Origin of the sequence: Rothia sp. HMSC071C12, from assembly GCF_001813895.1 — a bacterium.
GTDB lineage: Bacteria > Actinomycetota > Actinomycetes > Actinomycetales > Micrococcaceae > Rothia > Rothia mucilaginosa.
Genome location: NZ_KV814371.1, coordinates 316680 through 374350 on the forward strand (window position 1 = coordinate 316680; position 57671 = coordinate 374350).

Genomic DNA, 57671 nt, shown 5'->3' on the forward strand with positions numbered 1-57671 from the left:
GCGGACGGCTGGGAGATCGTGGAGATGCGGGGAATCGAACCCCGGTCCGATGTGGCGTCAACGGGGCTTCTCCGTGCGCAGTTTATGCGAACGCTACTTTTCGGCTCCGGTACTTGCATAAACACATATACCGACGAACCTAGTCACGTAAAAGTCCCGCTAACCCCCGCAACAAGGGCTAGCAGCAGTGGCCTTTTAAGTCGATGCCGGTAACTGAGCCAAAGGCATGCTCAGGCCGACAGACGGCAACTCGCGCTTAGGCAGCGAGTGCGAAGTCAGTGCGCTTAGATTCTGCACTTAATTTTTTGCAGAGGGCGTTAACGAGATAACCCTGCATCCTCGGCACGCTTCACCCATCTCAACTCACATCGTCGAAACCGATCATCCCCCTATGCTTTTATCAAAAAGCCCACCGTCTTCTGAAAGTTTTCCTCGACATACCTTGACGCCGCGGTGCCATTCAAACACGGTAGAGATTCAGTATATCTAAGATGTTTAACGGCGTGCAAGTCACCCACCCCGCACACGCAGGGTTCGCTCACTGACAGAGAACACCAGCCAAGAACAGACGCAGAGGGTACAGCGAGCGCGCTTCCAGCACACACCCGAATCAACGGCGGACGCAGAAAATCGGTGCAGAAAATCACGGGCACAGCAAACGGGGTGAGGCGCCCCAGAATATCTAGGAGCCCCACCCCGTTCGCGTACCGCACTGGGTAGCCAAAATTAGGCAGTCAAAATTAGGCGGTCAAACCTTAGTGGCGCGCAGAAACAGTCATGCGGTTGTTCGGGTTGTCACCAATCTGGCAGACCACGTTACCGTGACCGTCCTCGGTACCAACCTCAAGGCATTTCTCAGTGGTCTGATAGAAAGAAATGAATACGAAAAGCATACAAATCGAAATCAGGACAGACACCGCACCGGTGATAATACCGGTCAGTGCGAATGCCTTACCCGCGCCAACTTCCTTAGTCTTCTTCAGGGACAGGGCGCCCAGAATAATCGCAGCGATACCCAGCAGGGCACCGAACACGAAGAAACCGGTCAGCACAGCCGCAATACCGAGAATCATCGCCGCCAGCGCCATGCCGGGAGCCTTCTTCGTCACGGGAGCCGCATACGGGTAACCCGCGGGCTGACCGTAACCGTAAGCGTCCTGCTGAGGCTGCTGCTGGTAAGAGTTCTGCTGGTAGTTGTAGTCAGCGGGCTGCGCCTGGTAGGAGGCGTCCTGGCCGTAACCGTACTGATTCTGCTGAGCGGGCTGCGCCTGGTAGGAAGCGTCCTGACCGTAGCCGTACTGCTGCTGGCCGTAGGTGTTCTGAGCCGAAGCACCCTGAGCCGCAACGCCCTGGGCAGAGGTACCCTGAGCAACGTTCTGGCCGTAAGCATTCTGCGAAGAAGACTGCGCACCGAACTGACCGTACTGGTTCTGCTGGGTCGAGTTCTGCGGAGTAGCGTTCTGCTGCTGAGCCTGACCGTAGGTGTTCTGAGCGGATGCGCTCTGACCGTAATCCTGGCCGTAGGTATTCTGTGCCGAAGGAGCCTGGCCGTAATCCTGACCGTACGAGCTCTGGGCGGAAGAATTAGGCTGCTGAGCAGCGTAGGGGTTCTGTGCGTTCCCCTGGTTGTTTCCGTAGTTATTCTCAGACATCCGTCGTTCTTTCCTTCACAGTTGCAGCGAACAATTTATACTCGCCCAACGCACCATTGCGCGCTGAGTTCGGTTCCATTATATAAATAAGCTGTCATTTGGGTCATCTGTGAAGTTCAAGATTTCAGATTCAGCGCCCAGAATCCACCAATCGGGCAGATTCAGCGCCGAGAAAGAACAAGGGACCGAATAGTTCAACACTATTCGGTCCCTCAACGCTTCAAAGACTCAATGCGATTTAACGGCGGTACATCTTGTACTCATCGGGGCTCATCGTCATGGTTTCACCGTGAATGGTGCACACATAGTTACCGCTCGAATCCTGCACCGCATTCTCAGCGCACTCGCTGAGCATGCCAATGCCAATCAAGCCCAGAACCAGCACAACAACAGCAACAATCATGCCCAGCGCACCGGTGACAATACCACCAATCGCCATGCCCTTACCGGATGCGGTACCGTTCTTTACCTTCACCAGGGCAACAATACCCAGAATCACGCCGACCAGACCCAGCACGCCACCGAAAATCAGCCAGCCAGAGAGCAGACCAATAATACCCAGGATCAGCGAAGCAATCGCCAGAGCCGAGCTCGGGGTCGGCTGGTAGCCGGGGTAGCCGCCCTGCATGTTGTATGCGGGTGCCTGCTGCGGTGCGGGAATGAACTCGCCCGGGTTCTGCTGGTAGTTCGGGTTCTCAGACATGTGTCTCCTCAAAAACGTATGGTGCTCGCGGTACACCGCGAATTTTCAACCATTATACGCGAGGAACCGCGCCCCGCCCCTACAGGCAGTCACCGAACCAGCGGTGCATCCCGCCGTTGCCTCAGCCCTAGCCGAGGTTGCGGTAACGCATCGCGCGGCGCGCCTCCAGGTCATCCTGACGCTCACGCAAAGCCTGACGCTTATCGTACTCACGCTTACCGGTCGCCAAAGCAATCTCAACCTTCGCACGACCATTCGAGAAGTACAGCTTCAACGGAACCACCGTGTAACCGGTCTCCTTCAGCTTCTGCGCCAACTTATTAATCTCAGAACGATGCAGCAGCAACTTACGGCGACGACGAGCCGCATGGTTCGTCCACGTACCGTAACCGTACTCCGCAATATGAATACCCTCGAGCCACAACTCGTTATCGGTCACCTGGCAGAAACCATCCACAATGGACGCCCCACCATCACGCAGAGACTTCACCTCAGTACCCAGCAGAACAATGCCCGCCTCATAGGTATCCACAATGTTGTAGTTGTGGCGAGCCTTCTTATTCTGGGCAATAATCGCGTTATTCGGGTCCTTCTTCGCGTCTTTCTTCTTTTTCTGAGCCATCACTCAATCCTTATACGTCTTAGCTCTCTTCAGCCGCGCGCCCCGAAGCGCGCCAGCGAATACCAGCATCAATAAAGGCGTTCAAACCGCCATCCAAAACATTAGAGGCATTACCCTCCTCATAGCCGGTACGCAGATCCTTCACCATCTGGTACGGATGCAGAACATAGGAGCGCATCTGATCGCCCCAGCTTGCCTTAATGTCACCGGCAAGCTCCTTCTTCTTCGCATCCTCCTGCTCCTTACGCAGCAGCAACAGGCGAGACTGCAGCACGCGCAAAGCCGCCGCACGGTTCTGCAACTGCGACTTCTCATTCTGCATCGACACCACAATACCGGTCGGCAAGTGAGTCATACGTACCGCCGAATCCGTCGTATTCACCGACTGACCACCCGGGCCCGACGAGCGGAACACATCCACCTTAATCTCAGACTCGGGAATCTCAATAGCATCCGTCTGCTCAATCAGAGGAATCACCTCAACCGCCGCGAACGAGGTCTGGCGGCGGCCCTGATTATCGAACGGCGAAATACGCACCAGGCGGTGAGTACCCGCCTCCACCGACAGGCGACCAAAAGCGTACGGCGCGTTCACCTCGAAGGTCACCGACTTCAGGCCCGCCTCCTCAGCGTAGGAGGTGTCCAGAACCTTCGTCGGGTAGCCGTTCTTCTCCGCCCAACGCAGGTACATGCGCAGCAGCATCTCCGCGAAATCAGCAGCATCCACGCCACCAGCGCCCGAACGGATCGTCACCACAGCCTCACGCTGATCGTACTCACCCGACAGCAGCACCAGCACCTCAAGCTCTTCCAGCTTGGCGCGGATTTCAGCGCACTCGCGTTCAGCATCAGCGAGCAGCTCGGCGGCAGTCTCCTCATCCTCCGCTTCGGCAAGCTCCACCATCACCTCAACATCATCAATGCGAGAAGACAGCGAGCGCAGACGATTCAGCTCCGACTGCTTATACGACAGTGCGCTCGTCACCTTCTGCGCATTCTCCACGTCATCCCACAAATCGGGTGCGGCAGCCCGCGCAGACAGGTCCTCAATGGCGCGCTCAATCCCCTCAATATCGCTCACAGCAGCAATAGAGGTGAAAATCGCGCGAAGCTCTTTAATCTCAGCAGAAAAGTCGAAGGATGCCATAGCTTTTAACACTATCGCGAAACTGCCAGAAAGTCCCGCCGTTACAGCCCGCAACAGCCCACAGCGCAGAAGGACAGGGTGGTTAGAGGGCAGAAGCCGCGGAACGAAGATGTAAAAGAATGCAAAACGAGGGCGCATCCGCTAGCCGTTACACTACCTTGCGGATGCACCCTCGCAGTCTATGGGGCTCACAACGCACCAATAAGAGAGTGAGCCGATACGCCCGTGCGCCGTTATGCCCGTGCGCCGTTGATGGACGCACTAATCGGTGGACGGGCCCTGGCTCGTCTTCAAACGCGACGAACCATGAGCGGTCACCTCAATACCATCAGGCACCAGAATCGACAGCAGCGGCGGACGAATACGAGCCGACAGGTACACGTGCACGCTCTGATCAGAATCCACGGACACATTCTCCAGACGCAACGCCTGAAAATCCTGCCCCGGCTGAACCTCAGCCAAGTACGCACTCGCATACTCCCACGCCGCCGAACCACTCGCCTCATCCGGAGTGCGCATCGTGCGGGTAATCGAGTTCGCCTGAGCGTCCGCCACATCCTGCAGATGCTGAGTCTGCAGATACGCGCCCGTAATCGCCACAGTCACCGAACCGATGAGCAACAGCAACGCCAGCATGCCCACAATCAGCGGGGCAATGCTGCCCTCTTCCGGGTTTGAGGCGACCGGGTCAGCGGCGAGGCGGCCTGAGGCGAGCGCCCGGCTCTGCGCACGGGCACGAATCTTCATGTTGGCACGAGCCAGCAAACCATTAGGAATCAGCATGACCAGACCCCCAACTCGTCGCATGAGAACTCACCGGAATCACGCCGCCACCCATAAACGAAGGCAGCAGCGGCAAACGCGCCTGAACCGTCACCGTGGCGTACGCCTTCGTACCCGAGACGCACTCCCCCGACGCACAGCTCAACGACACGCTCACATCGGAGGGCTCAACCCCGTAATCGGCGGCAGCATGCACCGCCAGACGCTGAGCCAAATCCGGGCCAACCGACGAGTCCTGCGGCTGCTCCTGCACATACAGCACCACCTGGGCGCTCGCCGCATGAGCCGCCATTACCGAAGACTGCAAGCTAAAAATCGTCAGAATGCCGTAGAGTACCGGGATGAGCAGAGTAATACCCAAACCCAGGAACTCCACAATGGTGCTGCCCTCTTCAGGATTGTGCCGATCAGAGCGGCTCTTCAGGCGTTCCTTCACCCGCTGCCGAAGCGAAAAGTCACTAATCACCGGAACGATGCTCCGCATAAATCGCATGCCCCTTCACCTCAATAGAATCCGGAAAACCCCACGGGCCCAGCACCGGTAACGGAGACTTCACCGTCACCTCCAAAGTGCGCACACCCGTAGAATCACTACTCTGACGGTACGAAATATTCTCAGCATACGAAGACGGAAGAACCCCCTCAATCATCTGACGGGTACGCTCCATGCCCTCCTGCGGAGTGCGGTCACGCATCGTACCGTAACGTGCCCCAGCCGCCGCAGCATCCACCAACATGGTTCGTGCATACAGGGCGAAAGAAACCTGCAGAATCGCCATAGTCAGCAACACCAACAGCGCACCGACCATGACGAATTCCGTGCTGGCATCACCGCGCTCGCTCTCCTCCACAGAATATTCCGCGGAGGATAGCTCAGCGGCAGTCAGCTCAGAAGCGATGCGGGGCTTACGCATTACTGGTGAACCAGAGCAATCGCATCGTTGAACATCTTGGTCAGAGCGGGCTGAGCAATCGCCAAGATAGCGGCAACCAGCACGGCGCTCATCATGGTGATCATGACCCAGCCGGGCACGTCACCGCGCTCGGGGTCATCCTGCTTGTTCTTCAGGCGCAGAGCCAGCACGGATGCGATAGCCAGGGCGATCAGCACGGTGAGGGCGGTGCGGAAACGACGGAACATGATTTTCTCCTTCTATCAAAGGGTGTAGTGTGTGGTTGGTGCGGCGCGCCGGGCAATCAGCCCAGCCCACCGCGGTGCAGCCGGTACGGTGTGTACCCGCCGCAAAATCTAAAAGTTCAAACGCATGAGCGACAAGCCCGGGAAGACCGCAAAAATCACCGTCAGCGGCAGGATAAAAAACACCACCGGGGCGAGCATCGCAATCTCCTTCTTACCGGCTGTTTCCATCAGCTCACGCTTAGCGTTATCGCGCACATCCTGAGCCTGCGCACGCAACACATCAGCCAGAGGGGTACCGCGCTCAATCGCAACAGCAATACCCTCAACGAAGCGGCTCAACGCCGGAACGCGAGTACGCTCCGCAAACTCCTGCAGCGCGCTCAGCAGCGAAACACCGGTGCGGGTCTGCGCCAAAATCTCAGAAAACTCACGAGCCAACTCGCCGCGAGAGGTCAAACAGATACGCTCCAGGGCCGCCAGCGCCGACTCGCCCGCTGTCACCGACAGAGCCATCATCTCCGCCAGCGCCGGGAACTCAGCAACCAGCTGCTTCTCACGCTTAGTCACCGCCTCACCCAGCCACCAGTCACGCGCCAGAAAGCCGCTCAAACCGCTCACCAGCACCAGCACAAGAGCCACCAGAATGGAGAAACGCTCCTGCACCACACCAATGACGGTCAGCGCACTCATGACGGTCACACCGGCAAGAGCCCACAGCAGCTGCTCAGCACGAAACGCGCTCACACTCTGCGAAGAGCCAGCACGACGCAGACGCTCCTGCACCGAACTATCGCTCAGCGACGAGCCACTCAACGACGAAGACAGCGAACGCAGAAGCGGCGCGCAGAACGCCGAAATCGCCTCCAGCAGGCTCGGCTCCCGGCGCTCCTGCTCCTTCAACAGCGACTCACGCAGAGTCTCACCGCGCAGCTGCGACGCCACACGATCAGAAAACGAAATACTGCGAGTATTCAGCACCGACGAAAGAATCAGACCCACGCCGGTCGCCAACAGCAGACCAAAAATCAGAGGCAGGTTCACCCGAAAACCCTCCGTTCACGCGGCAACTCACCAATACGCAGCATCAGACGGTACGCCGCCAAAGAAATAGCGGCACCGGCAATCATCAGCATTGCACCGGCAAACGAGTTATAAACCATGCGCGCGGCAGGCTGAGTCGCCATCAGACACAGCACAAACCAGGGCGCAACACAGGAGAGACGAGCCGCATTCACAGTCCACGACTGACGCGCCAGAAGCTCCGAACGGGTACGCGCATTATCACGCAGAAAATCACTCAGCGTGCCCAGCAGCTTACCCAGGTCCGAACCGCCCACCTCGCGGGCAATCTTCAACGCCTCAATGATGGTGTCCGCCACCGGGTCAGAGAGATACTCCTTCAAACGGTTCAGCGACGGCACAAACTCACCCGACGCACGGTAATCACGCGAGAAATGGGCGAAGGCATCACGCAGCTCTTCCGGGCCACGGTACGAGAGCTGAATCAGCGCCTCCGGCAAGGACAAACCTGCACGAATCGCCGAACGCAGGTGGTCCACCGCATCCGGCCACAGCTGCCAAATACGGGCATCCGCCGCGCGGGCACGATGATTCACAATCACGCGAGGCGCCGCAAAACCACCAATCAGGCCCAGCAGACCCAGCGGCAAAAGCTGAGTGAGCATCAGCAGCAGAACCGACGCGCTCACGCCGCTAGCGACGCTCACCCACATGAACGTGCGAGGAGTCAGCGAGTGCATACCCGCCTTACGCAACGCCACGACCAGCGCCGGGTCGTTACTCGGCTTCGGCGGCTTGCCGTTATCAGGAAAGCAGGAAAGGTAAATCAGGCAGACGCCCAACCCCAAAATCAGGCTCAGAAACAGAGGCATTACTGACCCGCCTTCGCCGCAGCCAGCACCTGCTCGGGGCGGTGACCGGCACGAATCCAACGGTCCGGGTTCGGCAGCTCCAACGCCACACACATCATCTGACCGTCACGGCGCACAAACAGCGGGGACATCTCAATCACGCCGTCCTCAACGCGGCCGCCCAGCATGCTGATCTCTTCGACCTGGCGCTGACCGCGCGAATCGCGGCCGCAATGCACCACAATGTCAAAGCAGGACGCCACGGTCGGCACCACGAACGCCGAGGAAATATTCTCGCCCGCCAGCAGCGGCAGGGTACAAATCTTGGTCACCGCGTCACGCGCTGAATTCGCGTGAATCGTGCACATACCCGGCAGACCCGCGTTGAGCGCAATGAGCATATCCAGGGACTCCGCCTCACGCACCTCACCGATAAGGATGCGGTCCGGGCGCATACGCAGAGCCTCCTTGACCAGGCGGCGCAACTCAATCGCGCCGGTGCCCTCGAGGTTCGGCTGGCGGCATTGCAGACCCACCACATCGCGTAGCGGAACCGCGAGCTCAAAGATTTCTTCGCACGTAATCACGCGCTCACGCGGAGGAATGGATGCCGACAGGCAGTTCAGCATCGTGGTCTTACCCGCCTGGGTTGCGCCCGAAACGAGGATGTTCATGCCGCTCTCCACCGCCGCGTGCAGTAGGGACGCCGCGCCGGCACTCAGCGAGTTCATGCGCACAAGGTCGGGCAGGCGGCGGGCACGCACCACGAACTTACGGATATTGATGCTCGTGTGCCTGCGAGTAATATCCGGAATCACCGCGTGCAAGCGGGATCCATCCGGCAGGGATGCATCAACAAACGGGGAAGAAAGGTCCACACGACGACCCGAAGGCTTGAGCATGCGCTCCAGCAGGCTATTGATCGCCTCGGCGCTCAGGTGCAGACCGGTTAGTTCACTTTCGCCGTTGCGGGCGATAAAAATTTCGTCGGGAGAGTTGATCCAGATTTCTTCAACGCTCTCATCATCAAGGAACGGCTGAATTACGCCGAAGCCGCAGATTTCATCGTGCAGGCGTTGAATCACGGATTCGCGGTCGCCCAAATCGGGCAAGGAGATGCGGGTACGCCGCTGCTCGTAATCGCTCAGGTGCTCGTCAATGAGCCCACGCACCGCGTGCTGATCCTCGTGCGGGTCCAGGCTGCGGTGGCGCATTGCCTCACGGATATTCTCCTCGAGCAGAGTTAGATGCTCCGCCCGGGTATCCAGTACGGTGTTCTCCATTGAAATGATCCGATGCTGTGTGGTGTGGTTGTGTGGAATACGGTGAAGCATTGATACATCAATGCCACCATCACCCTACCCTCAGCGCATCAAATTTATCAAAATGTAATAAAACACCCCTTAATATTTACGAGTATAGTATTTGGGCATTTTTGATGCCTGGAATTGCGCATATCGTTACCCAACGTGCACTAAAATTCAAAACGCCTAGTCAGCTGTGACTTGCAGAACAGTTGCAGGTACACCCCTCGAACCGCTCACCGTTAATCACTGCCATATTGCACTCGGTGTACACGTAACATTTCGTCTTAAAAGCCGCAGCCTCCCCTAGTAAAACGCAAGAACCCTACCCAGCAGCAGCACCTTCCCGGGCACAGCTTTCGGGCGCTCCTTCCCGTGCGCAACTTTCGGGCGCTCCTTCCCAGGCACAGCAAAGGGGCGTGCACTCCCCCAACGGGAATACACGCCCCATCACAAGCAATCACCTAGCGGTTAGTCGCCGCCACGAATCACCTTCACAGCTTCCTTAATCGGACCGTCAAAACGCAGGTTACCGTGCTCCAGCACCACGCCGCGGTCACAAATCTTAGACACCAAATCCAGGTCATGGCTCACCACGGCAAGAGTCTTACCGGCAGAGCACAGCTCCTGAATCTTCGCAATACACTTCTTCTGGAACGGCTCATCGCCCACCGCAAGAATCTCATCCACCAGGAAGATATCCGGGTTCGTATGAACCGCAACCGAGAATGCCAGACGCAGGTACATACCCGAAGAGTAGAACTTCACCTCGGTATCGATAAAGTCGTGAATCTCAGCGAAATCCACAATCGAATCGAAGGAAGCCTCAATCTCATCCTTGGTCATACCCAAAATCGCGCCGTTGAGGTACACGTTATCGCGACCGGTCAGATCCGGGTGGAAACCAGCGCCCACCTCAATCAGACCCGCAATATTGCCGCGCGTGAGAACCTCACCCTCATCGGCGCGCATCACACCAGAAATCATCTTCAGCAGCGTGGACTTACCCGAGCCGTTCAGACCCAGAAGAGCCACACGCTCGCCCTGACGAATATCCAGGCTCACGCCGTTGAGTGCATTGAACTTCTCCGAAAGATCACCCTTGCGGCCCTTAATCAGCCACACAAAAGCTTCCTTCATCGAACGGGTGTGGCGCAGAACGAAGCGCTTCACCAAATTCTCCACGTGAATCACCACGGGAGCGTCCGGGCTCACCGGCGGGAACTCAAGCTTCTTAATATCCACAGAATCAGAGCTCCTGGGCGAAGTTGCCCTCAAACTTACGGAAGAGCAAATCACCAATCAAAACGGTCAGCAGAGAAATACCAATGGCAATTGGAGTCCAGAAGCTGAAGAGATGCGGAACCACCTGCGAAGCAGGAAGCGCCAAATCCTCAGGACGGAGCGTCGGATGCCAGAAGCCATAGTGGAACAGCTCCACCGCAACGGTCAGCGGGTTAATCATGAACACGTTGAACACCCACGGGTACAGGGTGTCACGCACCATGGTCCAGGAGTACAGCACCGGCGAGAACCAGGTAGCCACCATCAGCAGCATGTCCACGATGTTCTCCGAATCTCGGAAGAACACGTTAGCCACACCGAAAATCAGACCCAGACCATAGGACAGCAGCATCACGATGAGCATGCCCGCCAGAATCGACTCAAAAGCCAACAAGGACGGATGCCAGCCCACCGCAAAGCACGCCAGGAGCATGACCACAATCTGCGGCACAAAATGCACCAGAGCCACCCACACCGTAGACAGCGAGAACAGCTCACGCGGCAGGTAAATCTTGCGAATCAGAGCACTGTTAACCACCATGGCGCGAGCACCATTGCCGAACCCCTCCGAGAAGAAGTTAATAGCAATCATGCCCGAGAAAAGATACACAGCGTAGTTGTGCATACCGCGTTCCAAGCCAAGGAACATACCCATGGCAATGTAGAACACCAGGAACTGCACACCCGGCTTAATGTACGACCACAAAATGCCCAGCACCGAGCCGCGGTAGCGGACCTGGATTTCCTTATCGACCAGCAGTCGAAGCAGGTAGCGGTTCTTCACCGCATCCAGGATGCCGCGCCCACGGCCGGGCGCCTTCAGGGGAACAGACTTCAGATCGTTCATCGGGTCAGCTCAGAATCCGTATGCTCGGCGAAGGTCTTAGCCCACGCATCGTAGGAGGCAACCTCAGCAGCCTTCGAACGGTACTGCTCACGCAGCTTATCCCAACCGGTCACCAGCTGAACGTGCAGCTTAGCAGCCTGAGCCAGCTTCGACTTGAGCTGCTCGGGGTCGCGGCGGTACCAGAACAGGCCGGTACCCTCAGCGTTAGTCGCCAGAGCCGAATCGAACTTCGACAGGGTCCACCAGTTGGTCTCACCGTAGTTCAGCTGAATCTGCGGGTGAGCCTTCGCCTCTTCGCTCACCGGCTTGAACAGCTGACGAGCAACAGTCTTCGCGGTCCAGGAAGCAAGCTTCTTGTAACCGGGGGACGCGAAGGAACGGCGGCCACGGAACGGAGGCTTCTTCGTCTGAATAGCCGGGAAGTCATCCACGTTCGGCTTCACCTGAGACTCCGGGTACTCCTTAGCCATCGCACGAATCACCGGCAGACGCTGCGAGAGCGAGGGGTGCAGGTGATCGGGGCCGGAGAGCAGATCCTCCAGCGCCATCAGGCGGCCGGCCTCGGTGTAGTACTGCATGGACAGGGTGTGCTTGACGTCCAAGAACAGGGACTCCAGCAGCACGCGGCCACCCTTATCGAAGGGCGAATGCAGCAGCGCCGTAATGAGGCGGTTGCGCTCGTGGTAGTACGCCTGCCAGCCGACCGAGTCATCCTTATCAGTCCAGGACACGTGCCACACACCCGCACCGGGGAAGGACACGGTAGCGAAGCCCGCGGCCTTAGCGCGCAGACCGTACTCAGCGTCATCCCACTTCAGGAACAGGGGCAGAGACAGACCGATTTCCTTGATGACGGTGGTCGGGATGAGGCACATCCACCAGCCGTTGTAGTCCACGTCCACGCGGCGGTGCAGCCAGGGGGTGTTACGCAGGTTGTGGTGACCCAGGTTGTGGCCCATCGCCATGTCATCGTGCGGCTTAGCGTAGAAGTTACGCCACGGGTCAACAACCTCACCGAACGCGTGCAGAACCGAACGGTCGAACATGTCGAACATGTGCGCACCCACGATGGTGGGTTCCTTGCAGTAGTTCGCGAAGGTCACCATACGCAGGATTGACTCGGGCTCAACGATAACGTCGTCATCGAGTAGCAGCACGTAATCGGAACCGTTGTTGACAGCCTCGAACATGCCGCGCGAGAAGCCACCGGAACCACCCAGGTTGCCCTGGTTGATGATGCGGAACTTACCGGAGAGGGGCTTAACGACCTCTTCGAAGTCCTCGTGGTCCTGCACCTTCTGGGTGCCCTGATCCACAATCAGGAACTCGTGCACAGCATCAAAAATCTCGGGGCTCTCACCCAGAGCACGAATGTTGTTGATGCAGTACTCCACCTTGTTCATGGTGGTAATCTGCACGGTCGCCTGACCAGCCTTCACGTCTGCGCGGGGCTCAATGTCGCCCAGCCAGTTCGCTTCAATCAGCTCAAGGTCGGTGGTGCCAGCCAGGTCGAACCAGTACCAGCCGCCGTCACCGAACGGCGCCAGGGGCAGAGTGAAGGTGTTGGTCTCCTCGCCGGAGAGCAGCTTCGCATCCACGCGCTGAATCACGCCACGGCCATTGGACTTGTACACGATGACCATGCCCTCGCCGCGAGTCTGAACGCTCAGCACGACCTTCTGCAGGTCAGTCCAGCGACGCCAGTACGAAGCGGGGAACGCATTGAAGTACGTACCGAAAGACAGGCTCTGGCCCGCGTTCACGGTGATGGATCGGCGGCTGTTCAGGCTGTTCGCGGCATCACGGTTCGCGCTAGCGTTCGACACAGACTGACCGGAGGTGTTCATCGCCTCCGCAATGGAGGTCGAAGCGTCACCGTCAATACGGGTGGGCAGCTGAACGCCGGTTGCGACACTCGCGTCCACGTACAGGGGCACGACGTCAGTCTCAACCGCGCTCGGGAAAATAACCCGCTGCAGGTTCTTCAAAGTCTTATCAGCCATAGTTAAGCGTCAACACCACCGGACTCGATCTTCGCACCGTTAGCGAAGTGCGGGCGGATCTTGTTGTCGAACATGGACAGTGCAGCGCCGATAGCCATGTGCATATCCAGGTACTTGTAGGTACCCAGGCGGCCACCGAACAGCACGTTGTTCTCACCCTTAGCCAGGTCGCGGTACGCCAGCAGCTTCTCACGGTCCACGGAGGTGTTGACCGGGTAGTACGGCTCGTCGCCCTTGTTCGCGAAGCGAGAGTACTCGCGCATGATGACGGTTGCGTCCTTGGTGTAGTCACGCTCGGGGTGGAAGTGACGGAACTCGTGGATGCGGGTGAAGGGAACATCAGCATCGGGGTAGTTCATCACGGAGCAACCCTGGAAGTCCTCAATCGGCAGGACTTCTTCTTCCAGGTCGATGGTACGCCAGGACAGGTCGCCCTCAGCGTAGTCGAAGTAGCGGTCAACCGGGCCGGTGTAGACCACGGGAATCTGACCCAGGACGTTCTCGCGAGAGTACTGGTGACCGGGCTCGAAGAAGTCAGTGTTCAGGTGCACCTCAATGTTCGGGTGCGCCGCCATACGCTCCAGCCATGCTGCGTAGCCGTCAACGGGCAGACCCTCGTACTTGTCGTTGAAGTAGCGGTTGTCGTAGTTGTAGCGAACCGGCAGGCGGGAAATGATGGATGCGGGCAGCTCTTCCGGCGGGGTCTGCCACTGCTTAGCGGTGTAGTGCTTGATGAACGCCTCGTACAGGGGGCGACCAATCAGGGAGATACCCTTATCGTTCAGGTTCTGCGGGTCGGTACCAGCCAGCTCGCCAGCCTGCTCAGCGATGAGCGCCTTTGCCTCTGCGGGAGAGTAAGCTGCGTTGAAGAACTGGTTGATGGTACCCAGGTTAATCGGCATGGGGTACACGATGCCGTTGTGGCGGGTGTACACGCGGTGTACGTAGTTGGTGAACTCGGTGAAACGGTTCACGTACTCCCAGACACGCTCGTTGGAGGTGTGGAACAGGTGCGCACCGTAGCGGTGCACCTCAATACCGGTCTGCTTCTCCTTCTCGCTGTATGCGTTACCACCGATGTGGGAACGGCGGTCCAGCAGGGCAACCTTCAGGCCCAGCTCAGTGGCAGCCTGTTCTGCGATGGTCAGACCAAAGAGGCCCGAACCGACTACTACGAGGTCAGCGGTCAATGTTTTCTCCTGTATTATCACGGCGCACCGCCGCTTCTGCGAGGGCGGTATTCACCTACCAGATTGGACACATCCGAGGGTTCTCAGTCGCGCCGCAATCCGCACGGGTGGGCACAAAAAGCCCCTCCCGTGATGGATATAGTCATAATCTAAGATACCTGTTTATCAAGCACTACGCATACTTATGACGTGCTTTTAGGGGCTTTTGGACTATTGTTCGCACGCTCTTTCCCCGAGTGAATATTCTTCGCGAGCCCCGAGGTCACGCCGGTCTGAGACAGTTCTTTCTTCTGCGTATTTTTACGGTCTACTCATGGTGAAGGAATTTTATTTACGGGTAAATATTCACCCTGTCCTAGTTGCGGCGGTAATTACCCGCCACCTAGAGCTGTAGGCGCAGGGGGGTGGTTCGAGGGTGGCGTTTCATGGCTCTCACGCGCTACAAGGAAGCACCCCTGCGGCATATTTGGGGATGCGCGCTGGTGCACGCGAGAGGTGATTGAGGTGGTTTATCCACAATTTTTTGAAAAATAGGGCGAAAAATTCAAAAAATACGAACATATTAGTTTACCTACAGATAATTTATTGAGCTTTAATGCTTTTTAATGTTTTCTGAGGGTATGACTCTCTTCTTTCTCGACCACCACAACACAACCAACGCGCTCCCCTACCCCCGAGTACTCCGACTCGACGGCGAGGCGGCACCCACCGGAATACAGCTGCGCCCCGGTAGCGTACACCAGCAGGCTCTAGATCAGGCACTCAACCAAGCTCTACAGCACCCTGCACCCGGCGCGCACGCTCAGGCACAGGAAACGACGTTCCAGCTACGCCCCGCACACGATAAGGATCCCGCCGGCGCCTCGATTGCGCCAAACAGCCACATTCCGAACGAATCTCAAACTCCGGGCGCGCCCGCCGTCAGCCTCCTGCACATTCTGCGCGGACCCGACGCGGGCGCAACTTTCCCCATCAGCCGCGGCCGCACCAGCCTCGGCAGGGCGGCACTACCTGCCCCTGGAGGAGAACAGCCGCACCACATTCACCTGCAAGACCCCTTCCTCAAGCCGGTGCACGGCAACTTCTACGCCGATAGCTCCGGCATCCGCTGGATCGAAAAGCACCCCGCCGCGAGCGAGGGCAGCGAGAAGGCCCAGGGAGCTAAGAACGCACAGGGCAGTAAGAAGGTGCAGAGCGCCGAGCCGCGCATCCTGCGCTGGGACGAGCCTTTCCGCCTCGGCTCCTCACTCTGCATGCTCACCTCCCCCAGCGCCGACGGCGAACACACCGCCACGAAGGCGAGCGTCACCGCTACCCCCGGTTCTTCCTCTGGCGAGCTCGCGCAGACGCTTGCTCCCCTGGGCGACGCCGGCAACCCCTTCGAGCCAGTAGTCGTAAATCCTCCCGCGCCGCGTAAGCTCAAGCAGATTCTGCTGAGCGTGTGCCTGCCGATTGTGGTGGGTCTGATCATTGCGCTGGTGACCGGCATGTGGTTCCTTCTGCTGATGTCAGCGGCGTCTTCACTGCTGATGCTTCTGCATTTCTTTGGCGGTCGGGCGGAGAACCGTGCCGCATCGCAGCAAACTCATCAGGCGGCTGAGCAGGAAAAGGAACGTGCCCTCGCCCTGCCGACCGCAGGCGACCTGGCGATTTCGGGCACCTCTGCCCTGCATGATGCCGCCTACCCGGCTATTGTGCTCGGGTGCGGTCCCCGCCAGCCCTACCTGCGCGGCCGCAACCTCCCGCTGGGCACTCTGGAGAAACAGGATGCACCCCACTATCTGCCGCTACCCACCCCGACTCTCGGGCACTACCTGAAGCTGGAGGAGGCACATCTGCGCGCCTACCTGGTGCAGCTGGTGGCGGGCTATCCGGGTGCGGTGCACGTTCTGCTGGCGGGTGCTGAAAGCGCTGATCAGCAGCGCACCAATAGTCTCTTGCAGACTCTGGCTGTGGTGCCGGGCGTGAGCGTGCATTGCCTGCCGGGCGTGCAGCATGAGAAGTATCTGCAGGCCCTGCAGAGTAGCTTGCAGTCGGAGCTTTCCGCATCTGTTCCGCCGCTGATTCTCATGCCCCTGCAGGCGAGCGCTATCTACGCTCCCCTGCTGACCGCGCTGAACTCTGGGGCGGTCGCGGAGTCTTCGCCGTCCCGCGCGTTCGCCTCCCCGCGTGAGCAGAAGATGAACGCCCCGGCGCTCTGCGTGCTGGGCAGTGCTGAGGGTGATAGTTCCGCCCATGCACCCGGTGCGCTTTTTGGTGCCGCCTGGGTTGAGTGTGCAAGTGAGGGTAGCCACCGTCAGAGCATCCGTTACCGTACACAGGGTTACGCGGCGCCGCCGGTGCAGCCCACCGAGGGTGTCTACCAGGTGCACCCTCTGGCGTGTGAGGGTCTGTGCCAGCACGCCGATGGGCTCAGCGTTGAGGCATTCTGTGCCGCTCTTGAGAACCTGTACCGCGCCGGGTGCGAGCAGGAGCAGGGCGCGCTTAGTGAGGCTCAGGTGCACCAGTCGGCGCATCTATTCTCTTCCCTGCAGGCGCAGAGCGCGCGGCAGAAGAATCGCACCGATGACATGGCGGTGGAGTCCGTTCTGCAACGCTGGTCCGCTCAGCGTTACGCCTCCGATATTCGCTGCTACCTGGGTGTTTCTTCGGGTGGCTCGCTGAATATTGGTCTGTCTGAGCACGGCCCACACTGGCTGCTCGGTGGCACGACTGGTGCCGGCAAATCGCAGCTGTTGCGTTCGCTGGTGCTCAGCGCTGCGCTACGTTACCCGCCCGAGCGCCTCGGCCTGATTCTGGTGGACTTCAAGGGCTCGGCTGGTTTGGGTCCTCTGGCTCAGCTACCGCATGCGCTCAGCGTGTTGAGCAATTTTGATGTGTCCGCGGTGGAGCGTGCCCTCGAATTTTTGCGCGCAGATATTCACCGCCGCGAGGTGGATCTGCAGGCGCTCGGCGTGAACTCCTACCGCGACTACCTGGCGTCCTGCCAGGCGGCGGGTACCACTCCGCGCTATCCCGAGCTGCTGATCGTGGTGGACGAGTTCCGCATGCTCATCGATTCCATGCCGGACGCTATGGCTGAGCTGATGCGCATCGCCACGATTGGTCGCTCGCTGGGTCTGCACCTGGTGTTGGCGACTCAACGTCCGCAGGGTGCTATTTCGCAGGATATTCGCGCCAATATTGCCACGAGCATTTGCTTGCGTGTGGCGAGCGCGCAGGATTCCTATAACCTGCTGGAGCATGAGTCTGCGGCGTATATTTCGGCGGCGCATCCGGGGGCCGGGTATGTGCGTCTGCCGGATGGTCGTTCCCTGCCGTTCCGCGCCCCGCTGGTGGATGCGGTCCCGTCGAGTAGCGATGCCCGTCCGGTGCAGGTGCTGGGTCTTGAGGAGGGTGGCTGGCGTGAGCTGACTGCTACTTCTGTTGTTCAGAAGGCTGGCGGGAATGAGGATGAGCTGCTGATTCGTTCGGCGCAGCAGATTCGTGCGCTCTATGAACGCGAGTACGCGCCGAGGGGTCTTCGGAAGAATGCGGCAGTTGAGGATGAATACTGCCCGATTCCGCCGGAGCTTCCCGAGAACACCCCGCTGCCAGTGGTGCAGGCGCCGGTGAGCGAACTGGTAGCGTACGGCATTGATCCGGCGGCTACCTCTCAGGTTGTAGATTCTCAGGAACCCGCCAATTCTGGCACCGCTTCCGCAGGGTACCTACTGGGTGAGTTGGAGATTGCCCGCTACGGCGTGCGCCGCCCGATCAGCTGGTCGGGTCAGCAGGCGCTGGCACTGCTGGCTCAGAGCGCCGAACGTGCCCCGATGCTTTACGGTCTTTTAGCTCAGGCATTCGCCGCCCGCACGCCGGTTGTTCTGCTGACCTCTGACGGTGCACTCTACCGCGACCTGGAACCCTACGCCGGTGCCTTTGAGACGCTCGTGGGTGCGCAGGAGCTTTCGCATCTGCGTTTCTGCCTGGAGGAGCTGCGCGTCCCGAACCTGTGGGGCACCGAGGCTTCCGCCCGCCCGCTCATTGTCGTGGACGGTCTGGACAGTTGGCTGGAGGCGCTGGTCCGCCAACCCGATACGGAGAACCTGCTCTACGATCTACTCTCGCAGGGGTGCCGTCGCGGCTATTCGGTGGTGTTCACCTCCGCGTTGAACCCGCGCGGTCGTTTCGCCGCTGCGGCGCATTCCACGCTGTTGAGCCGCCGCTTCCTGGACGCCGACCTGATGCGTTCAACGAGCAAGGACTACCCGACCCCGGCGCAGAGCCACTACTGCGTGGAAGGTGCCATCAATGAGGAGCTCATCGGTGATCAGCCGCTGAGCGCGTCGATTCTTTCGCCCTGCGTTGCGGGTTTCCAGGAGCTGGTTCAGGTTCTGCGGGGTAACACCGCGAGCGCTTCTAACGGGTCGAGCACTCGCCCCGGCACTCTTCTGAGGCAGTTCCCCGAGTACTATCGCATGCCCTCGGCCGAGTACGTGACCGCCGCCCATGCCGCGTGCAATCCGCAGGGCTCTAAGCTTCTCGTCGCATTTGACCGCCGGCAGATGCCGGTATGGTTGAGCGCCCCGGCTGGCGCTGTAATTCCCGTGCAGGGTTCCCGGTCGGCGGGTAAAAGCACCCTGTTGGAAAGCATTGCTCAGCTCAACCCGCAGCTGGATACCCTCGTCTTTGAGGGGTCTGGCGGTGCTACAGGTGAGCCGCCGAGCGTGGAGCGTACCCGTGCGCTCCTGGACTCGGTGACAAACCCCGCGCGCACGCTCGTGCTCATTGATGATTTGCAGTACCTGCAGCCCGCCGTTCAGCAGCTACTTCTGGAGCGTCGCGGTGAGTTCCGCGCCATGCTGGTCGCCTACACGCCCTGGCCGAGGCGTGCCTCCTCACCCCTGCTGGCTGCGCTCATGGGATGCTCGCGTGCGCTTCTGCTCGCACCCGCATCCCTGGCGGATGCCGACATGTGCACGGTGACCGCGCTACCTCTGGATCGATTCACGCAGGGTGAGCAGCCCGCCGGCCGTCTTGTAGTGGTGGATGGCGCCTCCGTGTGCGCGGCGCAGGTTCCCCTGGCGCTGACCACGGCAGCACAGGCTGCAGCAGCCGTGCAGAAGGTGCCGGCCGGGGTCTAAAGTTGAGCGGTCTAGAGCTGAGCACTCTAGAGCCAAGCCGGCTAGGGTTTAGCGGCGCTAGGGGTTTACGCGCTAGGGGTTTAGCGGCGTCGGCGGCTGTACTTCTCCGCTTCTTCGCCCGATGCTTCGGTGACCGCCTCAATATAGCGGCGGCTACTGGGCATGAGCACAAAGACGAAGGCAGCCGCCGCACCAATAACACCCGCAATCGTGATGACCTGGCCAATGTTCAGGCCGTAAGCGCTCACGTTCATGACGAGGGTGCTTGCGGTGACCCACAGGGCGCAGAGGGTAATCAGGATCATGGGCAGGCGCGAACCGAAGCGGCCGCGGTAGAAACGCAGGCCAAAGTAGGTCATGCCCGCGGCAATGAGCACCTGGAGCACACCGCCCACAATCGCCTGAGCGGTAGACATTCCGCTGACGATAAAGGGGTAGAGGATGCCGCGAATCAGAATGTATGCTGCGAAGGTTTCGGTCAGGGCGAATGCATAGATGACGTTGAACGGGCGTGACGTCATGGTGGGCTCCTCATGGGTAGTGTCGGCGGCAGACCGGGGTGTACTCGGTCCGATGTGCTGGTCGATGCGTTGGTGCGTTAGCGGGTGGGCGCTCCCCCGTCTCGGGTTCACCGCCTCGTCGTCGGTGCGGCATTTCAGGGGTAGGTACCGCTTTATATTATGCCTGAGGTGCCACTCACCCAGCCGCCCGAGTCTCGCCCATGAGACGCGACGCAGAATCTGTGTGTCAGCATGCGATTCCTCATCCTCTCAATTAGACAAAGGTTAGCCTAAGTGATAGATGCCTCAGCGTAATACTGAAGTTTTTAGAGAAAAGTACTTGTCACATCCGCTCCAACATGCGAAAGTTGATAAGTCAATTTTCACCCTAACGCTGGGTGAGCGTCCCATCATCGGATGTATTTGACACGCACACAGGAAAATAGATGTGTCTTGCCACCGCGTGAGACCGTAAATCATGAAGGAGGTCCACCGTGGATTGGCGTAGTCGTGCAGCTTGTTTGGACAAGGATCCGGAGCTGTTCTTCCCCGTAGGAAACACCGGACCTGCCCTGTTGCAAATTGAAGAGGCCAAGACTGTCTGCCGCTCTTGCGAGGTTGTAGACGTCTGCCTGAAGTGGGCCATCGAGACCGGCCAGGACTCCGGCGTATGGGGTGGCACCAGTGAAGACGAGCGTCGTGCGATGAAGCGTCGCGCAGCTCGTGCCCGCCGTGCATCCTAACTTCCGGAGTATTCAATAGGGCATCAAAAGCGTGGTGCAGTGATATAAAGTCACTGCACCACGCTTTTGTCATATACAGAACCTATCTAGACAGCAAACTGCCACCACCCCGTACTCGGGGCGGCGGCAGTTCTATATGTCATACGAGAAGGGGCTTAGACGAGCACCGCGGTGATGACCACGCGGGTACCGGTCGGTTCGTTAGCCTCCCAGCGGATTGAGCCGTTCAGCTCGCTTGCCACCAGGGTACGCACAATCTGCATGCCCAGGCCTTCCTTACCGGTCACCGGGCGGTAGGCGTTCGGGCCGGACTCTTCAATCTTCTTATCGCCCATGCCCTTACCGTCATCAGTAATCACGACGGTGAGGATGTTCTCCCCCTCATCGTTGGTACCGCGAATACCCTCGAGGGTCACAGTGCCGGTCTCACCGTCCAGGCCGTGCTCCACAGCGTTCGCGACAACCTCGTTGATAACCAGCGCCAGAGGGGTAGCGAACTGGCTCGGCAAAGATCCAAAGGAACCAATCAGCTTGGTAGACACGTGCTGGCCGGGGGAAGCAAGCTCAGCGGCAAGGTGGAACTGACGCTCAATCAGCTCGTCAAAGTCGACGTTCTGAGTCAGACCCTGCGAAAGCGCCTCGTGCACGGTAGCGATTGTTGCCACGCGACGCATCGCCTGCTCCAGGCCCTGACGTGCCTCATCCGTGGTCATACGACGCGACTGCAGGCGCAGCAGAGCGGACACGGTCTGCAGGTTGTTCTTCACGCGGTGGTGAATTTCGCGGATGGTCGCGTCCTTGGTCATAAGCTCCAGCTCGCGGCGGCGCAACTCGGTCACGTCACGGCAAAGAATCACGGCGCCTTCACGCTCGATACGGGCGCGCCTCTGTGCCAGCAGCGGGATGGAGCGCATGGTCACGCGGGCACGAGCAATAACCAATTCGGTGCGCAGGTCACTACGGCCCGCCAGGACGAGCTGCAGGGTTTCATCCGCCTGTTCACCGGCAGGAAGCATCGCACGGGTGACGTCGGCAAGGTTTTGCTTTTCGAGGTAGCCGGTCATGCCCATGCGGTTGTACATGGAGTTCGCGTTCGGGGAAGCGACGACCACACGACCGGAGGGGTCAAGCACAATAATGCCGTCGATCACGCGGGGGTTGCCCTGAGTGTTATTTCCCTGGGCGAGGGGGTCGGGCCACAGGCCGGAGTGCACCATGGAGAGCATGGTATCAGCAGTATATTCGTAGACCTCGTCGCTGATGGAGGGGTAGCCACTGGGTGTGGCAATCTTGTGGCTGGTCAGCAACGCAATGGTGCGGTTGTTGCGCACGATGGGCACGAAGGTTACGTGTACGCGCGGGCGGGCACCAACGCCTTCACCGCTTCCTTCGTCGGTGTAGGTGCTGATGTTCTGGTCAATCCAGACGCGGTATGCTTCGTCGCGGATTCCGTCTTCCATGTCGTGATCGATGATGTCGTGGTGGAAGAGGGTTCGGACGTTAGAGGGGCGCACGTGCGCGAAGGCACGGAAAGTACTGGTTTCGCTGGGGCCGGAGACGGCATCCGGGGAACTGCCGTCGGCAACAACGTAGTCGGTGGGGAACCATAGAACCAGGTCACTCTGGGCGATGTCAGAGATGACCTGCCATTCGCCCATGATGAGGTGAACGCGTTCAGTGTCGCCGGGACCGAAGTCGCAGGCGCTCATAATTCCTTCTGCAAAAGACATATGTTTGTGTGCTTCCCTAAGTTCGGGTGTGTTCAACCATTTTACGGTTTGTTCGCCGCAAATCCCATTCAAACGACAATACGTGGAATAGTTTACAGAGCATTTCTTGGAGCGCGCTTTTTAATCGCAAATATGACGCCCTGAGATGAGATGAACCCCTCAACTTTGAGGTGAAATATTCGCGCTACTGCCCTGCATTATTGTCACCTTCCCCGATTCAAAACCCCGGCCCAAAACCCTACGTAAAACCCGGCGTAAAGACACAGAAAACCCGGCATATCGGCGCTCTGCAGTTCCTAGAAGAAACCGAGAAAAACACCGATACGCCGGGGTTTCGTTCGCCCGCCTCTGGCGGGCATTAGTTGTAGCTGACGGACCTGTACGCCGGGGCTGAAGTTAAGCGCCGGGGCGTACCGCGTACATACCCTCGAGCATAGCCTCCAGGGACTGCACGACCGCGTGGCGGGGTGCGACCTCCAGCAGCGCTTCACCGTTGCGGCGCAAACGGTCCATGACCTTCCGTTCGTACGGAATCACGCCGGCGAGCGGAACCGACAGGTAGCGCGCCCAGTTATCGCGCATCTTCGCCTCGGGATTGAACCCGGCGGCTTCGCGGCGGCTGCGGTTGAGCCAGTACTGCACATCCGTTTCGGGGGCGAAAAGATCCGGGCGTGCCTGCACCTCGCGGGCGAGGTTAATCAGGCGCGGCAGGCCGATGACGTCCGCTTCGCCGAGCGCAATCACACGGTCGGCACAGGCGAGCGCGGTGAGGGTCGCGGCGTTACGGCGCGGTGCCAGGCCGTCAAAGGTCAGTTCCTCATCGACCTCGATGGGGGCGGCAACATCGCAGATGACCAGGTCGTAGCGGTGCTTGAGCCATTCGAGTACCTCGGCGAAAGCGCGGGCGCGCACCTCGGGCCAACGCGAGGAGGAGGTGATGCCGCTCAAGAAGTCGAAGGTGCCGTTTTTGAGGGGCACTCGCTCCATGATGGCGCCCGCCTTTTTCTCGTCGAGCTGGGCACGGTCGGCATCCGAGCAGAGAATTGCCAGGCCGGAGCCGGTATCCTCGAGCGCCATGAGCGCATCCAGGCTGGGCGCGTAGGTGTCTGCGTCGATGAGGCAGACCTGCTGACCCTGCTGCGCCGCGAGAGCGGCGAGATTGAATGCGATGGTGCTTCGGCCGGGCGCGCCGTGAGTGCCCCAGACGGTCACGATCTTGCCGAGGCGGTGGCCGGGCTGGTAGCGGGAGGGCGCGGCGGGGTCCTGGTTGATGTCGGGGTGTTGCGGCAGGGTACCGTCGTTGTTCTCGTTCTGCATGTGCAGGGCGTAGTCGCTACCGGGTGCGAAAGAGTCGACGATGGCGGCGGCCTGGCTGAGCACGGATTCCTCGTTGCTGGGCACAACGGAGGAGGCTTCCGCCGGGTCATGCGCGCCGGGTGCGCCGGGTGCGTTTCCGGCGGGGGCTGCGGGGTCGATTCCGTAACTTCCGTAGTCGGCACCGTAGGGCGCGCCGGCGTTTACGGCAGTACCCGCGGCGGGGTCGTAGCCGTAGCCGCCCGCCCCATGGCCAGCAGCTCCGTTATCGTAACCGTAACCGTAACCGCTGTCGTAGCCGTAGCCTGCGTCGTAGCCGTAACCGGCGTCCTGACCGTAGACGCCCTCCGGTCGGTGGGCAACAGGCTGAACGGGCGGCTGAGCCGGAATCTGCGCGGGAATACCGTAACCTGCGGCGGGTCGGGCGAGCGCCGCATCCACAGCCTGTTCGAGCGAGCCCAGGATCTCTTCGAGGGCCGCTTCGGGGCGAATGCGGTGCGCATGCGTGGGCAGCGGCAGGTTGTCCGGGGCGATAACCGCCAGGAGCACTTCGGAGGCGGCGAGCGCATCCACGGTGGAGGCGCTCATTTCTGCGGGCATGTGGACGCAGAGCAGCACGCGGGCAATGCCTGTGTGCGCCATGCCGACGGCTTCACTGAAGTCCTGCACGGTACGCGCTACGGAAACGCGGCCGCGCTGGGATTCGATGCGGGTCAGGAGCGAGCCGTCATCGCCGTAGAGAATGACGGGGATGTTCACTGGCCCTCCCCGTAGGTGCCGGGGATGAGGCTGATCTTGGAGTCGCTGTTGCTTTCCTTCACGAGGTCGGTGAGGGCTTCTTCCTTGACCCACAGCTGCACGGTTGCTTTGCCGTTGGCGCCGAGCACGCCCTCATCGACCGTTACGGCAACGATTTCGGCATTGGTGACGATGGCGCGGGCACCGTTTTCGGTGCGGTTATCGCTCTTGGTGTCGGGGTTGCGCGGGCCGGAAGTCCACACGTCCACGCGCTCGCCTGCCTTCAGTGCGGAGGCGGCGGTGCGGTCAATGCTGACGGTGGCGAGGCGGCGCCCCGGGGAGGTTTCAGTGCCTACCGATTCTTTGCTGATGAGGTTGCCGGCGGGGATGCGCTGGGTAGCGATTTTGCCGTTCATCTGTGCGGCTTCGGCGCGGGTGAAGTACTTGTCTTTGGCGGAGTCTATGTTCGCTTCGACTCGGGCGAGTTTGTCTTCGGTAATCTTCTCGCCGAGGCGGATTTCACTTTTGGCGGTGTAGTACTCGGTTTTGCTGTTATTGGCTTGCACGTAGAGCTGCACGCCGGTGATGGAGACGAGCACGAGAAGTACACCGAGGATGAATCGCCAATCCTTGACGGTGGGCCTTTTGAGGCGCTTGGCGTGGGGCTCGGTGAGGGTGGAACGCTTCGTCGCGTTCTGTCGTATGCGCATGATGTGGTTGTGCCTTTCGGTGCGGAAGCCGGCGGTGATTCCGGTGTTGTTCAACTGACCGATGAGCGAGTGGTGTGTTTTCGATAGTGCTTTGGTTGGTTCTGACACTAACCCTAACAGCATATTTCATTTAGTACTCTCTCTCAACAAGAGTCGTGTTTATGAAATATTTTTGAGTCTTGCCCCTTTTGAAGGGGTGATTAGATAACTTTTCAGCTCATATAAGGCTTTTTGTGAGCAAATTTCACGGTGATGGCATATACTGAAAGTACTCAATAGATGTTCTGTATGGACTCTATGTAAAAGGCCACTAACGGTGGCTAAGGGGCCCAGGATTTCACTCACGGAAAGGAACAATTCGATGACTGCACCTCGTTTCCTCACTCTGAGCGACGTTGCCGAGGAGCTGCAGGTTTCGCTTTCGCAGGTGCGCGCTCTGGTGCGTAGCGGCGAACTTCCCGCCATTCAGATTGGTGGACGTAACCAGTGGCGTATTGAACGCTCTCGCTTTGAAGAGTACATTACCGAGCGCCACGAGCAGACTCTGGAGGCGATTGCTTCCGGCAAGCTCACTGCAAAGGCTAAGGTCGATTAGTATTTCGACGTACACCTCGCGGGCGTAATGCTCGAGTGTTTTAGAAAGGTCCGCTCCTCTCGCATGAGAGGGGCGGACCTTTTTGTATGTATTTATGCTTTGATGCGGGTGTTTATGCTTGTCGGGTAGGACATTACACTAAGGCCCTTTCCGACGGCATCACCCGCTATTTGTCGCATATTTTTAGCGTGAAATGCGGGCAATCACCGCGCTGACGCGAGCCAGCGGAATGGTGCGCACGCCGGCGCCGCGAGGTGCACGGGAGTAGCCGGAGGCACCCTGACCGTAACCAGCCTGCCCATAACCACCCTGACCATAGGTTCCCTGCGCGCTGTAGGCTGCACGCGCGTACTGGTCGCGTTCATAGATGCGCGGGTACTGGCCGCCGTTGAGCAGGCGCAGTTCAAGGAAGTCGGCACCGACTCGCTCGATCACGCCGTCGTAGCTGACGGTGCCACCCTCGAGGGAGAGGCGGACGGGTTCGCGCGCCATGGCGAGGGAGCGGAGGGCGAGCTGAATTTTCATGCGGTAGCGTTCGGGGCGAATATCGGCGCGCCCAGGCGCGATGCCACCTTCCCACCAGAGCATTCCGCGCAGGGGGATGATGATGTTCTCGCCGCGCGCTTCGATGCTGACCCATTCTTCGCCAACCATTTCGAGTTTGCCTTCGTAGGTTTGCATGTCGGTGGCGCAGATGCGGATGGGGCCGCCGACCTGCGCGAGGAGGCGGTCGTCGAGGGTGATGGTGGAGTACTGGACGCGGGCGACTTGGCGGGCGTCCTGTTCCATATCCCAGGCGCGTTCGGAGGCGAGGCGCGCCTCAATGTCTCGTAGGAACTTTTCCATTCTCATGCTATGACCCTACCTGAGGATGGGGGCGGATACGAACCGGGACATTTTCTGGTCAGATGATGATTCTCAAACCTGATTTTTATACCAAATTCCACCAAATTATATGTTTTTCATGCATTTTGATGCTTTTTGCTTCATTTTTAGCGTGACTTCCTGTATAAATGAAGCAACACCAAAACACATCAAACACACCATTTGGAGGTCATTGTGGACCATCTTTCCACGCCGGGTCAGGCGCCCGCAGCCTTCGCTTCGCATCCCCTTGCATCCGTTGCTTCTCTGGCATCCGGCGCTGACGCAGGTCACGAAACCAGCACCAAAGCTAGCTACCAGGATGCTCTGCTCTTCATCGCCCCTCCCCTACTTTCCGCCGCGGTCTTGGGCGCGTTAAGCGTGAATCTGCACCGCATCCCCTCGGCACACCCGCTGGCAGATGCTTCGTTGCTCTGCGCTGGCGCGGTAGCAATCCTCATTACCGCCTGGTGGTTCATCAGTTTTATCTACGCGCTCTTCTACGCTTGGTCTTTGCGCGTTTCGAGCCACAACGCTGACCGCGCGGTGCTGAAGGTTCCGGCAATTTTCCGTCCGCGTTTTATGCGCCGCATCGTTCTGACACTTGGCGGCACGGCTCTTGGAGTGGGGGCGGTCTTGGCTCCCGCGCAAGCTACGGTGGTTACGCCCAGCAACACCGGGGTAAACGGCACGGAGGGCATGCCGCAAACGACTATTTCGGCGGTCATGACCACAGACTCAATGGGCGCTGCAGCTTCAATGGGCACCGCGACGGCAGATGCCAGCCCGGGCTCCAACGCAGATGCGGCTCTCTCCGATACGGCCCCGGATCAGTCCGCTACTCCTCTGGCACTCTCTGCTGAGGTTCCCGATATTCCCCTGGCTCCTCAGCCTTCGGAGGCGGCAGGCTCGCTGCAGGATCGCAGCCCGTTCTTCTCCCCACCCCGCGCTGAGGCGGGCACCTACTCCTACACGGTCCAGGCGGGCGATACGCTCTGGTCAATTGCCGCCGAGCAGCTGGGTGAAGGCACCGACGCCTCCACCATTTACGACTACACTCTCGATATTTACGAGGCGAATAAGGACGCTCTGGGTCAGAACGCCGAGCTGCTCTACGAGGGGCAGGTTCTACAGATCCCCGAACAGCCCGTTCACTAACCTCACCCGCGTCTTCCACCCCATTCCGCCTCATCCCAACAGTCTTTCGTTCGCTCGACTCACCTCACATACCCCTGCACCGAAAGGAGCCGTCATGAGCTTCTCCAACCTTCTCCCCCGTTCCCCGTGGACCCCGCCGCATCAGCCTGCCTCCCGCGACAACCAGCCTGCCAGCCCGTATTCAAAGCGTCAGGCGGCTCGCACCTCCCAGCCGGTGGCTCAGTCGGTGCCCCAGCCCGCGAGTGCCGAGCAGGTCGCTCCGCTACCGGAGCAGGGGCAGGGCACGATGGCTCTGGTGCAGAGGCGGAACAGCGCGTCGGTCTATTCGCTGTTGCCGCTGCCGCGTTATGAGCAGCATTCGGCGCAACGCCCGAAGGTAGTGAAGAGGGGCCGCCCGCTGCGTCCTGCGGATGCATTGGCTCGCCAGTTGGAGGGTCGTTGCGCGGGTGTGGCGATTGCTTACCTGGAGATCATGTCGGCTCGTCGTTCGCGTCAGCAGCTGGCGCAGTGGGTGTCAGCAGATTGTTTCCACCGTCTGCTACCGTTCTTCCCCAAAAATCCGCGTCAGGTGCGCAAGGAGATGCTGTTGACTCTTCCGCCGGTTCTGCTGCGGGTGCGAGCGCAGAAGGTGCACGAGGAGCTTTACGAGGCGGTGGCGCTATTGCGTTGTGCGGATAAGGTTCGCGTGGTGACCATGCAGATGCGGCTGATTCACGGCATGTGGCTGATTACCTCCATCGAGCAGCCGCAGAGCCGCTTGGACGAAGACTAAGGCTTCCCCGGCTTCCCCTACAAAACACACAGACAAACAGAGAGGGTGCGAATCCGGTATTGGATTCGCACCCTCTCTGTTGCGTCTATAGCGTTTTCGGGTTTACGCCGGGTTTACACCGAGGCTAGCTCTCCTTGGTGCGCTCAACGTGAACCTGCTCGTGACCGTCCTCATCGGGGGCGGAGTACTGCAGGAACTTCGGGCGCGAAGGCTCAGCCAGGCGCACAGCAGAAGCCTGAGTACGCTGCTTGGACAGGTCCAGGTTGAACAGGTAGGTCACGGTCTCTTCACGGACCGCACCGAGCATCGACTGGTACATGTCGTAGCCTTCACGCTGGTACTCGACCAGCGGGTCACGCTGAGCCATTGCACGCAGACCGATACCTTCCTTGAGGTATTCCATCTCGTACAGGTGCTCGGGCCAGCGCTCACCAATGACGGACAGCATGACGCGGCGTTCAATTTCGCGCATGCTCTCTTCGCCGACGCTCTTTTCACGCTCCTCGTAGATGAGGTGTGCGTCCGCCAAAACTTCCTTCACGATCTGGTCGCGAGTGATCTTGGTGCGGTCGCCGGCGTCCTCTGCCAGGTCGTCCACGGTGATGGAGATGGGGTACACCTGCTTGAGGGCGCTCCAGAGCTCGTCGAAGTCCCAGTCCTCGGCGTGGCCTTCAGAGACGCGGGCGTCAATGATGGTGGTCAGCACCTCGTCCACGAAGCCGGAAATCTGTTCCTTCAGGTCGTCACCGTGCAGGATGCGACCGCGGTCCTTGTAAATCGCTTCACGCTGGCGGTTGAGCACGTCGTCATACTTGAGCACGTTCTTACGCTGCTCAGCGTTACGGCCCTCAACGTTTGCCTGTGCGGTAGCGATAGCGCGGCTAACGATCTTGGAGTCCAGTGCGGAGTCCTCGGGGGCTGCCGCCATGAGGCGGGTCGCCATGCCGGTGTTGAACAGGCGCATCAGTTCGTCGGTCAGCGACAGGTAGAAGCGGGACTCGCCCGGGTCACCCTGGCGGCCGGAACGACCGCGCAGCTGGTTGTCGATACGGCGGGACTCGTGACGCTCAGTGCCGAGCACGTACAGGCCACCGAGCTTGGTGACTTCATCATGCTCTTCTTTAGCGGCGTCTTCGCAGGCCTTCAGAACCTCGGGCCAGCGTGCCTCGTACTCTTCGGAGTTGGTGTTCGGGTCCAGGCCGAGCTCACGCATCTTCTCGACGGCCTCAAATTCGGGGTTACCGCCGAGCATGATGTCGGTACCGCGACCAGCCATGTTGGTTGCCACGGTGACGGCACCCTTACGGCCCGCCTGCGCAACAATAGCAGCCTCACGCTCGTTGTTCTTTGCGTTCAGCACCTCGTGGCGCACGCCTGCCTTCGCCAGCTGGCGAGAAAGGTATTCGGAGTTCTCCACGCTTGCGGTACCCACCAGGATCGGCTGGCCCTTTTCGTGGCGTTCCTTAATGTCCTTGACGACCGCCTTGAACTTGGCGATTTCGTCGCGGTACACCTTATCGGGGTTGTCGATGCGCTGCACACCCTTGTTGGTGGGGATGGGCACCACGCCGAGCTCGTAGGTGTTCATGAACTCTGCCGCTTCGGTTTCCGCGGTACCGGTCATACCGGACAGCTTGTCGTACATGCGGAAGTAGTTCTGCAGGGTCACAGTCGCCATGGTCTGGTTCTCAGGCTTGATTTCGACGCCTTCCTTCGCCTCAATCGCCTGGTGGATGCCGTCGTTGTAGCGGCGGCCCGGCAGAATACGACCGGTGTGCTCGTCAACAATCAGGACCTCGCCGTCGATGACCACGTAGTCCTTGTTGTTGGTGAACAGCTCCTTCGCCTTAATGGAGTTGTTCAGGAAGCCAATGAGCGGGGTGTTCTTGGATTCGTAGAGGTTCTTCACACCCAGGTGGTCTTCCACCTTGTCAATGCCGGATTCGAGGATGCCGACGGTGCGCTTCTTCTCGTCTACTTCGTAGTCTTCACCGCGCTTGAGCAGGGTCGCGGCAATGCGCGCGAACTCTGCGTACCAGCGGTTCGCCTCACCGGCTGCGGGGCCGGAAATGATCAGAGGGGTACGCGCCTCATCGATCAGGATGGAGTCCACCTCATCAATAATGGCGAAGTTGTGGCCGCGCTGAACCTGCTCCTCCACGGTCCACGCCATGTTGTCGCGCAGGTAATCGAAGCCGAACTCGTTGTTCGTACCGTAGGTGATGTCTGCGGCGTACTGCTTACGACGCTCATCAGGTTCCATGGAGGAGAGAATCACGCCGCACTCCATGCCGAGGAAACGGAACACACGACCCATGAGGTTCGCCTGGTACTCAGCCAGGTAGTCGTTCACGGTCACAATGTGCACGCCCTTGCCGCTCAGCGCGTTCAGGTACGCGGGCAGGGTCGCGACGAGGGTCTTACCCTCACCGGTCTTCATTTCGGCAATGTTGCCCAGGTGTAGCGCTGCACCACCCATAAGCTGCACGTCGTAGTGGCGCTTGCCCAGGGTGCGCTTGGATGCTTCACGGACCACCGCAAAGGCCTCCGGCAGCATAATGTCGAGGGATTCGCCGTCCTTGACGCGCTCGCGGAACTTGTCGGTCTCTGCTCGCAGTTCCTCATCGGTCATAGATGCGAAGCTGTCCTCGAGCGAGTTCACCGCCTTGGTGTACGCTTCGAGCTGTCGCAGAACCCTCTTATCGCCGGTTCGGAGGATTTTCTCCAAGAAAGATGCCACTGAGCTTCTACTCCTTGCTTGTTTCGGTACCCTCACCAAGGGCGCGCGAGAGTGCGCGCGGTGAGGCCTTCCTACATATTGTATGGCAGAGCCGCCTAATTCGCCCGTCCGAGCTATTTTTTACGCTGTACGCCCACGAGGTGACATTTGGTGACGTTGCGCGTCGTTCATCCTCTGGCTGAGGTGGAGGGAGCACCGGGTTCCGGGGGCGGGCGCATCCCCGCGCTGAGAATCCGAGTCGAGAACCTCAGCTGTAGAAGGCAGAGAAAAACCCGGGGGCCTGGAGATTCACAGTGCGTGTTTCCAGACCGCCCGGGTCTTTAGCCTGCTCGCTGGGCATGCCGCTTCAGCTACCAGCAGGTACGTTGGGTTTTACTCGTTATCCAGAGTAATGATGCCGTAGCTCCAGCCCTTACGGCGGTATGCCGCAGCCGGTGCGCCGGTCTCGCTGTCAATGTACAGGTAGAAGTCGTGGCCGACCAGTTCCATACGGTCAACAGCTTCTGCGGGAGTCAGACGCTCACCCTTGAAGCTCTTGTGGCGAATCTCGATGGGAGATGCTGCCTCGTCGGCGAGGGTGACCTCGCTGTTATCGAATGCTGCTTCTTCCACCGGAATATCCGGCAGCAGAATCTCGGTAATTGCTTCGGTAACCACAGGAATTGAGCCGGTAGCGTCCGCCACGGAGACGGGGTGCTTGCCACCGCGCTTGTGCAGCTTGCGGCGGTCACGTGCACGGCGCAGACGCTCCAGGAGCTTGCCGTAGGTTTCATCGAAGACCGCGAACTTGTCGTGACCCTGGGCTTCGGAACGGAGGACAGGACCAGTACCAACAACGGTAATCTCAACGCGGATGGACTCGCCACCCAGATGACCGTCCTTGCTGAACTTGACGTCGATGTCCTTCACGTTATCGCCGAGCTGAGCGAACTTCTGAACCTTGTCGCTCACGTATTCTTCCAGGCGTTCGGTGACCTTGATATTGCGGCCGTAGATGTTGACTTCCACGATCATTCCCTCCAGGTTGGGGGCTTATACCGCGTCCGGTTGGACCCGGTACGGGGGTTCGACTTCAATGCCGTTCCCTTGTATATATTTTAGTACGAAACATGTTTCATATCACTAGATATGACAAATATTTAGCCTAAATAATAGCTATTCGTCCGTCTGCGAACTTTATTCGCTAAAAATCGTGTACCTCTTGCAACTAACTACAAGAAACGCTATGTCTGAGCCTTTTTCGGTACCGCCGCCACAGCACACACGCCCAGCACCCGCGAACCGGATTCCTGTAGCACACGCACCATCTCAGAGGCGGTCGCACCGGTGGTCACCACATCATCACAAATAATGCTCACCCGATCCGCGCACAGGGCAGGCTCCATAACGCGCAAGGCACCGTGCATCCGCTCGGCACGACCCACAGCGCCCAGGCTCTTCTGCTCGTTCTTTGTCTCAGAAGCACCGAGGAGAGAAGCGCCCACACGAGAAGATAAGGAGGCGCCGCTCCCCCGCCGGCTGCGAGGCGCATACCCGATGACATCCACGGCACGCACTCGCACCGAGGCAGGCAGACGCTGATTGAGCTGCCGAGCCGCCTCCTGCACCAAAAGATTCGCTGGCGCATAGCCGCGGCGGCGCACACTCTGCGCAGAGGACGGTGCCGGAACCAGCAGAACCTCAACTGGTGCGGCGGAGGTGCCCACAGAAGAGATAGAAGACCCCGGCCCGCTCTGAAGCTCAATCCGATGCGCCCGAAGAAGCTCGTACACGCTACGCGCCAAACCCTCACCCAGCAGGGGCAACAAATCGGTGCGACCAGCGTTCTTCAACGCCAACAGTGCACGCGGCATCATCCCTTCATACCGGGATGCCGCACGCACTTCAGGAACCACCGCGCCATCAAGAGGTTGCAGAACCTGCACTCGCTCCACACGCGCCAACGCCGAATGCAGCTGCGGCAGGCAGCTTTCACACAGCGGTGAGCCGGCACCGTACGCCACCGGCACCGCACAGCACGGGCAGGTACGCGGCATCAGCACCTCACCCAAAGACCCGCCGGCGCTTTTGAGAGCGCCCGCAAGCCCGGCCAGAGACTTGCTCCAGGACCCATTCACGGAATCGTTCAAACCACGCTGTACTGAACTCACCGAAAGCACCCTTTCCTCGCTCGCGCCTACCCGAGGCTAACCGGCGTAACTAATCTCGTGCAGGGTCGTGTCCAGGCGAATCCAGCCGCGCTCCTCCATCAGGTAGCACGAACCGTCAGAACGGTGAGCAATAATATTCGACGTATTATCCGCCGTCGAAATGGTCATCACACCATCCAAACGGTCCAGCTTCGTCTCTTCACCGCTGAGGGAAATCACCTCAGACTCACCATTCTTCACGTTCACCACCACGACGCTCTGGTCGCCAGCCCAACGGGCATTACGCGGAGTCACAGAAGAGCTCAGACGCACCATCTCCGTCAGACGCAGAGGCTTACCGGCATCATCACGCACAATACCGGAAATAATCACAGCCGACGCACCCTCAGTAGAGGCCACAATCGCCATGCGGGCACCATCGTGTGAAACGTTCACGCTCGTAAAGCTCAAATTACGCTGCCAGGACAGACCAATATCAACACCGCGCTCACGCTCGGTTGCATCCTCAGAATCCGGTTTGAAGGCACGAACAATACCCTCACCATCGGCTGCCCACACCCAGCCATACGCATCAAAACTGGGAGCAGTCAGAGCGGTACTCTGCCACACGCGGCGGGCAGTGCCCTGATACACCGTGTACAGGCTCGCGGCATCGTTCGCCAAGCAGGCGTAAACATCCGCCGAATAGCCCATCGCCGGGGAACTCAACTGGGTCACGCCACGCAGAAGCAATTGCTCACCCGCATTGCTCATATAGTCATCGCGCGCCACCATCTGGCCGTTCGAATTAATAGCAACCGTGCGGGCAGGAACACCCGGGTTCAGCTTCACCGCAGAAAAGCCGCTCGGCGCGTTCTCAGGAATCAGAGTGCCGTTATAGAAAACCTCAGTCTTGCCCAGACCCGAGAAGTTCTCCAAGCCGTGCACAATCTGCTCACGCACACGCGCCAAACGATTATCGTCCAGGTGCTCACCGGAGAGGCGAACCAGCACATCCTGGTTATCGCTCATGCTCGCGGCTTCAAGGTGCATAGACTCGTTCAACGCCGAGAACGCAACATCCTTCAGGTAGGACGCCGGGCCAGCCATCAGGGTACGCACCAGCAGCTCAAAGTAACGGTCCGTATGCGGGAACCAGCGGATATCAGGCACAGCATAACGGAACGCACGATCATAGAAATACAGGCGGCATGGGCTAAACACACGCTCAAACTCAGCGCCGTCCAGCCACAAACCATCCGGGCAGGAGCTAATGCGCCATTGGTTATCTTCCATGACCACCGTAAAATCCTGAGTCTCAGTCTGAGCCTCCGGGAAGGTGCTCGTAATACCCTGACTATTCACAGTCGCCGTCTGCTGGAAACGCACATGGTACATCCCCTCGGCAGTTCCGCTATCGTCGCTACGAGGCTGCACCGTATTACGGTACACACGAGTCGTACCCATAGGATTCCAACGGCCTGCAAAAGAAGAACTCAAATACTGGCGCGCCACCGCATAATTCTCAATGCTATCCACACCAGCACGCACGAAGCCCTCAATAATCGCCTCGGGAGTAGCACCCGCCAGCGGACCCGGCGCACGCGCCGGAGAAGTATTAACACTCTTCACTTCCAGACCGCTACTGTGCTGAGTCACTCGATTGTTTGAGGGAAGACCCGCGCAAGAGCTCACGAGCGTCGCCAAAGACACCGCACCCCAAGACAGCACGGCGCGTCGAGAAACAATAGCCCTGTGAGACATGGAGGTCTTAACCTTCCTCTACGAACAAAGACAAACCATCACCTGCTAACGCTGCAGGCCATCGCAGCGCGGTGAAAAGATAACCACAGTGAAATAGCAACACCGTGAAAATATACCTGCATTGATTGTACTGGGTAAACAGTGCAAATACGCAAGGATAAGCGTAAATACAGCCGAGCAACACCAACATACCCATATACGGCAGAAGCGTAAGCCTCTCCCCGCCCGAACCCCTTAGAGCTCGTCCTCAATGTTCACACGAGGAGCAATATTGGGCAGCGTATCCTTCGCAGTCGCCGAACGATGCGAGATTGCCTCAGGCTCACCCGTCACAAGAACCGGCGACTCACCCAAAGGCGCACCGTGAATCAGCGGCAGGTTCATCGTAAAGCAGGCACCGCGGCCCTTCTCGCCCCACGCCTCAATCGTGCCGCCGTGCAGACGCACATCCTCAGCAGCAATCGACAGCCCCAGACCCGTACCGCCCAGGGTGCGCTTACGCGAAGTATCAGCACGCCAGAAACGGTTGAACACCTGAACCGCTTCATCCTCAGACAGACCGATACCGTGGTCACGCACCGCAACACCCAGGTTCGTGGCATTCGCACCGACGTACACGTCAATCGGGCGGGACTCGCCGTGCTCAATCGCGTTGTACAGCAGGTTACGCAGCACACGCTCAATACGCACGCGGTCCATATCAACCATGATGCTCTCATGGCTCGTATGCACGTTCAGCTTAGTATTCGTGCGCTCCAGGTGCGGCAGAGCCTCCTGCAGAATATTCGACAGCACACGCATGAAGTCTTCAGTGTCGATGGTCAGCATTGCGCTACCGGCATCGAAACGAGAAATCTCCAGCAGGTCAGAAAGCATCGACTGGAAACGATCCACCTGATCGTGCAGAAGCTCCACGGTGCGGCTCTGCGTGCGTTCCATCTCGTCACGCGTATCGTACAGAAGCTCAGTACCCAAACGAACCGTCGACAACGGGGTACGCAACTCGTGCGAAACGTCAGAAACGAATCGCTGCTGCAGAGTCGACAGGCGCTCCAGCTGAACAATTTTCTCCTGCAGCGAGTCAGCCATCAGGTTGAAGGAATAGCCCAGACGCGCCGCCTGATGCTCACCGTGTACAGACACACGCTGATCCAGGTCACCGGCAGCCAGCTTCTCAGCGGTAATAGCGGTCTGCGTAATCGGGCGGACCACAAAACGAGTCACAATCCACACCACAGAAAGCACCACAGTAAGCAGTGCACAGAAACCACCAAAAAGAACAAAGTTAATATGCGCAATCGTGGCGGAAGAATCCGTCATATCGTACACAAGGAACAAACCGTAATTAGGGTTCTGTGCAATAGAAATATGTGTACCAACAATAAGCACCGGATAGGTACGCTCACGATTATTTTCGACAGTAGTCACCGTAGACGTCTGCCAGAAAATACCCTCTTTATCGCGAACAGTTGTTTTGAAATCATTCGGAATACTCGAAGAATTCAAAGAATTATTACTGCTCTGCTCGGGAATAAAGCCCTGCTTACCTTGACCTTCCAAAGGCACAAGAATCCAATTGCGCTTACCCGAACTACCCGCATCCAAGACGGTCAGGGTACGGCTCACATTACGGCGAATCTCGCTGTCACTACGAGCCTCAGAGGAGTCCAGCACACTCTGAACGTTACGGAAACCACTCTCCGATTCCGCCAGCGCCTGACCCTTCTGATTTTCAAAAAGACTCGTCGCAATCTGGCTCGACAAGGACCAACCCACCATCAAGAAGCTCAGGAACATCATGATGCCCGCAGTGCCCAAAGCACGGAACTGCAGAGATTCCTTCCACAGACGCTGAGCGCGCTGCATCAGGCTCCTACTACTCTGCTTTTTCGCCTTACGCGGCTTGGAAGTGCGGGTACGCGAAGAGGCGGAGGCTACCGCCTCCGCCGTCAAAGCGCCGTGCTCATGGCTCGACTTCGCAACAGACAATCAGGTTATCCCTTCGCCTATGAATAGGTTCCGATTAGCTACCGGAAGATCCCACCAGCTCGGTCGGAATCTTATAGCCAACGCCACGAACCGTCTGAATAAAACGATCCGCACCCAGCTCATCAAACTTAGCGCGCAGACGCTGGACGTGCACGTTTACCAGCGAATCGCTCACATCAGTGTAACCCCAGACCATATCCAGCAGTTCCTGACGGCTCAACGCCTGACCGGGGTGGCGCACCAGCGCAGCCAGCAGGTCAAACTCCAGAGGAGTCATGGGAACCTCAGTGCTGTGGTACTTGACGGTACGACCATCCATATCCATGACAATATCGCCAATGGACACGACCAGCTGGCGGCTCTCACGCGGACGCAAACGAGTGCGAATACGCGCCAAAAGCTCAGCATGCTTAAAAGGCTTAGCAATGTAATCATCAGCGCCAGCCTCAAGACCCTTCACAACATCTTCAGTGTCGCTTTTAGCGGTCAACATAATAATCGGCACATTAGAAGAGCGGCGAATTTGCTGGCAGACTTCAATACCGTTCATGCCAGGAAGCATCAAATCCAAAAGCACCAAATCGGGAGTGGAGCGCATAAAAGTTTCAAAAGCGCGGCCGCCATTTTCGCAGAAAACAGCGTTAAAGCCCTCTTGCGCGAGCACGAGGCCAATCATTTCCGCCAGAGCATCATCGTCATCAACCACCAAAATGGTGTGTGCGTCGCTTGCGCTCACAGTACCTCCCTAAAGAAAAGTCGTAAATACTTACATAAAAATGCTGATTCTCCAATCATACCGCGCACTCAGCCAATGCACGGGCACAATCTGTCACCCGAGCCAACGAAGCCGTGGCGTCCAGCACACTCACCATACCCGGGGTGGGTGCAGAAGGCACCGAACCCGTTTGCGGGTGCTCATCAGCCATCAAACCCAGCGCATTCAACTGCGTCGGTTCAAGACCAACCTCACGCCACAGGCTGTACAGACGGCGCACCTGATCAGGAACCCGTGCAGAAGTCACCACCGGCAGCCACAGCTGAGCCTGAGCCTCCAAAAGCTGCGCCACAGGTTCCCAGGAACGAGGATCGCTCAGCGGAGGAACCTGCAGCATGCCCGGACCCTTCAACCGGGCACGGTCAGGATGCAACAGCAAAGCACAGGGAGCGGCACCCTCGACCTGCATAGCTTTCAACAGCGCCAAAGCGTCAAGGGCAGGACGGGGCTGGGTCAGAAGCTTCAGCTCCTGCACCGGTTTGAGCGCGGTGCCGTCCACATCCAGAATGAGCTGCAGATTGAGTTCGACAAAACGCTCCGCCACCCGACGGTACACCTGCTGATAGTAGTGAGGTTGCAGCGAAGGCAACGAACGGAAGCCACTCACCGTAGGGATAGAGCCCTCCATCAGACGCTGAAACTCCGACTCGTCCAGTTGCACCGCAATCAGCGCTTGGGGAGACTGCAGAGCCTCACGCAGAGACTCCACCCAACGCTCCAGTCCTTCCAAGAACGATTCCAGCAGGTCACGGCTCGCCCCTGCATCACTGATGGCACGCTCGCCACCGGGTAGGTAGATGCTGGCTGCGAGGGTCAGCGGACCAACCAGCTGAATCTTATACACCGCAGCGGAGCCCTCAACACCGGAGGTGAACCTCTTCTTCTGCGCGCCCACACGGTCAGCTAGAAGGTTGATATCGGAGAGCAGACGGTCCTTCGCCAAGGCAGACTCGCGCGCTCCCCTGCCGCCGCTATGCACCATGCGCCAGCCAAACGAGACACCGTCAAAGGCAAGTCCCTCGCACACCGCCAGGGTGCGTGCCAGCGGGGTAGCCCGCCAGCCCAACGCCGGCAGATGCGGCAGGAACGGCAAGTGCGGGGAACCCAGCTCACCTTCTACACGGGACATCGCCTCAGCCAGATCATCGCCGGGAAAATCACCCCGACCGCTAGCGCGCACCAGCGGACGCTCAGTAGCGAGCGTAGCAAGGTCCTGCTCGGTCAGTTCGTCGCCTTCGGGGGCACGGTACTCACCGGGCAGTAGCAGGCGCTCCGGCACCGGCTCGGTGCGGGCATTCTGGCGGGAGGAAGATTGAGGGGGCATAAACGAGTGAGGTTAAGACAGGTTAGGGAAAAGTGCGGGCGGGTCGATGCTCTGCCGCTGGACGCTCAGCACGATGGATGCTCAGCAGGGATGAGAGCGGGGCTTTTCGGAGAGGCTGAGATCTCGAAGAGGGTGAAATCTTAGAAAGTCTTAGCTTTCAGACTTTTCAGTCTCTTCGTCCTGGTCAGCGTGCTCGTTCGCGATGCGCACGTGGTGGCGAATCACCTCAGAGATGATGAAGTTCAGGAACTTCTCCGCGAATTCCGGGTCCAGGCTGGATTCCTTCGCCATGGCACGCAGGCGAGCAATCTGTGCCTCTTCACGGCCGGGGTCGCCGGCGGGCAGGTTGTGCTCAGCCTTCAGGACGCCCACGCGCTTGGTTGCCTGAAAACGCTCCGCGAGGATGTGCACCAACGCTGCATCGAAGTTGTCGATGGAGCGGCGCATGGCGAAGAGCTCCTCGTAAACCTCCGGCGCGACTTCATCGCCCATGGAGGTGGCGTGGGGGTCAAATTCGCAGGAAGTGTGTTCGGCAGTCATCGGTCTCTCCTCAGTCCGGTTGTGGTCTTCTGTGCGTTGCGCTCGAGCAGGCTGTTGCGGCAACAGCTGCGAATAGCGGGGTACGCGGCTATTCTGTGCGGCTAGTCGGCGCTGGTGGAGGCGCCAGCAGACAGGGTTTCTTGAATGTCTTCGCGGTCCAGCGAGTAGGCGCGGGCGATGGTGGACTGGCCCAGTACGCGAGTGCCCTGGTAGAGCACCATGGTCTGTCCCGGTGCCACGCCGGAGAGCGGGTCCAGGAGGCGCACTACGGTTTCCAGGCGCAGCGTGCCTTCTTCTTCAGCTTCGGGGTCGGGTGCCCAGGTCATGTACGCCTTGGCGCGGACCGGGTCAGCGTGCGCGCGCACCTGTGCGGTCACCTCGAACTCTTCGCTACGAGCGCCCAGCTGTGCGGGCTCTTCCAGGAAGCGTGCCGCCTGTTCTACGGGTACGCCCGCCCAGGTGGCGCGGATACCGCGGATTTCGTGCACGGCAAGCAGCTCGCGGGAGCCGACGATAACTTCGTTTTCCTTGGGGCGCACCTCCAGCACGAAGCGGGGCTTGCCGTCGGCGGCGGGGCGGCCCAGTGCCAGGCCCTTGCGCTGGCCTACGGTGTATGCCTGCGCGCCGGGGTGCTCGCCGAGCACCTCGCCGTGGGTGTCCTTGATGAGGCCGGGGCGCATTGTGATGTGGTCGCCCAGCCAGGCGCGGGTATCGCCTTCGGGAATGAAGCAGATGTCGTAGGAGTCCGGCTTCTTCGCCACGGAGAAGCCGCGCTCTGCCGCCTCCGCACGCACCTGTGCCTTGGAAGGGGTGTCCGCCAGGGGGAACCAGGCGTGCTTGAGCTGTTCGTGGGTGAGCACGCCGAGCACGTAGGACTGGTCTTTCGCCCAGTCGGCAGCGCGGTGCAGTTCGCGGTTGCCGTCTTCGGTGGTGATGACGCGGGCGTAGTGGCCGGTCACTACGGCGTCGAAGCCGAGTGCGAGGGCGCGTTCGAGTAGCGCGGCGAACTTGATCTTTTCGTTGCAGCGCATGCAGGGGTTGGGGGTTCGTCCGGCTTCGTATTCGGAGATGAAGTCGTCGACGACGTCTTCCTTGAAGCGTTCGGAGAAGTCCCAGACGAAGAAGGGGATGCCCAGTTGGGAGCAGACGCGGCGGGCGTCCATGGAGTCTTCGAGGGTGCAGCAGCCGCGGGAGCCGGTGCGCAGGGTGCCGGGCATGCGGGATAGGGCTAGGTGAACGCCGACTACTTCGTGTCCTGCTTCTACGGCGCGGGCTGCGGCGACTGCGGAGTCAACGCCGCCACTCATAGCTGCAAGAATTTTCACTGCCTATCCTTCTGTTGTGTTGAGCCTCTAGGAACGTTCGGAGCGTGCCCTGTGTGCGGGCGGACTTTCCGTTACTGTAGCTACCCATTGTACGCAGGGGCTCGGCGGGATATTGGGCAGTGCACCCTCAGCCAGCCCTCAGCGAACGCTGAGATTGCAGGCTGAGGGCGGTTCGGTATCTTCTCTTCTGGGTTTCTAATGCCAGCGGGAGGCGTCCGGCAGCTGCGAGGACAGTCCCGCCTTTGCAGCCTGTTCGTAGGCGGCGGGTAGTGCCGCGATGAGGCGCGCAATATCGGCTCCGGTGGTGGAGTGGCCGAGGGTGAAGCGCTGGGCACTGCGGGCGGTGTCTTCGTCCATGCCCATTGCCATGAGCACGTGGGAGGGGCGGGTCACCCCGGCGTTGCAGGCGGAGCCGGTGGAGCTGCTGATGCCCTGCATGTCCAGCAGGAAGAGCAGGGTGTCTCCTTCGGCGTTTTCGAAGGTGAAGTGGGCGTTGCCGGGCAGTCGCTTCTGGCCCGGGTATTCTTCGGTGAGCGGGTTTTCGCCGCTCAGGTGCGCCTGCGGGATAAGCGCGCTAATTGCCGCAACGAGTTCGTTGCGTAGCGCGGCGATGCGGGCGGATTCTTCGTCGAGGTGCTGAACCGAGTGTACGGCGGCCTCCGCGAAACCTGCGATGGCGGGCGCGTCGATGGTGCCGGAGCGTACGGAGCGTTCCTGACCGCCTCCGTGAAGCACGGGGGTCAGCTGCACGGCGCGGGTTGCAACCAGCGCGCCGATGCCCATGGGGCCGCCGATCTTGTGGCCCGAGATGGCGAGGGTCGCTACCCCGCTGGCGTGGAAATCAATGGGGACCGCACCGAATGCCTGCACCGCATCCGAGTGCACGGGAATACCGTATTCGGCGGCGATAGCGGCAATTTCAGGAATGGGCTGTACGGTGCCGACCTCGTTGTTCGCCCACATGACGGTCACGAGGGCGACATCTTCGGGGTTCTTTTCGATGAGCTCGCGAACGGTCTGCGGGTTGACGCTACCGTGCTCGTCTACGGGGATCCATTCGAGCTGCGCACCTTCTGCCTTTTCGAGCCATTCGCAGGTTTCTTCCACGGCGTGGTGCTCGATGGAGGAGACGAGAATTCGGGTGCGCTGCGGGTCTTCTTCGCGGCGCTTCCAGTAGATGCCCTTAACGGCGAGGTTGTCCGCTTCGGTGCCGCCGGAGGTGAAAATAACCTCGGCGGGGTCGGCTCCGATGGCACGGGCGATGCGTTCGCGGGCGTATTCGACGGTGGCGCGGGCGTCGCGTCCTACGGCGTGCAGGGAGGAGGGGTTGCCGCCGTTGCGCATCTGTTCGACCATGGCGTCGATGGCGGCGGGCAGTACGTCGGTGGTGGCGGCGTGGTCGAGGTAGACGCGGCCGTTCTGACGGTTGGTTTCTGCGCTCATGGTTCCTCCTGCTGGGTTGTTTGGCGACTTTTTTCGCCTCGCTTATTTTATCGCGCCCTGTCCGAGCTCTTCTAGGCGTGTTCACCTGCGGCTGGGTCGGCGAGCGCTACTGCCCCGGGACGCTCAATGCTGGTCGGGGGCTGTTCCGGGCTGGTCGGGGGCTGCGCGGTACACTTAGGAACGTGTTCAAGATTCTTTTCTATACCCCTGAGATTCCGGGCAATACCGGCAATGCTATCCGTTTGGCGGCGATTACTGGCGCTGAGTTGCACCTGGTGAAGCCGCTGGGCTTTAACTTTGATGATGCGCATCTGCGCCGTGCGGGTCTGGACTACCACGACCTGGCGGTGGTGACGGTGCACGAGACCCTCGAGGATGCGTGGGAGGCACTCGCCCCGGAGCGTGTTTTTGCGTTCACGACGACCGCTTCGACGTCGTATGCGGATATTGAGTACCGTCCCGGTGACGTGTTCATGTTTGGTCCGGAGTCGGTGGGTCTGCCCGCTGAGGTTCAGCAGGACCCGCACGTGACCGAACGCGTGAAGATTCCGATGAAGCCGGGTCGCCGTTCGCTGAACCTGGCTAATTCTGCGTCCATTGCGATTTTTGAGGCGTGGCGTCAGAACGGTTTTGAGGGAGGCGCTATCTAGCATGGCTGCAGCACACCATAATCTGCCGGAACCGCTGGTTCAGCAGATTCTGGAGACGCGCCCTCCCCTGGCTGAGCAGATTCGCCAGGATCCGCAGAATAGGGAGTTCACGGAGCAGGGTTGGGAGCCGGTCTATTCGGCGTCCCCAAAGGCGCGCATCGTGGTGATTGGTCAGGCGCCGGGGCGTGCCGCGCAGGAGAGCCGCATCCCGTGGAATGACCCGAGCGGAGTGAAGCTGCGCGAGTGGATGGGCGTGACGGACGAGCAGTTCTACGATCCCGACCTGATTTCGCTGCTGCCGATGGATTTCTATTACCCCGGCAAGGGCGCGCACGGCGATAACCCGCCTCGTAAGGATTTCGCGCCGAAGTGGCATCCACAGCTGCTCGAGCTCATGCCGGATGTTCAGTTGATTCTGCTGGTGGGCGCGTACTCTCAGAAGCACTACCTGGATGGTGTGCACGCCCCGAAGGCGCAGAAGAACCTGACGGAGACGGTTCGTGCGTGGGAGTCCTACCTTCCGCGATTCCTGCCGCTAGTGCATCCTTCGCCACTGAATTTTAGGTGGCAGGCGAAGAACCCGTGGTTCGAGCAGGAGGTTGTCCCGGCTTTGCAGAAGCGCGTGGGTGAGGTTCTCGAGGACGTCTAATTCTCCCCTAATCTACAACGCCAATACAGTTTGCTGTACTAACGAAAGAAAGCTCCCACCCCGCGTATGGGGTGGGAGCTTTCTTTGCGTACGCCGTGGTGCGCTCATGCTGAGCGGTTAGTCCTGCTGAACACTAGAGCCGGCTGAGCGGGTGTTTCCCAACCGCGTTTCTACCCGTTCAAAGCAGAGCGCGTTTTACTTCTGGCTGTTTACTTCTGGCTGTCGGCGTCGCCCAGGGTCACGGTGATGTCATGGGTGGAGGAGCCGCGCTTAACCTTCAGCTTCAGATCAGAACCTGCCGCTGCGGCACGTACGGTACCGTTGAGCTCTTCGCTCTTGGTCACGGCGTGACCGTCGGCTTCAATCACGACGTCGCCGGATCGCAGGCCTGCCTTCGCGGCGGGGCTGTTAGATTCTACCGAGGCAATTTCAACGCCACCGGGGATGAGCTTGGACGAGCCCGAACCGGTGTCCGCAGGGCTGTTCTTCACGCTCGCACCCAGGTAGCCGTGGGTTGCCTTGCCCTTGGCGATGATCTCGGAGGAGATGCGCTTGGCGTAGTTGGAGGTAATGGAGAACGCCATACCGTCGGCGGTGCCACCGTCCTGGCTTGCCTGGCCCTGCGCGTTGATGCCGACCAGTTCACCCTTGAGGTTCACCAGCGGGCCGCCGGAGTTACCGTGGTTGATGGGAGCGTCAACCTGAACCATGGGGATGTAGTTCTGGCCCTTCGTGTCGGCAGGCTGCACGCGGTTTGCGTTCGAGACCACGCCGGAGGTTACCGATTCGCTACGACGATACGGCGCGCCGAGGGCAACCACTACCTCGCCGGAGACCAGCTTGGAGGAGTCACCCCAGGTGATGGGCTGCAGGTCCAGGCCGGAGGGGTTAATCTTCAGGACCGCCAGGTCAGCGGCAGAGTCCAGGCCCACTACGGTTGCGGTGCGTACGGTGCCGTCGCTCAGGCGCACCTCAATGGTGGATGCTTCTCTGGAAGATTCGAGGGTAACCACGTGGTGGTTGGTGAGGATGTGGCCTTCCTTGTCGAGGATAACGCCACTACCGCCACCGGAGGAGGAGCCGTTCGAAGCAACGATGGTCACGGTAGAGGGCAGGACCTTCTTCGCGGTTTCTGCTACGCCTGCCACGGTGGAGGAGTTGCTGATATTGGAGCTCACGGAGCCGCGGGAGGAGGAGCTGGAGGAGCTGTTGTTCGATGCCGCGATGCCGCCTCCGACGCCCGCGCCGACGCCACCACCGACGAGGGCTGCGAGCAGAGCTGCGGTGAGCACAACACCGGCGCCGTAACGCTTGTTGTTCTCAGTGTTCTGGGGTGCAGACTGTGCCGAAGCGACCTGAGCAGCCGCTGCCTGGGGGTAGGTGTATCCGGGAGAGGCATATGCCTGCGGGTATGCGTTCTGACCCTGCTGGTAGTTTGCCTGTCCGCTCACGTTCTGCATGGGACGGGTTGCATCCGTGACGCCGTCATTGCCGCCGTAAGACCATCCGTTGTTCTGAGTCATAAGTTCTCCTAGAGTCGCGCGTGTGCGTCACCCTGGGCGCACGCTATCTTTCTACTGTAGAGGGTGTTTTATGGCGTTCGATATTTTTTTGCTGTTGGTTATCGGGGAGTTCCCTGGGAATTTTTCTCTCGCCCTTTCATTTGGGGTAGATTAGCCGGTCTTGAGGCACCCGGCGATTCACCCGACGGCTAGTTTATTTTGGAGCTTTGTTCGCTATTTTTCGTTACTCTCAGGTTTCTCTTTTAAAGCACTCGGTTTTTCTCCACGGTTTACACAGCATGACGCTTCTTGGTACACAGCTTGAACACAGGGTCAGTCCGTAATGTTGAAGGCACATAGAGCCGAGAACAAAGGCAAAGGACAAAAGCAAAGGAGAAACCCATGATGATCGGAACCCTGATTTTCTGTGCGATCTTGGCAAGCTCCATCGGTATTGGTGCGGGTATTGTGGCGTGTTGCTCGGGAATGGTGTACCGCCGTCATCGTGCGGAAAAGGCCTCCGAGCTGACTCAGCAGATGGCTACCCACGCACTGACTGCCGGTAGGTAGCGTAGAGAGTTTGATAGTTTTCCGGGGCGGGAGATGAGAGCCCTGCACCGGGAGGGGCGAGAATCCCCAGTATGTCCCGAAGGGTCGGTGTGAGGACCGGCCCGGGTGTGATAATGAGTTGAGTGATGATTGATGCGGCGTGAGCCCCTACATGAGGGCGCACGCCGCATCGTCCTTTAACTGTGAGGCGGATGCGGGGCACAGGAAGCACTGTCGGAGAGTACCCGGCACCCCGGCTACTTCCCTTTTAGTATGCGGTAAGGCAACGGCGTTGCGAGCACCCGGGATTTAGCTGGGTTATGGTGAAGTCATGAGGATTATTTCTGCTGTTTTCGCTCTTGTTGGCGCGCTGTCGGTCATGCCTGCGGCGGTGGCGTCTTCTTTGGATGGCGCAACACGCCTGTATGCGTTGCTTATATTTGTTCTGATCTGCGCGGCGGTAGCGTTTTTCGCGTCGTTGAGCCCTTCGCGCCGTCGTGCGCGTGAGATTAGGCGGCAGGTATTACAACAGCAGCAGAACCAGGCGATGAATCAGCAGAGACCTTCACAGTCTGCGGCGCAGCAAGTACCCCCTCAGCAGGTTCCTTCGCAACCAATACAGGGCGCGGTGAGCTACCCGATGCACTACCAGCCGAAGCCAGCACAGCCGGGTAATAGTGCTCAGCAGTCGGCGCAGGGTTCTGCTCAGAACCAGGCGCAGTCCCCGCTCCCTGAGCCGGATCAGGCTGTCAATGCTCAGCAGACTCAGCAGAGTCAGCAGGCTCAGGCGCCCTCGCCTCACCCTGCCTCGCCTCAGCCTCCTCAGCAGCCGGTGGCGGCGCCGTCCCCGTTGGAGCCGATGCAGGTAGGTGGCGAGTCTAGTTCTTCTACAGCGCAGAACCATTCAGCAGAAAGCCCATCAGCAGAAAACCGGGAGCAGCAGAGCATGACCCAGAACACCCCGGCGCAGCCTGAAGAGCGCCCGCAGCAGGAGACCGCCCCGCAGGCTCCCAAGAATAACCCGGCGCCCTCCGACCATTTCTCTTTGAGCACCAACTTCAAGCTCATTCCCCCTCTAGAGAACGCGCAGCGCAGCCGCTACCCCATGGTGCTTTCTGTCAGTACATCAGAGGATGAAGTCTTTGCGCTGCCGTCGATTAGCGGTGTGCCGCAGCATCTGCTGGTGGGCACGCAGGAGAATCATGTTCCGCTGAATCAGCGTCCGCGCCTGCAGCAGATTGATATTCTTGAGAACTATCTCATGCGTGCGGTCATGAACCTGCAGACGCTGGAGCGTGCGCAGGTTTCTCCGTTGCACAGTTTCAAGGAGACTGCCCAGGCTGACCGCACGGTACTTGCCGCTGAGCTGGAAGAAACCATCCGGGTATCTCGGCTGAAGCTGAGCGGGGCGCTGGAGTTTTATACGTCCCTGCCTCGTCTGGCGGATACCCCGGGCTCTTTCGCGTTTGCTCGCGATCATGCGCTCTCCCTGAGCGCCACCGTCATTAGCCTGACCGAGGAGTGCTTTGAGCGCACCTTCCGGTGGCGTCTGCTGGAGGATACCCTCCCGGACTCTTTGAGCGACCGTCTCTACGCGGTGCGTTATCTACGTGAGAGCGCGCAGAAGCTGGCGGCTTTTGTGGAGCTGAGCGATTTTGATCGCGCCATGCAGCTTGCCGAGACCTGGAAGAAGACTGTTCGTAAGGACTCGAATCTCGATGAGGTCAAGGTCTGGAATGAGATGACCGAAGTTGCCTTTGACGTTCTGCCCGAGTTGCGAGAGCGGGCGTTGAAGGGCGTTCAGTCTACGTTGGAGTTTAGCGAGCTTTTCTACCGTTCCGGCGAGGACGGTACGCACCGTATGCTCCGCCCGGAACAGCTGAGCGAGTTTGAGCTCAAGGGCGTGCAGTCCACGCTGGAAGAGCGCCTGGAGAAGGTGCGTCTTGAGCTTCAGGATGCGGAGTTCTGCGCCGCGGTCTTGAGCTTGCAGGCGCGCTCTGTCATTGAGCTCCTGGAGGAGCTTCTGCAGGTTGAGCAGGACGGCGTTCTGGCGGAGGTCGTGACCGATTTGCGGGCGCTTGCTCATGACTCGCCCGACCTTGCCGAGCAGCCTATCCAGACGTTGATGTTCAGCCGCGAACAGTACGCCCCGGATGGGGAGGATCTTCCGACCATTGGCGAGCGCATCCGTTCCCTCTCGAGTGTTCCCGAGGTTCTGGCGTTCGTTCACTACGAGGGACCGGTGCTTCTAGCGGGCGTCTCGGATCCGTATAAGGCGTTTTCCGGGGAAGGCTCCTTCGAGGGTCTGCTTTCGGAGGAGAAGAGGCTATCTTCCATGCCGCTGTCGGTATTGCGCACTCATTCGCGGCTTCTACGGCAGGTGCTTCGCCTGCAGAATCTACGTTTGAAGCTGGCGTGGGTGAGTAGCTGTAGCGGTTACATGCCTTTGAGCCTGGTTGATCGGTATTACGTCGGCCCTTCTGCCGGGGATGAGGATTTGAAGGAGCTGACCGAAAATATTGAGGCGCTCGCTGAGCTTCTGGAGGCTCACGCTAGCTCCCGGGAGTATAGGGGTCGTGACGTGCCGGTCCCCCGCATCCTGTGGTCACAGATGCGGGAACAGGCAGATCGCAGTTCTAGGTTGCTGAATACTGTGCAGTTCTTAGGCTGGATGTTCGCCTCGTCTTCACGAGTTCAGGTGGTGAACGGCATAGCACAGAGTATCCACGATGTTGATGCCGCGGAGGTAGTGGAGCACCTGATGAGCAATCTGAAGATTGCGCGCCGGCGCTAACTAACTGAATAGCCGGTGAGCCGGGGTCTAGCATGAGCCTAGACCCTGGCTTTCTTATATACCGGCTTTCCTGTATACCAGCTTTCCTGTATAAAGCCTGGGAAGTCGGTAAACGGTCGGCAAACAGCGGCGCAATATTCTCGTATCTGTGCGTCTGTGTGGCTGTGCCACAGCTACACTAATAATGTGACCAGCACTAAGGTGTGCGATGAACAAGCACGCCGTGAAGTGCAGGTCCGTTCATACTTCACGACAACGGAGGAAAGACCATGACCGAGCACGCCTTTGCGCGTCAGATTCGTCCCGCACGCCCTCGCCTGCGCACTATCTTGGGTGCCACAGTGCTGGCGGCAGGTCTTTCTTGTGCCCCGGTGGTTCTGCCGGCTGGTTCTGCATTTTTGAGCACGTCTGCTCAGGCTGCTGACCCGATGCAGATTACGGGCACCACCGTGTACGATTCCACGAACTCTTTGGGTGATACCGCTACCCTGAAGTCTAAGATTTCTGCTCTGTCGAAGAAGCACAACGTGGATTTGCACGTAGTGGTCATCGATAAGTTTGAGAACCCGTCTACTTCTTCGAGCTGGACGAAGGCGCTTGCCACGAAGAACAATTGGGGTTCTGCCGATGTGGTGCTGGTGATTGCTACCGAGTCTCGCCAGGCGTATTTCTTGGCGGGTAGCACGAAGACCCTGTCGAGTGATCAGCAGACGAAGGTGTACCAGAACTACATCAAACCGAAGCTGCAGAATAGCGACTATTCGGGTGCGGCTCTTGCCGCAGTTGAGGGTATCGAGGCTCAGAAGGGCGGTAGCTCTTCGGGTGTTGTATCCGGCGTGCTCGGTGTGGGTGCGGCGGCGACCGTGGGTGCTGGCGGTTACGCGATGTACCGCCGCCGCAAGAAGAAGAACGCTCAGCAGCAGCCTCAGCGTTCCTACGGTGCGCCTCGTAACTACTCCCCCATTCCGGAGGTTCCGCTGGAGGAGCTGCGCACTCGCGCCGGTAGCGCCCTGCTGCAGGCTGATACGACGATGAGCCACGCGAAGCAGGAACTGGATTTTGCGCGCGCACAGTACAGCGATCAGCAGGTTGCTGAGTTCGCCCAGGAGATTGCGCGTGCTGAGGATCTGATGCGTAAGTCCTTCCAGCGTCAGCAGCTCCTGACCGATAGCATCCCGGATACCGAGGCTGAGCAGCGTGCCTGGTTGACTGAGATTATTGATAACTCTCAGGAAGTCACCCGCATTGCTCAGGAGCAGGACGCTAAGCTGGCTCAGTTGCGCAACCTGGAGCAGGAGGCACCGCAGGCTATTGAGGCTCTGGCTCAGCGTCTGCCGCAGCTGCGTGCCTCGGTGGAGGAGATTGCCGCCCAGTACCGCGCGTTGAAGGAACGTTACCTGCCCAGCGCGCTGGAGCCCATTTCGAAGACTCCTACCCTGTTGGAATCGAACATGGTGCTGTGTGCTGCGGAGGTTGAGAAGGCTCAGGCGACCGTTGCGATGGCTCGTTCGGAGGCGGTTGCTCACCTGCGCACCGCTGAGGAAGCCGCCTCGCAGATTCAGGCGCTGGGTGCGGCAGTGAATACCCGCTCGCATGAGCTGGAGCAGGCTCAGCTGGGTCTGAGCACCGACCTGCTGAGCATTCAGCGTGACGTGGCTGAGGCGAAGAGCCTGGCTGCATCTCAGCGCCGCGATGATTTGGGTGCGGTCGCTGCCGGTATGGAGGCGGTGCTCAACCAGGTCAACCAGAGCGCTTCGGCTCGCCCGAATGACCCGCTGACTCTGGCGAACCAGCTGCGTCAGCTTTCCGCCGAGCTGGATAAGGCAATGACGAATATGCGTGCTACCCGCGAGCGTTCTCGTGCGGCTTCGCAGAACCTGGATCGTACGATGCGTTCTGCCTACGCTGCGGTGAACGGTGCGCGTAGCTACATTAATAACCGCCGTGCTGCGGTGGGCCCGATGACCCTGACCGCTGTTTCTGAGGCGGAGCGTCACCTGGGTCAGGCTCAGCGCTTGGCTTCTTCGGATCCGCTGAACGCCATGAAGGAAGCCAACATGGCGATCCAGAAGGCGACCGACGCGCAGAACCGCGCTCAGAGCGAGGTCGGCAACTACTACAACAACCAGAATGACCGCGGCGGCGGTAGCTTCGGCGGTGACCTGGCAAAGGGCCTGCTGCTGGGCGCTCTGATGACCGCAATGAACTCCGGCACCAGTAGCTGGGGTAGCAGCGGCGGCCACAGCGGTGGCGGTAGTAGCGGCGGCAGCTGGGGCGGAGGCTTCAGCGGCGGCGGCGATTGGGGTAGCGGCGGCGGTGACGGCGGTAGCTTCTAACCGCCTCCGATGCTAACGATTCTGTCGGTCGGTTTCTGTAGGTTTTTCTACAGTCTGACCGGCGGGGTGGCTAGCTTACCTCACCGCTTTCTTCCCCAGTCGGAAAACACCTGAGGTAATTTACCAAAAGTTTAGGTTGCAGAAATCAGGCGTGCATCATTTTCACAGCATGCACCCAGAAATCTGCCACATAATTAGTTATACGGGCACGGCTCACGAGGAGCGTAGTGCTCCCCCGCAGCCCGTGAACAGAAAGTAGGAGATTATGGCTAAGCAGACCATCTTCGGCCGTATTGCACAGCTCACTAAGGCAAACATCAACGCTCTGATTGATGCAGCTGAGGACCCGGAGAAGATGCTGGACCAGATGGTTCGTGACTACACCAACAACATCCGCGAGGCGGAGGCTGCAGTAGCACAGACCATCGGCAACCTGCGACTGCTCGAAAAGGACCACGCTGAGGACGTCAAGGCCGCTCAGGAGTGGGGCACCAAGGCTCTGGCAGCTTCTAACAAGGCTGATGAGTTCCGCGCAGCTGGCGACGTTGCCAACGCTGACAAGTTCGATAACCTCGCGAAGATTGCTCTGAACAAGCAGCTGCTGGCTGAGAAGGCTGCACAGGCTGTTGAGCCTCAGCTGGCTTCCCAGACTCAGGTTGTCAACCAGCTCAAGGACGGCCTGGAGAAGATGCGCTCCAAGCTTGAAGAGGTCAAGTACAAGCGCGATGAGCTGACCGCACGTCAGAAGACTGCAGCAGCTCAGACCCAGGTGAACGACGCTCTGAAGGCGTTCGACGTTCTGGACCCGACCAGCGAGATGAGCCGCTTCGAAGAGAAGGTTCGCCGCGAAGAGGCACGCGTCATCGGTCAGCAGGAGCTGGCAGCTTCCTCCCTGGATGCACAGTTCAACACCCTGGACCAGATGGAGCGCGAGACCGAGCTGGACGCTCGCCTGGCCGCTCTGAAGGCAAAGAACGCTCCGGCAGCTCCGACTCCCCTGGCTGTGGAACTCCCCACCCAGACTCTCTAAGCCTGAGATTCTCATGCCTGGTCTAGCGCATAGCTTCTTGAGCTAAACCCATAAAGAATCCGCCCCGTTCCTGATGAGTTCAGGAACGGGGCGGATCTTTATGTGTTAAGGGGTGCGAGCTTTAGTTCGCGTAGATGTACAGGTAGCCTGCCATAGCGTCACGGGTGACCGCAGCGTTGGAGGTGGAACCGGTACCGATACCGTTGGAGGCAGCCCACGCCAGAGCCTGGGACGCGTAGCCGCCCTGAGCCTGTGCCGGGGAGCCAGCCGCACGGTACATGAACTCAGCCATGGTGGACTCGGTGACGGCCTTCAGGGGGCGGAAGTCGCTACCGCTGATGCCCTGCTGGCTCAGCCAGAAAATCTCCTTGTACGCGGGGTGGTTCACCGGAACGTCGCTGAACGGCGAAACAGCCGGTGCGTTCACTGCGGGACGACCAGCCACGCGGTACAGGTAGGTTGCCAGCTGCGCGCGGTTGACCGATGCGTTCGGGCGGAAGGTGCCGTCCGCGAAGCCGAGCATGATGCGGCGATCAGAGTTCCAGCTAATCTCGTTGTAGTTCGGGTTTGAATCGGACAGGTCGCTGTAGCCCAGTGCGGGGGTCTTACCGGCGAAGTCCAGGGAGGACGCCAGGATGTGCGGCAGGTCGTAGTCGTGGTGGCTGAAGCCGTCAATCAGCTTCACGCGGGCGTCGGAGAAGCCAGCGCCCAGGTATGCGTTGTAGCCGGACTCGACTGCGCCACGTGCGCTCCAGGTGACGGGGTTGGTGTTACCGGAGGTGTCGTTCGCGCCAACCCACCAGTACATGGGCAGACCCTTGGTGGTTGCGTCAGCGTCCACGGAGCCGTCCGAGTCGCCGCCTGCGACCATGATGGAGCCGCCGCCGTTACGCCATGCGGTGTTGTGGTCGGTCAGCTCGTAGGTGATGAACTCGGCGCCACCGGAGTAGCCCATGGTCCACACCTGGGATGCGTCCAGGTTGTTCTCGCTCACGAAGGACTTCGCGAAGGAGCGGAAGAACTCACCGTTGGTGTTCATGTCTTCCCACCAGGTGATGCCGTCACCGGATGCGTTGGTGTCCGGGGAGATAATAGGCACGAAGACCATGTTGCGGGCGTTAGCGATCTTACCCATTGCCGCGAGCATGCCCTCGTCGGGAGTGTAGACCTTGGACTCGTTACGCTGCCAGTAGTCACCGTCGAAGTAGAAGACCACGCCAACGGGCTTGGAGTAGTCCAGGTTGTTCGCGTACACGTGGTACTGGGAGGTGGTGCCCGCCGGGGAGGTGTAGCTCTGGTAGGTTGCGGAGCTCATGGTGCGGGCGCGCTGAGTGTTCTGCTGCTTCTGCTCAGACTTCTGTTCGGTCTTCTGCTCGGCCTTGGGAGCGGCGGTTGCCTTGCCCTTGGTCAGCGAGTTGCTCAGAATCTGCGAGAAGTTGTAGTCGAAGTGGCCCGAGCCGTTCAGAACGGTCGCGGAAGCGTTGGTGTAGCCGGCGTTGCGGTAGGCGTTGTAGCCGCCTTCAACGGCGCCTCGTGCGCTCCAGGTCTGCGGGTAGGTCTCGCCGGAGCCGTCGTTCGAGTTTGCGTACCAGAACATGGGCTGGGACTTCAGCGCATCCGAGGGGGTACCCTCATCGAGGCCACCGCCAGCAACCATGATGGAGCCGCCACCGTTACGCCAGGTCTGGGGCTTGGTGTTCAGCTCGTAGGTGATGAACTCAGCGCCACCGGAGTAGCCCATGGTCCACACGTTGGAGGAGTCCACGCCGTTAGCCGCAATGAAAGAGGAAGCGAAGGAACGGAAGAACTCGCCGTTACGCTCCATGTCTTCCCACCAGGTCACGCCAGCATCGTAACGGTTAGCGTCCGGGGAGATGACGGGCACGAAGAGCATGTTCTGTGCCGCTGCGGATGCTGCCATCTGAGCCAGTTCACCGGAGGGGTCGTAGACCTTGGACTGGTCGTTACGCCAGTAGTCACCATCGAAGTAGAAGACCACGCCAACGGGCTTGGAGAAGTCCACACCCTCAGCGTAGACATGGTACTGCGAGGTGGTACCAGCCGGGGAGGTGTAGGACAGGAAAGTCTGGTTGGTGCGGGTTGCCGCCACACCGGATGCCGACTGAGCAGCCTGTGCGGACTGTGCGGGCTGAGCGGCGGGGGTCTGCTGTGCAACCTGTGCCAGGGTGGGCTGAGCGGAAGGCTGAGCCGCCTGTGCGGGCTGTGCAGCCTGAGCAGTGTAGGTCTTCTGGATGGGCTGAACCGCGGTCGTTGCGGGAGCCTGCTGAGTCTGCTTTGCCTGTTCTGCCTGCTGGCGGATCTGTACAGAAACCTGCGAGAGGGTGGGCTGCACGGTGGAGGTGAACAGGGACTTGGGAGTCTGGGTTGCGGTAGCTGCGCCGGGGATGTCCAGAACAACCGGTGCGAATGCGGAAGCGGGTGCTACCAGGGTGCTGCCGAGTACGGAGGGTACGGCGATGGCTGCCAGGGAGCCAGCCTTAACGGTGCGGGGGCGAAGTGCCATTGGTAATCGTCCTCTAGGGGTAGGTGGTTAGGGCATGGTGGTGCCCGTCGAGAGTTGAGCGATAGGGGTCCATAGGTGTGAGGCCTATAGAGAGCCAAGGCGTGGGTGGGGTACCCGGTGTGGTGTGATCACCTCTGGGGTGTTGAGCGGCTGAATTGATGGTGAGGGAAGCGTGTGTGCTTTCGTCATTGTGGGGTTCTGGATGGACGGTGGTGGTGTTCATCCAGGTCAGCGCTCTATATCGAGGTGCCTTTGGCTACGTACTCAAAGCTACCAGGTCAAAAAGCCTTTTCCAGCGGTTTTTTGGGGCTATTTTTGGGTATCGAACAAGATTCAATCTTAACAAGAGCTTTTTCTAAAGCTCTAGTTTAACTTGAATCACCCTCAAGTAGAGGTTGAATGGACTGTTTTTCCTTGATTTTCCGGGGTTTTTGGGCGTTTTTTGAAAGAGTTTCAAAAAACCCTACAATTAACTTGAAGGTTTTACATGTGACTACAATCACTTTCAGAGTGAATTGTTGCACTCAAGGACCATTTTTTACCAAAAACCGCGGAATTCCGGGGTAAAACGGGTGATTTCCAAGCCCGGAATATAGACACCTTTCGCATATTCCACTTTGAGAATGCACTCTGAGGCAAAAATGGCCCCCTCACTACTCCCCCAATCAGACCTCCTTTCAGGCCGCTCATCACGCTACTGAAACCCCCTCCCGAACCCCCTTCAGGGAACCCAAAAAGCAGCATCGAAAGAAGGCATAACTACTCTCCAATAACCACCCAAAAGTGGCTCCGCCCCCCCCCCTATGAGCACATCGGCTTGAAGCTCCGATAGAAGTACTGAGAGACACTCCGAGAGGTGCTTCGAAAGACACCACATAGGGAGACATCCCGAAGACCATTGCAAGATACTTTCAAAGCGGTTCTCTGAGGAGGTTTCGAAAGGCTGAAAGATCCATTTCAAGCACCCCGAAGGGACAGCAGGCTGCCCCCCCCATCAGTCTCCCCGAAGCACCGCCCCGACAAGGTTCAGAAGACCCCCTCCGCAGATTACAGAAGGCAGGAGATACGGAGAGGCAGGAGATATAAAGAAAGCCGCCCAGCAGGCGGCAGAAAGGTAGCACAAGAAGAAGAAAAGTAGGCGGCAAATGAAGACAGGTCGCCGACAGGAAAGGTGCAGGAAGGTGGCGAAAGAAGGCAGACCGGCGGTCGGAAGGTGACGGGAGGACAGCAGAAGGAGACAGGTCGGCGGGAGTACGGGTTTTAGGGAATAAAAAAACTCCCGATAGCTAAGCTATCGGGAGTTATCCGTTGCGGGGACAGGATTTGAACCTGCGACCTGAACATTCTGAAAGTTGCCCCTACTAATCTTGCATCGTTGTATCATAGCAGTGCGGGTAACTTTCTGTTACCTGAATATGTTCAGATTCTGAGAGCTTGGAGAAGTCGTGGTCACCGTTGACCTTGACACCCGTGTTGAAGAGGTTGAGGAAGCTGTTTGTCCTCACATCACCTCGAAGTTCCTGTGCGCCCCTGGGTGCCCGACGGGTGGCATTGCATGCTTCACTGCCCAGTGTGCTAACGGCTGCGGCATCTCTGTTGGCTGCAAGTGGTTAGTAGCTTTGTCGCAGCAGTCGGCCCTGGAGGGAAGGCATCCTAGGCCTTACCTCCAGGGCCGTTTTCTTTGAAAGGTAGGCCATGCCAGCTATATCGGTAACTGATTTGTCGGTTGGGTACAAGAATTCCCCAGTAGTGAGCGGCATTAACTTGCAGCTAAATACTGGCAGGATAATCTGCCTCCTTGGACCAAATGGGGCAGGTAAAACCACCTTAATGAAAACGCTCCTTGGTCGGATAAAACCAATAAGTGGCCACATTAGATACGATCAGACAGACATTAGCGAAATGTCAGCTGCAATCGACCATCCAAGCTACTTTCCGTATCTGAGCGGTAAACAAAATGTACAGGTCGTCGCGGCATTCTGGGGTCTGGATGTTGATCCTGAGTCGGCCTTGGATAGTGTGGGCATCGTCCGCGCTGCCCACGGGCGGAAAGCCAAGGACTACTCGACCGGCATGAAGGAACGGCTGGAGCTTTGTCTTGCTTTATTATCTAGACCAAGATTTTTGTTCCTTGATGAGCCACAGAATGGTTTGGATCCAGATGGCATGATCTCCTTGTCTGCGACGCTTCGTCGTTATCGGGACGAAGGGAACTGCGTTGTAATATCAACGCACCTCCTCCATGAGATTCAAGGCGTCCCGGATGAGTGTGTCGTAGTTCGTAACGGCAAAGCTTTGCATATCCCCGACCTCAACGGCGTGAATCTCGCGGACCTATATCACCGGGGGTAGGACCATGCGAATTACTTCAGCTATCCGTGCTTTGCTTACTTACTATTGGAACATCTGGTATTTTCTCGCGGCTATCTTGGGCTCAATGGCGTCACTATTCCTCGGTGCATGGATTTCAAGTGAGGCAAGCGGAACTCCAATAACAGGGGGATACAGCTTCTTCTTTACTGGAACGCAGCCACTAATTTCCCTCGCATTACTCTTTATACTTGATGCTAGGGTTTCCAAGGTCCACTACGGGGGTTTGCCTCAGCAGGTATACATTGCCTGGTTGCCTAGCGTCCTACGCACCATCTGTCGAACACTTTCAATAGTTCTTGTAAACCTACTTAGTGTGCTGCTATTCGATCTAACAATGGTTTTGTCTGGTTCGAAAATGCACTCTGGGCTAGCAACCCTGCTTTGCTTTCTTACCTTCCAAAGTATACTAATTGCTCTGATCTACTCGACATTAGAAAG

At 59.1% G+C, this 57671-nt stretch carries 45 protein-coding genes and 1 other RNA gene; 13 read left to right on the forward strand and 33 right to left on the reverse strand.

Translation table 11 applies throughout. The annotated features are described in order from the left end of the window. Positions 1-16: 16 nt before the first annotated feature. From ssrA to glf, 16 genes are all read right to left on the reverse strand, one after another. Positions 17-389: a transfer-messenger RNA gene (gene ssrA, locus HMPREF2942_RS04535) on the reverse strand. A 366-nt stretch (positions 390-755) separates the two neighbouring features. Next, positions 756-1652: a DUF4190 domain-containing protein gene (locus HMPREF2942_RS04540; protein ID WP_070688505.1), complete on the reverse strand. Its 897-nt coding sequence runs from the start codon at positions 1650-1652 to the stop codon at positions 756-758. Positions 1653-1890: 238 nt separating this feature from the next. Next, the gene (locus HMPREF2942_RS04545) at positions 1891-2355 is read right to left on the reverse strand and encodes a DUF4190 domain-containing protein (RefSeq protein WP_070688506.1); all 465 of its coding nucleotides are present in this window, start codon (positions 2353-2355) and stop codon (positions 1891-1893) included. A gap of 127 nt (positions 2356-2482) precedes the next feature. After that, positions 2483-2977 carry an SsrA-binding protein SmpB gene (gene smpB, locus HMPREF2942_RS04550; RefSeq protein WP_005508591.1) on the reverse strand — a complete coding sequence of 165 codons (495 nt, stop codon included), beginning with the start codon at positions 2975-2977 and terminating at the stop codon, positions 2483-2485. Positions 2978-2996: 19 nt separating this feature from the next. Continuing rightward, complete coding sequence (gene prfB, locus HMPREF2942_RS04555; protein ID WP_070688507.1) at positions 2997-4124, reverse strand: peptide chain release factor 2; 1128 nt, start codon at positions 4122-4124, stop codon at positions 2997-2999. A 261-nt stretch (positions 4125-4385) separates the two neighbouring features. Next, positions 4386-4931, reverse strand: a complete 546-nt coding sequence (locus tag HMPREF2942_RS04560; RefSeq protein WP_083313461.1) for a pilus assembly protein TadG-related protein — start codon at positions 4929-4931, stop codon at positions 4386-4388. Further along, the gene (locus HMPREF2942_RS04565; RefSeq protein WP_083309201.1) at positions 4894-5400 is read right to left on the reverse strand and encodes a pilus assembly protein TadE; all 507 of its coding nucleotides are present in this window, start codon (positions 5398-5400) and stop codon (positions 4894-4896) included. The genes HMPREF2942_RS04560 and HMPREF2942_RS04565 overlap by 38 nt, the downstream gene beginning before the upstream one ends. Further along, the gene (locus tag HMPREF2942_RS04570; RefSeq protein WP_049344011.1) at positions 5366-5821 is read right to left on the reverse strand and encodes a TadE family protein; all 456 of its coding nucleotides are present in this window, start codon (positions 5819-5821) and stop codon (positions 5366-5368) included. Before HMPREF2942_RS04570 ends, HMPREF2942_RS04565 begins: the two co-directional genes overlap by 35 nt. Beyond that, the gene (locus tag HMPREF2942_RS04575) at positions 5821-6048 is read right to left on the reverse strand and encodes a hypothetical protein (protein WP_070507558.1); all 228 of its coding nucleotides are present in this window, start codon (positions 6046-6048) and stop codon (positions 5821-5823) included. The genes HMPREF2942_RS04570 and HMPREF2942_RS04575 overlap by 1 nt, the downstream gene beginning before the upstream one ends. Before the next feature lie 108 nt (positions 6049-6156). Then, positions 6157-7089 (reverse strand): type II secretion system F family protein, encoded by a 933-nt coding sequence (locus HMPREF2942_RS04580; protein WP_049345773.1) that lies wholly within the window; start codon positions 7087-7089, stop codon positions 6157-6159. Further along, positions 7086-7940 carry a type II secretion system F family protein gene (locus HMPREF2942_RS04585; RefSeq protein WP_049345774.1) on the reverse strand — a complete coding sequence of 285 codons (855 nt, stop codon included), beginning with the start codon at positions 7938-7940 and terminating at the stop codon, positions 7086-7088. Before HMPREF2942_RS04585 ends, HMPREF2942_RS04580 begins: the two co-directional genes overlap by 4 nt. After that, a complete protein-coding gene (locus HMPREF2942_RS04590; protein ID WP_070688508.1) occupies positions 7940-9202 on the reverse strand; it encodes a TadA family conjugal transfer-associated ATPase in 1263 nt (420 codons plus the stop codon). The genes HMPREF2942_RS04585 and HMPREF2942_RS04590 overlap by 1 nt, the downstream gene beginning before the upstream one ends. Before the next feature lie 492 nt (positions 9203-9694). After that, positions 9695-10468: an ABC transporter ATP-binding protein gene (locus HMPREF2942_RS04595; RefSeq protein WP_005505398.1), complete on the reverse strand. Its 774-nt coding sequence runs from the start codon at positions 10466-10468 to the stop codon at positions 9695-9697. Between the two features lie 4 nt (positions 10469-10472). Further along, on the reverse strand, positions 10473-11354 hold the full coding sequence (locus tag HMPREF2942_RS04600; RefSeq protein WP_070688509.1) for an ABC transporter permease: 882 nt from the start codon (positions 11352-11354) through the stop codon (positions 10473-10475). Beyond that, complete coding sequence (locus tag HMPREF2942_RS04605) at positions 11351-13357, reverse strand: glycosyltransferase (RefSeq protein ID WP_070688510.1); 2007 nt, start codon at positions 13355-13357, stop codon at positions 11351-11353. Before HMPREF2942_RS04605 ends, HMPREF2942_RS04600 begins: the two co-directional genes overlap by 4 nt. Before the next feature lie 2 nt (positions 13358-13359). Continuing rightward, entirely contained in the window at positions 13360-14547 is a 1188-nt protein-coding gene (glf, locus tag HMPREF2942_RS04610) for a UDP-galactopyranose mutase (protein WP_005508581.1), read from the reverse strand. Positions 14548-15167: 620 nt separating this feature from the next. On the opposite strand from glf, the gene HMPREF2942_RS04615 reads away from it, so the two are divergent. After that, positions 15168-19673 (forward strand): FtsK/SpoIIIE domain-containing protein, encoded by a 4506-nt coding sequence (locus HMPREF2942_RS04615; protein ID WP_246824354.1) that lies wholly within the window; start codon positions 15168-15170, stop codon positions 19671-19673. 80 nt (positions 19674-19753) lie between these two features. On the opposite strand, the gene HMPREF2942_RS04620 is transcribed toward HMPREF2942_RS04615, so the two are convergent. Beyond that, complete coding sequence (locus HMPREF2942_RS04620) at positions 19754-20194, reverse strand: alpha-N-acetylglucosamine transferase (protein WP_070666235.1); 441 nt, start codon at positions 20192-20194, stop codon at positions 19754-19756. 473 nt (positions 20195-20667) lie between these two features. Here HMPREF2942_RS04620 and HMPREF2942_RS04625 point away from each other — a divergent pair, with 473 nt between their 5' ends. After that, the gene (locus HMPREF2942_RS04625; protein ID WP_005505386.1) at positions 20668-20916 is read left to right on the forward strand and encodes a WhiB family transcriptional regulator; all 249 of its coding nucleotides are present in this window, start codon (positions 20668-20670) and stop codon (positions 20914-20916) included. A gap of 155 nt (positions 20917-21071) precedes the next feature. Here the strand turns inward: HMPREF2942_RS04625 and HMPREF2942_RS04630 are convergent, their stop codons facing one another. The 3 genes from HMPREF2942_RS04630 to HMPREF2942_RS04640 form a co-directional block, all read right to left on the reverse strand. Continuing rightward, complete coding sequence (locus tag HMPREF2942_RS04630; RefSeq protein WP_070634486.1) at positions 21072-22646, reverse strand: sensor histidine kinase; 1575 nt, start codon at positions 22644-22646, stop codon at positions 21072-21074. A gap of 396 nt (positions 22647-23042) precedes the next feature. After that, positions 23043-24719: a CpaE/TadZ family protein gene (locus tag HMPREF2942_RS04635; protein WP_049342196.1), complete on the reverse strand. Its 1677-nt coding sequence runs from the start codon at positions 24717-24719 to the stop codon at positions 23043-23045. Next, entirely contained in the window at positions 24716-25408 is a 693-nt protein-coding gene (locus HMPREF2942_RS04640) for an SAF domain-containing protein (protein ID WP_049337893.1), read from the reverse strand. Before HMPREF2942_RS04640 ends, HMPREF2942_RS04635 begins: the two co-directional genes overlap by 4 nt. Before the next feature lie 361 nt (positions 25409-25769). On the opposite strand from HMPREF2942_RS04640, the gene HMPREF2942_RS04645 reads away from it, so the two are divergent. Beyond that, positions 25770-26003: a helix-turn-helix domain-containing protein gene (locus HMPREF2942_RS04645; RefSeq protein WP_005505378.1), complete on the forward strand. Its 234-nt coding sequence runs from the start codon at positions 25770-25772 to the stop codon at positions 26001-26003. Between the two features lie 183 nt (positions 26004-26186). Here HMPREF2942_RS04645 and HMPREF2942_RS04650 read toward each other — a convergent pair whose 3' ends face one another. Next, positions 26187-26849, reverse strand: a complete 663-nt coding sequence (locus HMPREF2942_RS04650) for a histidine kinase (RefSeq protein WP_236146102.1) — start codon at positions 26847-26849, stop codon at positions 26187-26189. Between the two features lie 213 nt (positions 26850-27062). Here HMPREF2942_RS04650 and HMPREF2942_RS04655 point away from each other — a divergent pair, with 213 nt between their 5' ends. Then, complete coding sequence (locus HMPREF2942_RS04655; protein ID WP_070593942.1) at positions 27063-28025, forward strand: LysM peptidoglycan-binding domain-containing protein; 963 nt, start codon at positions 27063-27065, stop codon at positions 28023-28025. A gap of 94 nt (positions 28026-28119) precedes the next feature. Next, positions 28120-28797: an Rv3235 family protein gene (locus tag HMPREF2942_RS04660; protein WP_049342198.1), complete on the forward strand. Its 678-nt coding sequence runs from the start codon at positions 28120-28122 to the stop codon at positions 28795-28797. A gap of 124 nt (positions 28798-28921) precedes the next feature. Here the strand turns inward: HMPREF2942_RS04660 and secA are convergent, their stop codons facing one another. The 10 genes from secA to HMPREF2942_RS04710 form a co-directional block, all read right to left on the reverse strand. Further along, positions 28922-31537: a preprotein translocase subunit SecA gene (gene secA, locus HMPREF2942_RS04665; RefSeq protein WP_049342199.1), complete on the reverse strand. Its 2616-nt coding sequence runs from the start codon at positions 31535-31537 to the stop codon at positions 28922-28924. A gap of 372 nt (positions 31538-31909) precedes the next feature. Next, a complete protein-coding gene (gene hpf / locus HMPREF2942_RS04670) occupies positions 31910-32551 on the reverse strand; it encodes a ribosome hibernation-promoting factor, HPF/YfiA family (protein ID WP_239662278.1) in 642 nt (213 codons plus the stop codon). A gap of 209 nt (positions 32552-32760) precedes the next feature. Then, positions 32761-33687 carry a ComF family protein gene (locus HMPREF2942_RS04675; protein ID WP_083313466.1) on the reverse strand — a complete coding sequence of 309 codons (927 nt, stop codon included), beginning with the start codon at positions 33685-33687 and terminating at the stop codon, positions 32761-32763. A gap of 36 nt (positions 33688-33723) precedes the next feature. Further along, positions 33724-35430 (reverse strand): LpqB family beta-propeller domain-containing protein, encoded by a 1707-nt coding sequence (locus HMPREF2942_RS04680; protein ID WP_070677939.1) that lies wholly within the window; start codon positions 35428-35430, stop codon positions 33724-33726. A 234-nt stretch (positions 35431-35664) separates the two neighbouring features. Next, complete coding sequence (mtrB, locus tag HMPREF2942_RS04685; protein WP_049337856.1) at positions 35665-37419, reverse strand: MtrAB system histidine kinase MtrB; 1755 nt, start codon at positions 37417-37419, stop codon at positions 35665-35667. Positions 37420-37453: 34 nt separating this feature from the next. After that, positions 37454-38155, reverse strand: a complete 702-nt coding sequence (mtrA, locus tag HMPREF2942_RS04690) for an MtrAB system response regulator MtrA (protein WP_080974466.1) — start codon at positions 38153-38155, stop codon at positions 37454-37456. A 55-nt stretch (positions 38156-38210) separates the two neighbouring features. Then, positions 38211-39518, reverse strand: a complete 1308-nt coding sequence (locus tag HMPREF2942_RS04695) for a uroporphyrinogen decarboxylase/cobalamine-independent methonine synthase family protein (protein ID WP_070688513.1) — start codon at positions 39516-39518, stop codon at positions 38211-38213. A gap of 150 nt (positions 39519-39668) precedes the next feature. Further along, positions 39669-40058: a chorismate mutase gene (locus HMPREF2942_RS04700; RefSeq protein WP_044150288.1), complete on the reverse strand. Its 390-nt coding sequence runs from the start codon at positions 40056-40058 to the stop codon at positions 39669-39671. A gap of 101 nt (positions 40059-40159) precedes the next feature. Next, on the reverse strand, positions 40160-41383 hold the full coding sequence (gene mnmA / locus HMPREF2942_RS04705) for a tRNA 2-thiouridine(34) synthase MnmA (protein WP_012903202.1): 1224 nt from the start codon (positions 41381-41383) through the stop codon (positions 40160-40162). A 195-nt stretch (positions 41384-41578) separates the two neighbouring features. Continuing rightward, positions 41579-42826: a cysteine desulfurase family protein gene (locus tag HMPREF2942_RS04710; protein WP_049354270.1), complete on the reverse strand. Its 1248-nt coding sequence runs from the start codon at positions 42824-42826 to the stop codon at positions 41579-41581. Between the two features lie 182 nt (positions 42827-43008). Here HMPREF2942_RS04710 and HMPREF2942_RS04715 point away from each other — a divergent pair, with 182 nt between their 5' ends. Both HMPREF2942_RS04715 and HMPREF2942_RS04720 read left to right on the forward strand, forming a co-directional pair. Then, a complete protein-coding gene (locus HMPREF2942_RS04715) occupies positions 43009-43476 on the forward strand; it encodes a tRNA (cytidine(34)-2'-O)-methyltransferase (RefSeq protein WP_005508556.1) in 468 nt (155 codons plus the stop codon). A gap of 1 nt (position 43477) precedes the next feature. After that, positions 43478-44125 carry a uracil-DNA glycosylase family protein gene (locus HMPREF2942_RS04720; RefSeq protein ID WP_049337860.1) on the forward strand — a complete coding sequence of 216 codons (648 nt, stop codon included), beginning with the start codon at positions 43478-43480 and terminating at the stop codon, positions 44123-44125. A 209-nt stretch (positions 44126-44334) separates the two neighbouring features. Here HMPREF2942_RS04720 and HMPREF2942_RS04725 read toward each other — a convergent pair whose 3' ends face one another. After that, positions 44335-45648 (reverse strand): S1C family serine protease, encoded by a 1314-nt coding sequence (locus HMPREF2942_RS04725; RefSeq protein WP_070688514.1) that lies wholly within the window; start codon positions 45646-45648, stop codon positions 44335-44337. A 381-nt stretch (positions 45649-46029) separates the two neighbouring features. On the opposite strand from HMPREF2942_RS04725, the gene HMPREF2942_RS09435 reads away from it, so the two are divergent. From HMPREF2942_RS09435 to HMPREF2942_RS04740, 4 genes are all read left to right on the forward strand, one after another. Next, positions 46030-46197 carry a hypothetical protein gene (locus HMPREF2942_RS09435; RefSeq protein ID WP_168165097.1) on the forward strand — a complete coding sequence of 56 codons (168 nt, stop codon included), beginning with the start codon at positions 46030-46032 and terminating at the stop codon, positions 46195-46197. Between the two features lie 310 nt (positions 46198-46507). After that, a complete protein-coding gene (locus HMPREF2942_RS04730; protein ID WP_070688515.1) occupies positions 46508-48970 on the forward strand; it encodes a non-ribosomal peptide synthetase subunit in 2463 nt (820 codons plus the stop codon). Between the two features lie 269 nt (positions 48971-49239). Then, complete coding sequence (locus HMPREF2942_RS04735) at positions 49240-51306, forward strand: TPM domain-containing protein (RefSeq protein WP_070649159.1); 2067 nt, start codon at positions 49240-49242, stop codon at positions 51304-51306. 265 nt (positions 51307-51571) lie between these two features. Then, a complete protein-coding gene (locus HMPREF2942_RS04740; RefSeq protein ID WP_070649158.1) occupies positions 51572-52336 on the forward strand; it encodes a PspA/IM30 family protein in 765 nt (254 codons plus the stop codon). A gap of 121 nt (positions 52337-52457) precedes the next feature. On the opposite strand, the gene HMPREF2942_RS04745 is transcribed toward HMPREF2942_RS04740, so the two are convergent. After that, the gene (locus HMPREF2942_RS04745; protein ID WP_070688516.1) at positions 52458-54860 is read right to left on the reverse strand and encodes an S-layer homology domain-containing protein; all 2403 of its coding nucleotides are present in this window, start codon (positions 54858-54860) and stop codon (positions 52458-52460) included. Between the two features lie 1445 nt (positions 54861-56305). Between HMPREF2942_RS04745 and HMPREF2942_RS09625 the strand changes: the two genes are divergently transcribed. Both HMPREF2942_RS09625 and HMPREF2942_RS04750 read left to right on the forward strand, forming a co-directional pair. After that, a complete protein-coding gene (locus tag HMPREF2942_RS09625; RefSeq protein WP_005505332.1) occupies positions 56306-56545 on the forward strand; it encodes a gallidermin/nisin family lantibiotic in 240 nt (79 codons plus the stop codon). Positions 56546-56609: 64 nt separating this feature from the next. Beyond that, on the forward strand, positions 56610-57212 hold the full coding sequence (locus tag HMPREF2942_RS04750) for an ABC transporter ATP-binding protein (protein WP_231840295.1): 603 nt from the start codon (positions 56610-56612) through the stop codon (positions 57210-57212). Positions 57213-57671: the final 459 nt, after the last annotated feature.

Bases quoted from the DNA above. Each gene is read 5' to 3' on its own strand.
- HMPREF2942_RS04570 (WP_049344011.1), bottom strand. From the start codon at position 5,821: ATGCGTAAGCCCCGCATCGCTTCTGAGCTGACTGCCGCTGAGCTATCC.
- smpB (WP_005508591.1), bottom strand. From the start codon at position 2,977: ATGGCTCAGAAAAAGAAGAAAGACGCGAAGAAGGACCCGAATAACGCG.
- HMPREF2942_RS04605 (WP_070688510.1), bottom strand. From the start codon at position 13,357: ATGGCTGATAAGACTTTGAAGAACCTGCAGCGGGTTATTTTCCCGAGC.
- HMPREF2942_RS04560 (WP_083313461.1), bottom strand. From the start codon at position 4,931: ATGCGACGAGTTGGGGGTCTGGTCATGCTGATTCCTAATGGTTTGCTG.
- HMPREF2942_RS04700 (WP_044150288.1), bottom strand. From the start codon at position 40,058: ATGACTGCCGAACACACTTCCTGCGAATTTGACCCCCACGCCACCTCC.
- HMPREF2942_RS04745 (WP_070688516.1), bottom strand. From the start codon at position 54,860: ATGGCACTTCGCCCCCGCACCGTTAAGGCTGGCTCCCTGGCAGCCATC.
- hpf (WP_239662278.1), bottom strand. From the start codon at position 32,551: ATGATCGTGGAAGTCAACATCTACGGCCGCAATATCAAGGTCACCGAA.
- HMPREF2942_RS04545 (WP_070688506.1), bottom strand. From the start codon at position 2,355: ATGTCTGAGAACCCGAACTACCAGCAGAACCCGGGCGAGTTCATTCCC.
- HMPREF2942_RS04695 (WP_070688513.1), bottom strand. From the start codon at position 39,518: ATGCCCCCTCAATCTTCCTCCCGCCAGAATGCCCGCACCGAGCCGGTG.
- HMPREF2942_RS04660 (WP_049342198.1), top strand. From the start codon at position 28,120: ATGAGCTTCTCCAACCTTCTCCCCCGTTCCCCGTGGACCCCGCCGCAT.
- HMPREF2942_RS04585 (WP_049345774.1), bottom strand. From the start codon at position 7,940: ATGCCTCTGTTTCTGAGCCTGATTTTGGGGTTGGGCGTCTGCCTGATT.
- HMPREF2942_RS04540 (WP_070688505.1), bottom strand. From the start codon at position 1,652: ATGTCTGAGAATAACTACGGAAACAACCAGGGGAACGCACAGAACCCC.
- HMPREF2942_RS04680 (WP_070677939.1), bottom strand. From the start codon at position 35,430: ATGTCTCACAGGGCTATTGTTTCTCGACGCGCCGTGCTGTCTTGGGGT.
- HMPREF2942_RS04590 (WP_070688508.1), bottom strand. From the start codon at position 9,202: ATGGAGAACACCGTACTGGATACCCGGGCGGAGCATCTAACTCTGCTC.
- HMPREF2942_RS04645 (WP_005505378.1), top strand. From the start codon at position 25,770: ATGACTGCACCTCGTTTCCTCACTCTGAGCGACGTTGCCGAGGAGCTG.
- prfB (WP_070688507.1), bottom strand. From the start codon at position 4,124: ATGGCATCCTTCGACTTTTCTGCTGAGATTAAAGAGCTTCGCGCGATT.
- HMPREF2942_RS04620 (WP_070666235.1), bottom strand. From the start codon at position 20,194: ATGACGTCACGCCCGTTCAACGTCATCTATGCATTCGCCCTGACCGAA.
- HMPREF2942_RS04720 (WP_049337860.1), top strand. From the start codon at position 43,478: ATGGCTGCAGCACACCATAATCTGCCGGAACCGCTGGTTCAGCAGATT.
- HMPREF2942_RS04565 (WP_083309201.1), bottom strand. From the start codon at position 5,400: ATGCGATTTATGCGGAGCATCGTTCCGGTGATTAGTGACTTTTCGCTT.
- HMPREF2942_RS04730 (WP_070688515.1), top strand. From the start codon at position 46,508: ATGAGGATTATTTCTGCTGTTTTCGCTCTTGTTGGCGCGCTGTCGGTC.
- HMPREF2942_RS04640 (WP_049337893.1), bottom strand. From the start codon at position 25,408: ATGCGCATACGACAGAACGCGACGAAGCGTTCCACCCTCACCGAGCCC.
- HMPREF2942_RS04575 (WP_070507558.1), bottom strand. From the start codon at position 6,048: ATGTTCCGTCGTTTCCGCACCGCCCTCACCGTGCTGATCGCCCTGGCT.
- HMPREF2942_RS04630 (WP_070634486.1), bottom strand. From the start codon at position 22,646: ATGTCTTTTGCAGAAGGAATTATGAGCGCCTGCGACTTCGGTCCCGGC.
- HMPREF2942_RS04710 (WP_049354270.1), bottom strand. From the start codon at position 42,826: ATGAGCGCAGAAACCAACCGTCAGAACGGCCGCGTCTACCTCGACCAC.
- HMPREF2942_RS04725 (WP_070688514.1), bottom strand. From the start codon at position 45,648: ATGACTCAGAACAACGGATGGTCTTACGGCGGCAATGACGGCGTCACG.
- HMPREF2942_RS04600 (WP_070688509.1), bottom strand. From the start codon at position 11,354: ATGAACGATCTGAAGTCTGTTCCCCTGAAGGCGCCCGGCCGTGGGCGC.
- HMPREF2942_RS04740 (WP_070649158.1), top strand. From the start codon at position 51,572: ATGGCTAAGCAGACCATCTTCGGCCGTATTGCACAGCTCACTAAGGCA.
- HMPREF2942_RS04650 (WP_236146102.1), bottom strand. From the start codon at position 26,849: ATGGAAAAGTTCCTACGAGACATTGAGGCGCGCCTCGCCTCCGAACGC.
- HMPREF2942_RS04615 (WP_246824354.1), top strand. From the start codon at position 15,168: ATGACTCTCTTCTTTCTCGACCACCACAACACAACCAACGCGCTCCCC.
- HMPREF2942_RS04735 (WP_070649159.1), top strand. From the start codon at position 49,240: ATGACCGAGCACGCCTTTGCGCGTCAGATTCGTCCCGCACGCCCTCGC.
- HMPREF2942_RS09435 (WP_168165097.1), top strand. From the start codon at position 46,030: ATGATGATCGGAACCCTGATTTTCTGTGCGATCTTGGCAAGCTCCATC.